This window comes from Methylobacterium oryzae (genome assembly GCF_021398735.1).
In the GTDB taxonomy this organism is placed as follows: domain Bacteria; phylum Pseudomonadota; class Alphaproteobacteria; order Rhizobiales; family Beijerinckiaceae; genus Methylobacterium.
In genome coordinates, this window is sequence record NZ_CP090349.1 from 3,863,377 (window position 1) to 3,917,050 (window position 53,674).

The 53,674-nt window shown below is 71.1% G+C and carries 58 protein-coding genes (1 of these 58 cut by a window edge); 27 read left to right on the top strand and 31 right to left on the bottom strand.

What is annotated here, in order from left to right:
• The 10 genes from LXM90_RS18410 to LXM90_RS18455 all read left to right on the top strand — a co-directional run.
• Positions 1-428, top strand: partial view of a hypothetical protein gene (locus LXM90_RS18410; protein ID WP_020092380.1) — the 3' end only. 634 nt of this gene lie to the left of the window's left edge; 428 of the gene's 1,062 nt are visible here — the last part of the coding sequence; its start codon lies off the left edge, out of view; the stop codon is at positions 426-428.
• Positions 425-913, top strand: a complete 489-nt coding sequence (locus tag LXM90_RS18415; RefSeq protein ID WP_020092379.1) for a hypothetical protein — start codon at positions 425-427, stop codon at positions 911-913. The genes LXM90_RS18410 and LXM90_RS18415 overlap by 4 nt, the downstream gene beginning before the upstream one ends.
• Positions 910-1,899 carry a cytochrome c oxidase subunit II gene (gene coxB, locus LXM90_RS18420; RefSeq protein WP_020092378.1) on the top strand — a complete coding sequence of 330 codons (990 nt, stop codon included), beginning with the start codon at positions 910-912 and terminating at the stop codon, positions 1,897-1,899. The genes LXM90_RS18415 and coxB overlap by 4 nt, the downstream gene beginning before the upstream one ends.
• Positions 1,896-3,572, top strand: a complete 1,677-nt coding sequence (locus LXM90_RS18425) for a cytochrome c oxidase subunit I (RefSeq protein ID WP_020092377.1) — start codon at positions 1,896-1,898, stop codon at positions 3,570-3,572. Before coxB ends, LXM90_RS18425 begins: the two co-directional genes overlap by 4 nt.
• Positions 3,569-4,228, top strand: coding sequence for a cytochrome c oxidase subunit 3 (locus LXM90_RS18430; RefSeq protein WP_020092376.1), 660 nt, complete (start codon positions 3,569-3,571; stop codon positions 4,226-4,228). Before LXM90_RS18425 ends, LXM90_RS18430 begins: the two co-directional genes overlap by 4 nt.
• A gap of 1 nt (position 4,229) precedes the next feature.
• A complete protein-coding gene (locus tag LXM90_RS18435) occupies positions 4,230-4,541 on the top strand; it encodes a hypothetical protein (protein WP_020092375.1) in 312 nt (103 codons plus the stop codon).
• 78 nt (positions 4,542-4,619) lie between these two features.
• Positions 4,620-5,405 carry a class II glutamine amidotransferase gene (locus LXM90_RS18440; RefSeq protein WP_020092374.1) on the top strand — a complete coding sequence of 262 codons (786 nt, stop codon included), beginning with the start codon at positions 4,620-4,622 and terminating at the stop codon, positions 5,403-5,405.
• A 163-nt stretch (positions 5,406-5,568) separates the two neighbouring features.
• A complete protein-coding gene (locus LXM90_RS18445; protein ID WP_020092373.1) occupies positions 5,569-6,309 on the top strand; it encodes a NepR family anti-sigma factor in 741 nt (246 codons plus the stop codon).
• 126 nt (positions 6,310-6,435) lie between these two features.
• A complete protein-coding gene (locus LXM90_RS18450) occupies positions 6,436-6,849 on the top strand; it encodes a DUF1236 domain-containing protein (RefSeq protein ID WP_020092372.1) in 414 nt (137 codons plus the stop codon).
• Positions 6,850-6,981: 132 nt separating this feature from the next.
• Positions 6,982-7,257 carry a hypothetical protein gene (locus LXM90_RS18455; RefSeq protein ID WP_020092371.1) on the top strand — a complete coding sequence of 92 codons (276 nt, stop codon included), beginning with the start codon at positions 6,982-6,984 and terminating at the stop codon, positions 7,255-7,257.
• A 4-nt stretch (positions 7,258-7,261) separates the two neighbouring features.
• Here LXM90_RS18455 and mscL read toward each other — a convergent pair whose 3' ends face one another.
• The 4 genes from mscL to LXM90_RS18475 all read right to left on the bottom strand — a co-directional run bounded on the left by mscL (position 7,262) and on the right by LXM90_RS18475 (position 11,880).
• The gene (gene mscL, locus LXM90_RS18460) at positions 7,262-7,681 is read right to left on the bottom strand and encodes a large conductance mechanosensitive channel protein MscL (protein ID WP_020092370.1); all 420 of its coding nucleotides are present in this window, start codon (positions 7,679-7,681) and stop codon (positions 7,262-7,264) included.
• 69 nt (positions 7,682-7,750) lie between these two features.
• Positions 7,751-8,626, bottom strand: a complete 876-nt coding sequence (locus LXM90_RS18465) for a CDP-alcohol phosphatidyltransferase family protein (RefSeq protein ID WP_020092369.1) — start codon at positions 8,624-8,626, stop codon at positions 7,751-7,753.
• 7 nt (positions 8,627-8,633) lie between these two features.
• Positions 8,634-9,344, bottom strand: coding sequence for a phosphatidylserine decarboxylase (locus tag LXM90_RS18470; RefSeq protein WP_020092368.1), 711 nt, complete (start codon positions 9,342-9,344; stop codon positions 8,634-8,636).
• Positions 9,345-10,500: 1,156 nt separating this feature from the next.
• A complete protein-coding gene (locus LXM90_RS18475) occupies positions 10,501-11,880 on the bottom strand; it encodes an RsmB/NOP family class I SAM-dependent RNA methyltransferase (protein ID WP_205833404.1) in 1,380 nt (459 codons plus the stop codon).
• A 56-nt stretch (positions 11,881-11,936) separates the two neighbouring features.
• Between LXM90_RS18475 and LXM90_RS18480 the strand changes: the two genes are divergently transcribed.
• Positions 11,937-12,215, top strand: a complete 279-nt coding sequence (locus LXM90_RS18480; protein WP_042672489.1) for a DUF1674 domain-containing protein — start codon at positions 11,937-11,939, stop codon at positions 12,213-12,215.
• A 19-nt stretch (positions 12,216-12,234) separates the two neighbouring features.
• Here LXM90_RS18480 and LXM90_RS18485 read toward each other — a convergent pair whose 3' ends face one another.
• Positions 12,235-13,245 carry a 2-keto-3-deoxygluconate permease gene (locus LXM90_RS18485; RefSeq protein WP_205833403.1) on the bottom strand — a complete coding sequence of 337 codons (1,011 nt, stop codon included), beginning with the start codon at positions 13,243-13,245 and terminating at the stop codon, positions 12,235-12,237.
• Positions 13,246-13,484: 239 nt separating this feature from the next.
• Between LXM90_RS18485 and LXM90_RS18490 the strand changes: the two genes are divergently transcribed.
• Positions 13,485-13,793 carry a cupin domain-containing protein gene (locus LXM90_RS18490; protein ID WP_042669659.1) on the top strand — a complete coding sequence of 103 codons (309 nt, stop codon included), beginning with the start codon at positions 13,485-13,487 and terminating at the stop codon, positions 13,791-13,793.
• Positions 13,794-13,814: 21 nt separating this feature from the next.
• Here LXM90_RS18490 and LXM90_RS18495 read toward each other — a convergent pair whose 3' ends face one another.
• Both LXM90_RS18495 and bluB read right to left on the bottom strand, forming a co-directional pair.
• Positions 13,815-14,324, bottom strand: a complete 510-nt coding sequence (locus LXM90_RS18495) for a L,D-transpeptidase (RefSeq protein WP_020095350.1) — start codon at positions 14,322-14,324, stop codon at positions 13,815-13,817.
• Positions 14,325-14,510: 186 nt separating this feature from the next.
• On the bottom strand, positions 14,511-15,149 hold the full coding sequence (gene bluB / locus LXM90_RS18500; protein WP_091683622.1) for a 5,6-dimethylbenzimidazole synthase: 639 nt from the start codon (positions 15,147-15,149) through the stop codon (positions 14,511-14,513).
• 345 nt (positions 15,150-15,494) lie between these two features.
• Between bluB and LXM90_RS18505 the strand changes: the two genes are divergently transcribed.
• Positions 15,495-15,869: a DUF2794 domain-containing protein gene (locus LXM90_RS18505; RefSeq protein ID WP_020095348.1), complete on the top strand. Its 375-nt coding sequence runs from the start codon at positions 15,495-15,497 to the stop codon at positions 15,867-15,869.
• A gap of 10 nt (positions 15,870-15,879) precedes the next feature.
• On the opposite strand, the gene LXM90_RS18510 is transcribed toward LXM90_RS18505, so the two are convergent.
• The 3 genes from LXM90_RS18510 to LXM90_RS18520 form a co-directional block, all read right to left on the bottom strand.
• Positions 15,880-16,782: a dihydrodipicolinate synthase family protein gene (locus LXM90_RS18510; RefSeq protein ID WP_042669660.1), complete on the bottom strand. Its 903-nt coding sequence runs from the start codon at positions 16,780-16,782 to the stop codon at positions 15,880-15,882.
• Positions 16,783-16,879: 97 nt separating this feature from the next.
• Positions 16,880-17,650: a Bax inhibitor-1/YccA family protein gene (locus LXM90_RS18515; protein ID WP_020095346.1), complete on the bottom strand. Its 771-nt coding sequence runs from the start codon at positions 17,648-17,650 to the stop codon at positions 16,880-16,882.
• A gap of 425 nt (positions 17,651-18,075) precedes the next feature.
• On the bottom strand, positions 18,076-18,663 hold the full coding sequence (locus LXM90_RS18520; RefSeq protein ID WP_020095345.1) for a PAS domain-containing protein: 588 nt from the start codon (positions 18,661-18,663) through the stop codon (positions 18,076-18,078).
• A gap of 161 nt (positions 18,664-18,824) precedes the next feature.
• Between LXM90_RS18520 and LXM90_RS18525 the strand changes: the two genes are divergently transcribed.
• Positions 18,825-19,148, top strand: coding sequence for a hypothetical protein (locus LXM90_RS18525; protein WP_205833402.1), 324 nt, complete (start codon positions 18,825-18,827; stop codon positions 19,146-19,148).
• Between the two features lie 160 nt (positions 19,149-19,308).
• Here LXM90_RS18525 and LXM90_RS18530 read toward each other — a convergent pair whose 3' ends face one another.
• Entirely contained in the window at positions 19,309-21,885 is a 2,577-nt protein-coding gene (locus LXM90_RS18530; RefSeq protein WP_042669662.1) for an ABC transporter permease, read from the bottom strand.
• Positions 21,885-22,586, bottom strand: coding sequence for an ABC transporter ATP-binding protein (locus LXM90_RS18535; RefSeq protein WP_376738864.1), 702 nt, complete (start codon positions 22,584-22,586; stop codon positions 21,885-21,887). Before LXM90_RS18535 ends, LXM90_RS18530 begins: the two co-directional genes overlap by 1 nt.
• A gap of 204 nt (positions 22,587-22,790) precedes the next feature.
• Here LXM90_RS18535 and LXM90_RS18540 point away from each other — a divergent pair, with 204 nt between their 5' ends.
• Both LXM90_RS18540 and thpR read left to right on the top strand, forming a co-directional pair.
• Positions 22,791-23,402 (top strand): arylesterase, encoded by a 612-nt coding sequence (locus tag LXM90_RS18540; protein ID WP_020095341.1) that lies wholly within the window; start codon positions 22,791-22,793, stop codon positions 23,400-23,402.
• A complete protein-coding gene (gene thpR / locus LXM90_RS18545) occupies positions 23,402-23,941 on the top strand; it encodes an RNA 2',3'-cyclic phosphodiesterase (RefSeq protein WP_042669663.1) in 540 nt (179 codons plus the stop codon). The genes LXM90_RS18540 and thpR overlap by 1 nt, the downstream gene beginning before the upstream one ends.
• 163 nt (positions 23,942-24,104) lie before the next feature.
• Here thpR and coaA read toward each other — a convergent pair whose 3' ends face one another.
• The 3 genes from coaA to LXM90_RS18560 form a co-directional block, all read right to left on the bottom strand.
• Entirely contained in the window at positions 24,105-25,094 is a 990-nt protein-coding gene (gene coaA, locus LXM90_RS18550) for a type I pantothenate kinase (RefSeq protein WP_234080998.1), read from the bottom strand.
• Entirely contained in the window at positions 25,091-25,414 is a 324-nt protein-coding gene (locus LXM90_RS18555) for a phosphoribosyl-ATP diphosphatase (protein WP_020095338.1), read from the bottom strand. Before LXM90_RS18555 ends, coaA begins: the two co-directional genes overlap by 4 nt.
• Positions 25,415-25,556: 142 nt before the next feature.
• On the bottom strand, positions 25,557-26,504 hold the full coding sequence (locus LXM90_RS18560) for an aspartate carbamoyltransferase catalytic subunit (RefSeq protein WP_042669664.1): 948 nt from the start codon (positions 26,502-26,504) through the stop codon (positions 25,557-25,559).
• A gap of 320 nt (positions 26,505-26,824) precedes the next feature.
• On the opposite strand from LXM90_RS18560, the gene LXM90_RS18565 reads away from it, so the two are divergent.
• The 3 genes from LXM90_RS18565 to topA all read left to right on the top strand — a co-directional run bounded on the left by LXM90_RS18565 (position 26,825) and on the right by topA (position 31,626).
• Positions 26,825-27,685 carry a cytochrome b/b6 domain-containing protein gene (locus LXM90_RS18565; protein WP_042669665.1) on the top strand — a complete coding sequence of 287 codons (861 nt, stop codon included), beginning with the start codon at positions 26,825-26,827 and terminating at the stop codon, positions 27,683-27,685.
• Positions 27,682-28,641, top strand: coding sequence for a molybdopterin-dependent oxidoreductase (locus LXM90_RS18570; protein ID WP_042669666.1), 960 nt, complete (start codon positions 27,682-27,684; stop codon positions 28,639-28,641). Before LXM90_RS18565 ends, LXM90_RS18570 begins: the two co-directional genes overlap by 4 nt.
• A gap of 300 nt (positions 28,642-28,941) precedes the next feature.
• On the top strand, positions 28,942-31,626 hold the full coding sequence (topA, locus tag LXM90_RS18575) for a type I DNA topoisomerase (RefSeq protein WP_042669667.1): 2,685 nt from the start codon (positions 28,942-28,944) through the stop codon (positions 31,624-31,626).
• Between the two features lie 185 nt (positions 31,627-31,811).
• On the opposite strand, the gene LXM90_RS18580 is transcribed toward topA, so the two are convergent.
• A complete protein-coding gene (locus tag LXM90_RS18580) occupies positions 31,812-32,000 on the bottom strand; it encodes a hypothetical protein (RefSeq protein ID WP_042669668.1) in 189 nt (62 codons plus the stop codon).
• Positions 32,001-32,371: 371 nt separating this feature from the next.
• Here LXM90_RS18580 and parE point away from each other — a divergent pair, with 371 nt between their 5' ends.
• On the top strand, positions 32,372-34,432 hold the full coding sequence (gene parE / locus LXM90_RS18585; protein WP_205833400.1) for a DNA topoisomerase IV subunit B: 2,061 nt from the start codon (positions 32,372-32,374) through the stop codon (positions 34,430-34,432).
• Positions 34,433-34,592: 160 nt separating this feature from the next.
• Here parE and LXM90_RS18590 read toward each other — a convergent pair whose 3' ends face one another.
• Both LXM90_RS18590 and LXM90_RS18595 read right to left on the bottom strand, forming a co-directional pair.
• Positions 34,593-35,087: a PRC-barrel domain-containing protein gene (locus tag LXM90_RS18590; RefSeq protein WP_020095331.1), complete on the bottom strand. Its 495-nt coding sequence runs from the start codon at positions 35,085-35,087 to the stop codon at positions 34,593-34,595.
• Positions 35,088-35,303: 216 nt separating this feature from the next.
• Positions 35,304-36,170 carry an outer membrane protein gene (locus LXM90_RS18595; RefSeq protein WP_091980959.1) on the bottom strand — a complete coding sequence of 289 codons (867 nt, stop codon included), beginning with the start codon at positions 36,168-36,170 and terminating at the stop codon, positions 35,304-35,306.
• A gap of 449 nt (positions 36,171-36,619) precedes the next feature.
• On the opposite strand from LXM90_RS18595, the gene LXM90_RS18600 reads away from it, so the two are divergent.
• The 3 genes from LXM90_RS18600 to LXM90_RS18610 all read left to right on the top strand — a co-directional run bounded on the left by LXM90_RS18600 (position 36,620) and on the right by LXM90_RS18610 (position 39,947).
• Positions 36,620-37,000 (top strand): hypothetical protein, encoded by a 381-nt coding sequence (locus LXM90_RS18600; protein ID WP_020095329.1) that lies wholly within the window; start codon positions 36,620-36,622, stop codon positions 36,998-37,000.
• A gap of 209 nt (positions 37,001-37,209) precedes the next feature.
• Positions 37,210-38,787 carry a DEAD/DEAH box helicase gene (locus LXM90_RS18605; RefSeq protein ID WP_205833399.1) on the top strand — a complete coding sequence of 526 codons (1,578 nt, stop codon included), beginning with the start codon at positions 37,210-37,212 and terminating at the stop codon, positions 38,785-38,787.
• 101 nt (positions 38,788-38,888) lie between these two features.
• Entirely contained in the window at positions 38,889-39,947 is a 1,059-nt protein-coding gene (locus LXM90_RS18610; protein WP_020095327.1) for a sensor domain-containing diguanylate cyclase, read from the top strand.
• Between the two features lie 64 nt (positions 39,948-40,011).
• On the opposite strand, the gene LXM90_RS18615 is transcribed toward LXM90_RS18610, so the two are convergent.
• Positions 40,012-40,389, bottom strand: coding sequence for a HesB/IscA family protein (locus LXM90_RS18615; RefSeq protein ID WP_012317999.1), 378 nt, complete (start codon positions 40,387-40,389; stop codon positions 40,012-40,014).
• 133 nt (positions 40,390-40,522) lie between these two features.
• On the bottom strand, positions 40,523-41,539 hold the full coding sequence (locus LXM90_RS18620) for a threo-3-hydroxy-L-aspartate ammonia-lyase (protein ID WP_020095326.1): 1,017 nt from the start codon (positions 41,537-41,539) through the stop codon (positions 40,523-40,525).
• A 250-nt stretch (positions 41,540-41,789) separates the two neighbouring features.
• On the opposite strand from LXM90_RS18620, the gene LXM90_RS18625 reads away from it, so the two are divergent.
• Both LXM90_RS18625 and LXM90_RS18630 read left to right on the top strand, forming a co-directional pair.
• Positions 41,790-42,008, top strand: a complete 219-nt coding sequence (locus tag LXM90_RS18625; protein ID WP_020095325.1) for a hypothetical protein — start codon at positions 41,790-41,792, stop codon at positions 42,006-42,008.
• A 122-nt stretch (positions 42,009-42,130) separates the two neighbouring features.
• The gene (locus tag LXM90_RS18630; protein ID WP_026605273.1) at positions 42,131-42,334 is read left to right on the top strand and encodes a hypothetical protein; all 204 of its coding nucleotides are present in this window, start codon (positions 42,131-42,133) and stop codon (positions 42,332-42,334) included.
• A gap of 60 nt (positions 42,335-42,394) precedes the next feature.
• On the opposite strand, the gene lpdA is transcribed toward LXM90_RS18630, so the two are convergent.
• The 8 genes from lpdA to LXM90_RS18670 all read right to left on the bottom strand — a co-directional run bounded on the left by lpdA (position 42,395) and on the right by LXM90_RS18670 (position 49,239).
• Complete coding sequence (gene lpdA / locus LXM90_RS18635) at positions 42,395-43,834, bottom strand: dihydrolipoyl dehydrogenase (protein ID WP_234080999.1); 1,440 nt, start codon at positions 43,832-43,834, stop codon at positions 42,395-42,397.
• A 55-nt stretch (positions 43,835-43,889) separates the two neighbouring features.
• Complete coding sequence (locus LXM90_RS18640; RefSeq protein ID WP_026605272.1) at positions 43,890-44,138, bottom strand: hypothetical protein; 249 nt, start codon at positions 44,136-44,138, stop codon at positions 43,890-43,892.
• Positions 44,139-44,183: 45 nt separating this feature from the next.
• Positions 44,184-45,617, bottom strand: a complete 1,434-nt coding sequence (locus tag LXM90_RS18645) for a pyruvate dehydrogenase complex dihydrolipoamide acetyltransferase (protein ID WP_020095321.1) — start codon at positions 45,615-45,617, stop codon at positions 44,184-44,186.
• A 4-nt stretch (positions 45,618-45,621) separates the two neighbouring features.
• Positions 45,622-45,810, bottom strand: a complete 189-nt coding sequence (locus LXM90_RS18650; protein ID WP_020095320.1) for a hypothetical protein — start codon at positions 45,808-45,810, stop codon at positions 45,622-45,624.
• 15 nt (positions 45,811-45,825) lie between these two features.
• Positions 45,826-46,113, bottom strand: coding sequence for a DUF5076 domain-containing protein (locus LXM90_RS18655; RefSeq protein ID WP_020095319.1), 288 nt, complete (start codon positions 46,111-46,113; stop codon positions 45,826-45,828).
• 59 nt (positions 46,114-46,172) lie between these two features.
• Positions 46,173-47,615: a pyruvate dehydrogenase complex E1 component subunit beta gene (locus tag LXM90_RS18660; protein ID WP_020095318.1), complete on the bottom strand. Its 1,443-nt coding sequence runs from the start codon at positions 47,613-47,615 to the stop codon at positions 46,173-46,175.
• A gap of 55 nt (positions 47,616-47,670) precedes the next feature.
• Positions 47,671-48,756 carry a pyruvate dehydrogenase (acetyl-transferring) E1 component subunit alpha gene (pdhA, locus tag LXM90_RS18665; protein ID WP_020095317.1) on the bottom strand — a complete coding sequence of 362 codons (1,086 nt, stop codon included), beginning with the start codon at positions 48,754-48,756 and terminating at the stop codon, positions 47,671-47,673.
• Positions 48,757-48,927: 171 nt separating this feature from the next.
• Positions 48,928-49,239 (bottom strand): FtsB family cell division protein, encoded by a 312-nt coding sequence (locus LXM90_RS18670; protein WP_012317989.1) that lies wholly within the window; start codon positions 49,237-49,239, stop codon positions 48,928-48,930.
• A 112-nt stretch (positions 49,240-49,351) separates the two neighbouring features.
• Here LXM90_RS18670 and LXM90_RS18675 point away from each other — a divergent pair, with 112 nt between their 5' ends.
• Entirely contained in the window at positions 49,352-50,554 is a 1,203-nt protein-coding gene (locus tag LXM90_RS18675; protein ID WP_020095315.1) for an adenylate/guanylate cyclase domain-containing protein, read from the top strand.
• Between the two features lie 69 nt (positions 50,555-50,623).
• Here LXM90_RS18675 and LXM90_RS18680 read toward each other — a convergent pair whose 3' ends face one another.
• Both LXM90_RS18680 and eno read right to left on the bottom strand, forming a co-directional pair.
• A complete protein-coding gene (locus LXM90_RS18680) occupies positions 50,624-51,028 on the bottom strand; it encodes a DUF3574 domain-containing protein (RefSeq protein ID WP_081636536.1) in 405 nt (134 codons plus the stop codon).
• On the bottom strand, positions 51,025-52,314 hold the full coding sequence (gene eno, locus LXM90_RS18685) for a phosphopyruvate hydratase (RefSeq protein ID WP_012317987.1): 1,290 nt from the start codon (positions 52,312-52,314) through the stop codon (positions 51,025-51,027). Before eno ends, LXM90_RS18680 begins: the two co-directional genes overlap by 4 nt.
• 196 nt (positions 52,315-52,510) lie before the next feature.
• Here eno and queF point away from each other — a divergent pair, with 196 nt between their 5' ends.
• Entirely contained in the window at positions 52,511-52,963 is a 453-nt protein-coding gene (gene queF / locus LXM90_RS18690; RefSeq protein WP_020095313.1) for a preQ(1) synthase, read from the top strand.
• 64 nt (positions 52,964-53,027) lie between these two features.
• On the opposite strand, the gene LXM90_RS18695 is transcribed toward queF, so the two are convergent.
• Entirely contained in the window at positions 53,028-53,366 is a 339-nt protein-coding gene (locus LXM90_RS18695) for a hypothetical protein (RefSeq protein ID WP_012317985.1), read from the bottom strand.
• Positions 53,367-53,674: the final 308 nt, after the last annotated feature.

The following is a 53,674-nucleotide window of genomic DNA, read 5'->3' on the forward strand; positions in this document are numbered from 1 at the left end:
CCGGCCGGGGCCGGCTCGTCCCCCTCGTCGTGCTCCTCGGCCTCTGGGCCTACATGCACTTCGTGCAGTTCCTGATCGTCTGGTCGGCCAACCTGCCGCCCGAGGTGGCGTGGTACCTCGCCCGCGGCGGCTGGGTCGGGCGGGCGCTGGCGATCGTGGCCGGCGCGGTCGTGGTCCTGGCCGGGCTCGCGACCCTGCGGCCGGGCCGCCCGACCACCCGGATCCTGGCCGGCGCGGCGGTCGCCGTCCACGCCCTGGAGATGTTCTGGCTGATCACCCCGGCGGTGCGCGACCGCTTCGTCCTCCGGCCGAGCGACGTGCTGGCCGCCGGCGCCGTGGCCTGCCTCGCGGCCGCTTTGCGCCCGCTGATGCGTCCGCGCGCAGACCGCGCGGCCGCGACCGCCCGCCGCGCCGGGAGGCCGGCATGAGCGCGGACGGACCCACCGGCCTGATCCCGGCGATCCTCGCGGGGCTGACCCTGCGCGGCAGCGGCCTCCTGAACGGGCGGCCGCCGCGCCCGGCGGCCAACACCCAGCGCCATCCCGACGATCCCGGGCACGAGACGCGCGACGTCAACGTCCGCAACACCGTGCTGGTGATGGCGGGCCTCGCGCTCGCGGCGCTGGCGGTCGTCGGCGCGATGGTCTGGCTGATGGGCACCTTCGCGGCGAGCCAGCGCCGGGCGCTGCCCACCCTGACGCCGCAGCAGACGACGCGGCTGGCGCCGCCGCCGCCGAACCTGCAGGCCGACCCCTACGCCGACCTCGACCGCGAGCGGGCCGAGGCCGCGGCGCGCCTCTCCGGCTACGGCTACCGGGACGAGGCCCACACCCGCGCCCGCATCCCGATCGGGCGCGCCATGGACCTGACCGTCGGCCGCTCCCTCGAACCGGCGGAGCCCGCTGCGCGATGACGCCGAGCCACGATTCCCTCCAGCTCTGGCCCGCCGCGGTCTCCGCCACGGCGATCGAGACCGATTGGCTGATCCTGGCCTTCACGGTGCTGACGCTGCTGCTGACCGTGCCGGTCTTCGTGGCGATCACCTACTTCGCCCTGCGCTACCGCGAGGGCTCCGAGGCGGATCGGAGCCCCTCGGGCATCCGGTCGAACCTCATCGAGATCAGCTGGATGCTGATCCCGTTCCTGCTGACGCTGATCTTCTTCGTCTGGGGCGCCCGACTGTTCGTCGAGTCGAAGAACCCGCCCCCCGACGCCATGGTGGTCGAGGTGATCGGCCGGCAGTGGATGTGGAAGTTCCAGCACCCGACGGGCCAGTCCGAGATCAACAACCTGCACCTGCCGATCGGCCAGCCGATCCGGCTGCACATCATCAGCCAGGACGTGATCCACGCCCTCTACCTGCCGGCCGTGCGGATGCAGGTGGCGGCCCTGCCCGACCGCTACACCGACCTGTGGTTCAAGGCCGAGAAAACCGGCACCTACCATCTCTACTGCTCGGAATATTGCGGCACCGACCATTCCGTGATGGGCGGCGAGGTCACCTTCATGAATCCCGGCGACTACCAGGACTGGCTGACCCACGCCGGCGCGCAGCAGGGCAAGGTCGCGGCGGGCCGGGCGCTCTACGAGGCCTATGGCTGCGCCGGCTGCCACGACCCCGGTTCGTCCGTGAAGGCGCCGAGCCTCGCGGGCCTCTACGGCAGCCAAGTCAAGCTCGCGGACGGGCGCACCGTCACCGCCGACGACGCGTGGCTGCGCGAGAAGATCCTGAACCCGAACGGTGACCGGCTCGCCGGCGGTGGCAAGCAGGTGATGCCGAGCTTCGCCGGCCGGATCCCGGCGGACGAGCTCGGCACGCTGATCGATTTCCTGAAATCCTACGCGGGTCCGGCCTCCGGCAAGGCCGCGGACGCGACGCTGCCGGGAGCGACACGATGAGCGCATCGGGCAGCGTCGGCGGCACCGCCCGCCGGGAACCCCACGCCCCCGAATCCACGATCGGGCGAAAATCCGACTACCTGCACGCGGAATCGACCCTGCGCTCGTGGTTCCTCACCACCGATCACAAGCGCATCGCGATCCTCTACCTCGCCTCGATCACCGGCTTCTTCGTGATCGGCGCCCTGGCGGCGGGCGTGGTGCGCCTCGCGCTGATCGTGCCGAACGGCGCGATCATGACCAACGACACCTACAACAAGGCCTTCACCATCCACGGGGTGGTGATGGTCTGGTTCTTCCTGATCCCGTCGATCCCCGCGACCTTCGGCAACTTCCTGATCCCCTTGATGATCGGGGCCAGGGACCTCGCCTTCCCGAAGCTCAACCTGACCAGCTGGTACGTGTTCATGGCCGGCGCCCTGTTCACCCTGGTCTCGGTGGTGCTGGGCGGGGTCGATACCGGCTGGACCTTCTACGCCCCGCTCTCCACGGCCTTCTCGAACACCTGGGTCCTGCCGGCGCTGATCGGCGTGACCATCGTGGGCTTCTCGTCGATCCTGACCGGGCTCAATTTCGTCGTCACGATCCACACCATGCGGGCGCCCGGCATGACGTGGTTCAAGCTGCCGATCTTCGTCTGGGCGCACTACGCCACGAGCCTGATCTTCCTGCTGGCGACGCCCGTGATCACCACCGCGCTGATCCTGCTGATCGCGGAGCGCGCCTTCCATATCGGCGTGTTCGATCCGGCCTATGGCGGCGACCCGGTGCTGTTCCAGCACCTGTTCTGGTTCTACTCGCACCCGGCCGTGTACATCATGGTCCTGCCCGGCATGGGGGTGATCTCCGAGATCGTCCCGGCCTTCGCGCAGAAGAAGCTGTTCGGCTACCGCTTCGTCGCCTACGCGTCGATCGGGCTGGCCTCGGTGACCTTCTTCGTCTGGGGTCACCACATGTTCGTCAACGGCCAGAGCGACCTGGCCTCGCTGGTATTCTCCGCCCTGTCCTTCGCGGTGGCGGTGCCCTCGGCCGTGAAGGTCTACAACTGGACCGCGACGATCCATAAGGGGGCGCTGCGCCTCGACACGCCGATGCTCTACGCGATGGGCTATATCGGCCTGTTCGTGCTCGGCGGGCTCACCGGGCTCTACCTCGCGACGCTCGCCATCAACCAGCACATCCACGCGACCTACTTCGTGGTCGCGCATTTCCACTACATCATGGTCGGCGGCACGGTGCTGGCCTTCCTCGGCGGCCTGCACTTCTGGTGGCCGAAATTCACCGGCCGCATGTACAGCGAGCCCTGGGGGCGGGTCTCGGCGCTGCTGATCTTCCTCGGCTTCAACGTGACCTTCTTCCCGCAGTTCATCCTCGGCTATCTGGGGATGCCGCGGCGCTACGCGACCTACCCGGCCGAGTTCCAGCTCCTGAACGTCCTGTCCTCGGCCGGCGCCACGATCCTGGCGGCGGGCTACCTCTTCCCGATGCTCTACCTCGTCTACTCCCTCTGGTTCGGGCGGAAGGCGCCCGCCAACCCGTGGAACGCGAAGGGGCTCGAGTGGGAGACGTCGTCCCCGCCGCCGACGCACAATTTCCTGTCCCCGCCGGAGGTGCCGCGCATCCCCTACGACTACCCGATCCAGGCCCAGGAAGCCCGGGACCAGCACGGATGAGCGAGCCCCTCGCCGACGGCGTCGGGGTCGCCCGCGCCCACCATTTCGAGAGCGTGGCGCAGCAGCGCGAAGCGGCGACGCTCGGCATCTGGGCGTGGCTGATCACCGAATTGCTACTGTTCGCGGCCCTGTTCCTGGTGGCGCTGATCACCCGGATCCAGCACCCCGAGGCGACGGTCGCGGCGGCCAAGCACCTGAAGTTCTGGATCGGGGCCACCAACACCGTGGTGCTGATCTGCTCCAGCCTGACCATGTCGATGGCGATCGAGTTCTCGCGCATGGGCTGGCAGCGCGCCATGGTCCGGGCGATGCTGGCGACCGCGGCTTTGGGCGGCCTGTTCCTCGTGCTCAAGGGCTACGAGTACTACGCCGACTGGGCCGAGCACATGATGCCGTTCCTCAGCGACAGGCCCTTCGCCCTCGCCGAGACGCCGGCGGCGCGGCTGTTCGTGAACCTCTACTACGTCGCGACGCTGCTCCACGCGCTGCACCTGTTCACCGGCATCACGCTCCTGCTCGGCATGACGTGGATGGCCGCCAGGGCCGGGTTCCTCGCCCGGCACCAGAACTGGATCGAGGTCTACGGCCTGTACTGGCACTTCATCGATCTGGTCTGGATCCTCGCCTTCCCGATCCTCTACGTGGTGAACCGGTAGGATGCGGAACCCCCTCGCGACCCTGAGCGCCGACGACCGCGCCCTGCTCCGGAAGCGCCTGCGCACGCCCGTCCTCACCTTCCTGGCGCTGCTCGCCCTGCTCGCCGTCAACGTGACGCTGGGCGCCACCCTCCCCTTCGCGCAGGTCTGGATCGTGGAGCTCGCGGTCGTCGCCGTGATGGTGGCGCTGATCCTCCTCGTCTCCATGGAGGTGATCCACGAGCCGCCCCTGATCCGGCTATTCTCGGGGCTCGGCTTCTTCTGGGTCGCCATCATGGTCGGCATGACGCTGACCGACTATCTCGCCCGCTGACCCGCGCGAAAGCCGTTGTCGGGACGGCCGAACGCTCCTAAACGGGGCCGCTTCCCCGCATGGCCCGGCTGAAAGACGATGTGCGAACTGCTCGGCATGAGCGCCAACGTGCCGACCGACATCCGCTTCTCCTTCGCGGGCCTCGCCCGGCGCGGCGGCGAGACCGGGCCGCACGCCGACGGCTGGGGTATCAGCTTCTACGACGGCCGCACCTGCCGCAGCTTCCACGAGCCGGAGCCCAGCGCCCGCTCGCAGCTCGCCCGGCTCCTGCGCGACATGCCGATCAAGAGCCGGATCGTGGTCGCCCATGTCCGCAAGGCCAATCGCGGCCGGGTCAGCCTGGAGAACACCCACCCGTTCTCCCGGGAATTGTGGGGCCGCCGCTGGACCTTCGCGCATAACGGTCAGCTCAAGGGCGTGAAGCGGCTGCCGCTGGGCGGCTTCATGCCGATCGGCTCCACCGACAGCGAGCACGCCTTCTGCTGGATGCTCGGCCGGCTCCAGGCCCGGTTCCGCGCCCTGCCCCGCCCCGAGACCCTCGACCGGGCGGTGGCCGACCTCGCGGGCGAGCTGCACGCGCTCGGCGTGTTCAACATGCTGCTCACCGACAGCCGCACCCTCTACGCCCATTGCGGCAAGCGCCTCTGCTACCTCACCCGCTGCGCCCCCTTCGGGAAGGCCACCCTGATCGACGAGGACTGGCAGGTGGATTTCGCCCAGGAGACCACCGAGCACGACGTGGTGACGGTCATCGCCACGCAGGCGCTGACCCGGGACGAGTGCTGGACCGATCTCGCCCGCGGCGACGTCCTGACCCTGCGCGACGGGGCGATCCGGCTGTTGAGACCGGCCAACTTAGCTTAAGTGTGTTTTGCCCGAGGGTGCATGGCCGCGGCCGATGCGCTAGAATCCCGGTAACAGGAGCGCATCGGCCGGACCTCACCACCGGTTCGAGCCGGCAAGCGCTCCGCCTCGACCCGCTCGGGACCACAGGTCGAGCCACGATGAGTTGACGAGCGCGATACGCATGACCCGCGACGACACCGACACCGTCCTGTCCCAGGAGGACGGGACTCGGGATGGCCGCCCGAACCTGGCGCCCGGCATCCGCACGCATCTCGGGGAGCACCTGCGCACGGTCTACGACCGGATCGGCGAGGAGACGCTGCCGTCCCGCTTCGCCGAGCTGATCGAGAAGCTCGAGGCGGCGCTGCGCGCCCGGGGCGAGGCGATCGAGCCGGAATTCCGCAACGGCCTGCTCGCGGCCGTGCCGTCGCTGCGCGCCTTCGCGCTGTCGCTGACCTCGAACCCGGCCCGCTCGGACGACCTCGTCCAGGACACCCTGCTGAAGGGTTGGCAGCACCGCGCCCGGTTCCAGCCGGGGACGAACCTGAACGCGTGGCTGTTCACGATCCTGCGCAACATCTTCTACTCGGACCACCGCAAGCGTGTCCGCGAGGTCGAGGACCAGGACGGGTCCTACGCGGCCCGGCTCGCCACCGCGCCGCACCAGGGCGACAGGCTCGACGTCGAGGACCTGCAGTCGGCGCTCGCCAAGCTGCCGCCGGACCAGCGCGAGGCGCTGGTGCTGGTCGGCGCCGAGGGCGTCTCCTACGAGGAGGCCGCGACGATCATGGGCTGCAAGGTCGGCACCGTGAAGAGCCGCGTCAGCCGCGCCCGCGGCCGCCTCGCGGAACTCCTGGGCTACGACGAGGAGGATCTCGGCTCCGACCGGTTCATCCAGTCGGCGATGCCCAAGGACGCGTAGGCGGCCGGCCAGCCGCGGTCCGGCGCTCCACAAAAAAAGATGCATCCGATTCCGGGGATCGGGCGTTACCGGCCCGAGCTTCGCTGCGCCAGCGCGGCGAAACACCACGGAACGGAGACGCACCGCATGACCTTCAAGACCCTCATCGCCGCCTCGGCCCTCGCCCTGTCGCTGCCGCTGGCCGCTCAGGCCCAGGGTACCATCCCGGGCGCCGAGCGCGGCGCCGCCGCGGGTGCCGACGCGGCCGGCCCGATCGGCGGCATCGTCGGCGGCGCGGTCGGCGCGGCCACCGGCACGGTGGGCGGCATCCTCGGCGTCGACATGGCCCCGCGCTTTCGCAGCTACGTCCGCGAGCGCAACGTCCGCTCGTACGACTACGACGGCCGCGTCGCCGTCGGCACCACCCTGCCGAACTCGGGCGTGACCTACTACGACGTGCCGAGCGAGTACCGCGTGCAGCCGGGCTACCGCTACACCGTGGTGAACGACCGCCCGGTGCTGGTCGACCGCGGTCACCGCATCGTCGAGGTCATCGACTAAGACCCTGGGCCGGTCTCGTGCCGGCCCGAATGCCCCCGGAGCTTGGCTTCGGGGGCATTCCCGCAGACGCGGCCGCCGGCGCAACGCTTCATCCGTCCGGCCGTTGACGACGGTTCGACCCGTGAGGCGACCATGAGCGACACTCCCACCGATCCGAAATCCACCCTGCCGGAACCGGTGCGCGACCATCTCGGCCAGCAGCTGCGTAGCGTCCTGCCGGTCGGGACCGACAAGCCGCGCTTCCTGGGCGACGACCCGGTGCCCGACGCGTTCGAGCCGCAGATCCGCAGGCTCGAGACCCGCTTGAAGACCCACGAGGAGGGCACCGGCGCCGTCGGGCAGGCCCTCGACCAGATCCTCGACGCCTTCGGGGTCAAGCCGTCGGACGACGACACGCGCGCGGGCTGAGCCGTCAGACGCGCGGCTTCGTCGCCAGCAGGTCGCGGATCTCGGAGAGCAGCTTCACGTCGGCCGGCACCTCGTCGGGCTTCTTGACCTCGGCGTGCTGGAGACGGTTCATCGCCCGGATCACCAGGAACAGCACGAAGGCGACGATGGCGAAGTTGAGCGTCAGCGTCAGGAACTGGCCGTAGCCGAGGACGGCGCCCTGCTTCTTCGCGTCCACGTAGGGCAAGCCGGCCTGCACCTTGGACGAGAGCGGGATGTAGTAGTTCGAGAAATCGAGCCCGCCGGTGATCGCGCCGATCACCGGCATGAAGATGTCCTGCACGGCTGAATTGACGATGGCCCCGAAGGCCGCGCCGATGATCACGCCGACCGCGAGATCGACCACGTTCCCGCGCAGCGCGAATTTCTTGAATTCCTCGAGCATCTCCGGAACCCCCTCCACGAACGCTGCCAAGGTAGGGGAGAATCCCGCGGCGGCCAGCGCCCGGTCCGGCTAGACGGCCGGCGGCCGCGCCTCCGCACCGCTCTCGGGCTGCGCATCCGCCCCGGCCGCGGGCCGCTCCCCGGCCGGGAGCGCCGGCTCTGCCTTGAGCCGCCGGCGATACTGGGCGGCGACGACCGGGATGGTCAGCAGGTAGCCGCCGCTCACCGCCACCAGCGCCTCGAACGGGTAACTGATCAGGATGCCGAAGGCCGCGACGCCGAACAGGAAGATCGGCAGGACGAGGCTGCGCGGCACCCGCTTGCCCATGGTCTTGCCCGAGTAGGTCGGGACCGTGGAGACCACCAGGAGGGCGATGCACAGCACGTAGATCAGGACCGCGGGCGCCGCCCAGGTCTCGATGCCGAAGCCCAGGAAGTGCAGGTAGAGCGGCAGCATCGCGGTGAGCGCCCCCGCCGGCGCCGGCATGCCGACGAAGAAGTCCTTCTTCCATTCCGGCCGGTTCGGGTCGTCCAGCATCGCGTTGAAGCGGGCGAGGCGCAGCGCCATGGCGATGGCGAAGATCAGCGCCACGATCCAGCCGACCGACTTCAGGTGGAACAGCACGAAGCCGTAGAGGATGAGCGCCGGGGCGCAGCCGAAATTCACGAAGTCGGCGAGCGAGTCGAGCTCGGCGCCGAAGCGCGACGTGCCCTTGAGCAGCCGCGCCACCCGCCCGTCGATGCCGTCGAGCACCCCGGCCACGACCACGGCGATGACGGCGGGCTCGAACTTGCCCTCGAAGGCGAGCCGGATCGCCGTCAGCCCGAGGCAGAGCGCCATCAGGGTGATCATGTTGGGCGCGATCATCCGGAACGGCACCGGCTTGAACCGGCGCGGCCGCGGCTCGTTCGGGTCGGGCGCGAAGGGCGGGAAGAGATCGTCCATGGCCGCCTCAGATCCGCTTGAACAGCCGCTCCGGGCCGCCGCCGAGATCGGCCAGCACCGTCTCGCCGGCCACCGCCTTCTGGCCGAGGCCGACCAGCACGGTCGAGCCGGCCGGAAGGTACACGTCCACCCGCGAGCCGAAGCGGATCAGGCCGAACCGCTCGCCGACGCCGAGCACGTCGCCCGCCGCAACGAAGCCGACGATGCGCCGGGCCACGAGGCCGGCGATCTGCACCACGCCGACCCGCTTCGGCTGGCCGGCATGGGTCGTCTCGATGACCATGCCGTTGCGCTCGTTGTCGTCGCTGGCCTTGTCGAGCTCGGCGTTGAGGAACAGGCCCGGCGTGTAGTGGATCTGGCCGATCCGGCCCGCCACCGGCACCCGGTTCACGTGGCAGTCGAACACGTTCATGAACACGGAGACCCGCAGGGTCGGCACCTGCGGCAGGTCGAGCTCGGGCGGCGGCAGGACGGTGGCGATGAGGTTCACGCGCCCGTCGGCGGGCGAGATCACGAGCCCGTCCGCCACCGGGGTGACGCGCTCCGGATCGCGGAAGAAGTAGCAGACCCAGAGGGTGAGGATCAGGAAGATCCAGCCGAAGAACTGGGAGAAGTAGCCGGCCAGCACCGTCAGCACGATGCCGATCAGGATGAAGGGATAGCCCTCCTTGTGGATCGGCACGAGCGTCCGGCGGATCGTCTCGATCAGGTCGGTCATGGGCTCTTCGGACTCGAGGATGTCGCGGGCGGGCGGACGTGTCGGACGGGCGGATGGCAGTCCGCCGGGCCGCCGTCAACTTTCCAGGGGTCGCGGGTCGCCGCGGGCTTGGGCGCCCGCTCCGGCCGGGGGGCGCTCCTGCGCCGATTCGGGCGCGAAACGCCGAGGCTCGCGGACACGCGTGATCGTCCCCGCGCGCGCGTGGCGCCGGGGGCATGGCCCGGGAGGCGAGCACGAGGGACGCGGGACGCCGCGGGAACCCAGGTGTCGGCCAAGTACGCGCGGGATCCGATCCCCGCGGCGCCCCGCGGCATCGGCCGGGCATGGTCCCCGGCCGGTGCCGTCTGTCTCGTCGCGGCGTCTCCGACGTCCCGGTCCTGCGACTCCCCGTGAGCGGTCTCGGTCGAGGTGCGCGCACGCCGTGCCCGCACCTCCGGAACCCGCATCGGCGCCGTGGCCTTCCAGCCGTTCCCCGCCTCGTAGTGGGCGGGTCCGCAGGTCGCTCAGGGTCGGCCCAGAGGCGGGTCGGCGCGGGGGCATCTCCTCACCCCGCCGGGCAGAGTGCCGCCCGGTCTCACGCCCGCATCCGAGGCACGCCCCGCACCGGTCCGTCGCCCGGGGCGATGGCGGCTGAGAGCCACCGACGCGGGCGCCGCCCCGTCCCCGGACCCGCACGGTCAGCCACCGGGCGGGCCCCCGAAGGACGCCCCGGGATCGCTCCCGGGCCGCCGCGGACAGGTGCGGTCAGGAAGCACAAAATAGGAACATTGTCAAGGCAAACTGAGCCGCGCGCCGCCGTCGACGACGCTTCTCCGTCCTCGCGAGCGCAGCGAAGCGACCCAGGGCGGCGCGACGTCATTGAGCGGGGCGCGACCCTGGATCGCTTCGCTCCGCTCGCGAGGACGGCGGAATCCATCCCATGACCCGGAAACAAGATGAGAGTCAGGCGCAGGTCCCTCTCCCGTGCGAGAGAGGGATCGCGTCGCGGCGCGGCTGTGCCAACCCGCAGACGCCTGTCTTCCGGACCTTTGCAACACGATCGGGCATGCACCGTCGGCAGGTCCGGGTTTCGGGCTCGCCTGCGGCACCCCACGAAATGATGGGGCGGGGGCGGACCGCCGGCCCGCCTCCCGAAATACCCGGCCCGCGCCCCCGGTCAGTCCGCCCGCCGGAGGCGGCTCGCGAAGAAGCCGTCGAGGCCGCCGCGGGCGCCTTCCAACTCCGGCAGGTGGCACGGCAGCGTGCGCAGGTCGCCGCGGTCGTCGATCAGCGCCGCGGCGCCGCCGACCTCCTCGGGCCGGACCGGCACCCGCGCGTAGCGGGGATCGCGGGCCAGGAACGCCGCCACCTGCGCCTCGCCCTCTTCCGGCTCCAGCGAGCAGGTGCAGTAGACGAGGAGGCCGCCCGGCCGCACCAGCCCGGCCGCGTGGTCGAGGAGCTTCGCCTGGAGCGCGGCGAGCCGCCCGATATCGGCCTCGGCCTTCGTCCAGGCCACGTCCGGATGGCGCCGGATCGTCCCGGTGGCCGAGCACGGCGCGTCGAGCAGCACGGCGTCGTGGTCCTGCGGCTCCAGGGCGAGGGCGTCGGCGACCACGACGTCGACGGCGAAGCCGAGCCGCGCGACGTTCTCGCGCAGGCGCTCCAGCCGCGGTGCGGACCGATCGACCGCCGTGACCCGGGCGCCGGTGGCGGCGAGCTGCAGGGTCTTGCCGCCGGGCGCCGCGCAGAGGTCGAGGACGCGGGTGCCGTCCCGCGGCGCCAGGAGCCGGGCCGGCAGCGCCGCGGCGGCGTCCTGGACCCACCACGCTCCCTCCTGGAAGCCCGGCAGCTCGGGGATGGCCGGGCCGTTCTCGGGCAGGCGCAGGGAGCCGGTCGGCAGGGTCACGGCGCCGAGCCGCGCGGCCCAGTCGGCGGGCTCGCCCCGCGGCGTCAGGTCGATGGCGGCCCCCGCGAGATGGGCGCGGGCGATCGCGGCCGCGCGCTCGGGCCCGTAGGCCGCGATCCAGCGACGGGCGAGCCAGTCCGGTGTGTTGACCGCCAGGGCGTCGGCGTCCGCGGCCAGGATCGCGTCGCGCTCGCGGGCGACCCGGCGCAGCACCGCGTTGACGAGCCCGGCGAGATGGGCCGTGCGGGTATCCGCCTTGGCGAGCCGCACGGCGAGGTCGACCGCGGCGTGGTCGGGGACCGCGAGGTCGAGGATCTGGGCGGTCGCGGTGGCCAGCAGGGCCGTGAGCTGCGGTTTGGCCGCGGGGAGCCCGCGCTCGAGCCGCGCGGCCAGGGCGGAGCGGATCAGCCCGTAGCGGCGGAAGGTCGCCACCGCGATGGCCCGCGCCAGCCCGGCATCGGCCGGCGCCAGCGCCTCGGCGCGGATCGCCTGGGCGAGGGCGTCGTCGAGGGCGGGGGGGCGCTCCTGGCCGATCAGGGCCGCGACCGCCTGCATCGCCGCGCGGCGCGCCCCCAGTCCCGCGATGTCCGGACCGGTCCCGCCCGGTGCCGCTGCGTTCCGCGTGTTGCGGCCTGTGTCCCGCGATGCCACTTCTGCTCCAGATCCGACGTCTTCCGGACCCACGCCCTCACACCCGAGCGAGCGCGATGCAAGAGCCGACCGCACAAGACCTGCACCGACAGGACCCGCACCGACAGGACCCGCACCGACAGGACCCGGCCGAGGAGGCCGGAGACGGCGCCGCCCCGCCCCGCATCCTCAGCCCGGCGGCGCAGCGCGCCCTCGCCGAGGCCGCCGAGCGCCGCGCGGCGATCGACGCCCGGGCCGCCGAGATCAGCGCCAAGCCCGAGCGCCAGGGGCGCGGCGGCCTGGAGCCGGTCCGCTACGACGACTGGGAGGTGAAGGGCCTCGCGGTCGACTTCTGAGGGACCCGCCGCGGGGCGCCTACTCGGCCGGGACCGCCAGCGGCGCGCCGGCCTCTTCCTCGGCCCGGGCCTCGGCCACGCCAGCCCCGAAGCGCCGGTACCAGAGCCCGGTCAGGATCGGCACGAGGATCGAGGTGACGATGATGCAGATCGTCACCAGCACGGTGGCGGTCTGCGCCGAGGGGGCGAATTGCGGGGCGACGGCGGCGATCGCCAGCGGGTTGGCGGCCGCCGCCCCGGCGGTGGAGGAGGCGGCCAAACCGGCCGTGCCGGTCCCGCCCCCGATCGCCCGGTCGGCCACGATCAGCGGGATTCCGGTCAGGACGATCACCGCGAGCGCCAGCACGATACCGAGCCCCGCGAGCGGCGAGAGCAGGTTGTTGAGGTCGACCGTGTTCCCCAGCGCGAAGGCGAAGAACGGGATCATCAGCTGGCCGCCGGGCGCGAACAGGGCCCGGAGCTTCGGGTCGAGGTTGCCGAGGGCGAAGCCGACCAGGAAGGGCAGCACCGCGCCCACGAAGATCTGCGGCTCGAAATGCGCCGCCCCGGAGGCGCCGAGGATGATCATGCTCATCAGCGGGCCGGACTCGATCGAGGTCAGGATGAAGGCGCCGGCCTCCTCGCGGCTGCCGTAGGTCTGCATCAGCGAGGCGTAGAGGCCGCCATTGGTCATATCCATCGCGCAGACGATCGCCAGGATCGACAGGCCGGCGAAGAAGCCGGTCTGGATGCCCTCGGGCGGGATGAACAGCCCGGCCACCAGCACGATCACCCAGGCGGCGACGAGCTTGGTCGCCACCAGCGTCCCGGACTTGCGCAGCACCGTGCCGGTCGCCTTCAGGCTGACCGAGGCGCCCATGCAGAAGAACCAGACCGCCAGGATCGGGATCACGCCGGTCATGATCCCCTGCGTGAAGCCCTTGAAATAGGCCGGGGCGCCCGGCGCGAAGGTCTTGCACAGGGCCCCGAGCAGGAGCGGCACCAGCATCAGGCCGCCGGGAATCCTGTCGATCGCCGCCTTGATCTGCATGGCGCGTCCCTCCCGATCCGGGTCGTCCGCCGACGCGCCGGACCCGGGCGGGATCGCGGACGCCGCGCCGGCCCGCGCCTCTGTCGGGCGCCTCTCGGACCGGTGCGTCATCCTGTCGGGGCGCGCCGCGGGCCGTCAAGCGGCGCGCCGGCGCGGGGCTTGCCGAACGTGTCGCGCTGTCGGGCGCGGAACGTCGGACGCCGGGCCCCGTTGGCGAGGTTCACCGGAGGGAGGCGACGATGGCGACGACAGTATCGGCCCGGAGCGCGGCCGCGGGCCCGCACGGCGAGATCCACCTCGCCCGCGGCGAGCGGCTCGGCATGCGGATGTGGCGGGCCGAGGAGCCCAACGCCGACAAGCCGATGACCACCTCGGCGCACGAGACGGTCGGCTACGTCATCAGCGGCCGGGCCGAACTCGTGCTGGAGGGCGAGACCGTGGCGCTCGCGCCGGGCGATTCCTACTGCGTGCCGGCCGGCGCGGCGCACACCTACCGGATCCTGGAGACCTTCACGGCCGTCGAGGCGACCGCCCCGCCGGCCGGGTGAGGCCGGCGTGCCTCAGTGGGTTCAGTGGGTCATGTAGACCTGCGTGCCGACATCGACCCGCGCGTAGAGGTCGACCACGTCCTGATTGTACATCCGGATGCAGCCGTAGGACGCGTAGGTGCCCACCGAGTTCGGCCGGTTGGTGCCGTGGATGGCGTACTCGCCGCCCGCGAGCGTCATCGCCGCCGCCCCCATGGGATTGTGCGGCGAGCCGCCCGCGATGAGGTTCGGCAACCGCGGGTTGTCGCGCTTCACCTCCGCGGGGGGCGACCAGGCGGGAGCGACGTACTTGCCGTCGATCGGCTTGATGCCGAACCACTGCTTGCCGGGACGGCCCACCGCCACGGGATAGCGGATCGCCGTGCCGTCGCCGTTCACCAGGTAGAGCTTGCGCTGCGACACGCTGATCACCACCGAGCCCGGCGCGACGCCGTTGGCGAAGGGGACGATCTCGCGCGCCTGCGCCGCCTGGAAACAACCGGCCAGCATCGCGCCGGCCAAACCGAATAGAGCCGCCACCCGACCCGACATCACCGCGATCCTCGCAAAGCTAGACTAGACGCGGGCAAGTAATCCCCGGCCGAGCTTACCGTTCCGAGAAAAGCTATGGTTGACGCGGGGTCATTCTGCGGATCCGCGGGGCACGGTAAAAGAGCAACCACGAACCAGAGTGTACGGGCCGTTGCCCCGCGGCGGGTCCGCCGCTCCGCGGGCGTGTCAGCGCTCGTGGAGTTCGCTCCCGCGCCGGTCCTCCGACTGCCAGCCGTGGCGCTCCAGTTCCGGGTCGAGATGCTCCTCCACCGGGTAGCCGACGCAGAGATAGGCCACGAGCCGCCACGTCTCCGGCACGGCCAGGATCGCCGTGACCGCCTCCGGCTCCAGGATCGAGACCCAGCCGACGCCGAGGCCGCGGGCCCGGGCGGCGAGCCAGAAACACTGCACCGCCCCCACGACCGAGTAGGCCAGGGTCTCGGGCATGCTGGCCCGGCCGAGGCCGAGGCCGGTCTCGGTGGCCGCGTCGCAGAAGGCGGCCAGATGGACCGGCGCCTCCCGCAGGCCGGCGAGCTTCAGGCCGCGGTACTGCGCGGCCCGATCGGTCGCGTAGCCCGCGGCCGCGGCTTCGTTGCAGCCGGCGAAGTTCTCCGCGACCGCGCGGCGGCGTCCCGGATCCGCGACCCGCACGAAGCGCCAGGGCCGGCTGTTGCCGACCGAGGGGGCCCGGTGGGCCGCCGCGAGGCAGGCGCGCAGGACGTCCTCGTCGACCGGATCTGTCCGGAAGCGGCGCACGTCGCGGCGCCACGCGAACAGCGCGTCGAGGTCGTGCAGGAAGGCGGCGTCGAAGGCGGGCGGGCCCATGGTGCGGCTGGCATAGCCGCAACCCCGGCCCGACGGGAAACAGAAAAAAGGCCGCCCGAGGGGCGGCCTGAAGTCTTGGGTCTCGAAACCTCGGAGTGCCGGATCCTGGGATCCCGAGCGGCGACCGATGGCTGGGGAGCTGGGTGTCGGTCGCCGACCGGGCAGAACCCGGCGAGGTTCGACGCCTGTTGTCGCGCCGCAACGCGGCCTGCAAAAGGCGTGAATCGGGCCAAACCGTGTTTTTTGTCGCTTGGGCGTGTCTCGCGGGACACGGCGCGCGCGACCCTTGCGGGCCGCGGCGGCGAGGCCCATCATCCGGCAAAGCATCGATGCACGGGAGCCGTGATGACCGAGAGGACGAGCGCCGGGTCGAGGCCCGACGAGGCGGCGGGCCATGTCATCCCCTTCCCCGCCCGCGCGGCCCCTCCGCAGATCGCCTTCAACCGGGACGAGCTCCGCACGATCTTCAACCTCTACGGCCGGCAGGTCGCCGCGGGCGAGTGGCGCGACTACGCCCTCGATTTCCGCCGCGACAAGGCGGTGTTCTCGATCTACCGGCGCTCCTCCGAGATGCCGCTCTACCGCATCGAAAAGGATCCCAAGCTCGCCCGGCGCCAGGGGGCCTACGCCGTCGTCGCCGCGAGCGGCCAGATCCTGAAGCGCGGTACCGAGCTCGCCCGGGTGATCGCCGTGCTGGAACCGGCACCGGCGGCGGTCTGACGGCGCCCGCTCAGGACAGGGACAGGCGCCGGACAGTCGCGGCGATCTCGGCCACCGCCTCCGGCGCCAGGGGCCGGATCGGCCGCGGCGGCTCGGCGCGGCACAGGCCCATGAGATCGGCCAGGGTGTAGACCACCCGCAGGCTGGAATGCGTCCGGAACAGCGTCCAGAGGGGCTCCAGCCCGGCGTTGAGGGCGCGGGCCCGCTCGGTCTCGCCCGCCGCCACGGCCCGGACGATCGCCAGGCAGGTCCGGGGAAACAGGCCGCCCGCCACGCTGAACCACGCCGCGCCGCCGGCGATCAGCGCCTCGGTGACGTTCCAGTCGCCGCTGAACCCGATGGGGAAGCCCGCCGGGACGGCCTCCCGCAGGGTCGCGATCCCGGCGGCGGCCCGCGCCGGCTCCGGTGCGGCGCACTTGGCGGCCACGATCCCGGGCTGGCGGGCGATCCGGCCGATCAGCGCCGGCGTGAAGTGGAAATGCGTGGTCGCGGGGTTGTCGTAGAGGACGAGGGGCAGGCCGCCCGCCTCCCCTACGGTCGCGAAATGCGCCTCGACCTCCGCCTCGGTGAGCGGCGTGTACGAGACGGGGGCGAGGAGCCCGGCATCCGCGCCGGCCGCCCGCGCGTCCTGCGCGAGGCGGACGGCCTCGTCGGTGCGCAGGGCGCCGATGCCGACGAGGAGCGGGACCCGTCCGGCCACGGCCTCGGCGGCGATCGCCACCGCCCGGCGCCGCTCCTCGCGGCTCAGGTACGCGTAGGTCCCGGTGCTGCCGAGGAGGCCGATCGAGTCGACCCCGGCGGCCGCCAGGGGCTCCAGCAACCGGCGCAGCGCTTCCGCGTCGACGCGGCCGTCCGCGTCGCTCGGGGTGATCGGGAAAGCGGAGAGGCCGGAGAGGTCGGAGAGCGCGGGCATGGCCCGAGCCTAGCGCATCCGCGCGCGGCGGCCAGGCAAAAAGAAACCCCGGCGGTGTCCCGCCGGGGTTCCCTCGTCCCGTCTTGTTCGGGTTGGCTTATCGGCGGTCGCCGATCAGGCTCAGCAGGAACTGGAACATGTTGATGAAGTCGAGATAGAGCGTCAGGGCGCCGTTCACCGACATCTTGGCCGCCATCTCGCCGTCGAAGCCGCCGTAGAGATACATCTCCTTGAGCTTCTGGGTGTCGTAGGCGGTCAGGCCCGCGAAGATCAGCACGCCCAGCACCGAGATGGCGAACTGGAGGGCCGACGAGGCGAAGAAGATGTTCACCAGCGACGCGAGGATGATGCCGATCAGGCCCATCATCAGGAACGAGCCCATGCCGGAGAGGCTGCGCCGGGTGGTGTAGCCCCACAGGCTGAGCGAGCCGAAGGCCGCCGCCGTGATGAAGAACACCTGCACCACGCTGCCCCCGGTGAACACCAGGAGAAGCGAGGACATCGAGGCGCCCATCACCGCCGCGAAGGCCCAGAACATCGTCCGGGCGGACGAGGCCGACATCCGGTCCATCCGCATGGAGAAGACGAAGATGAACGCCAGCGGGGCGAGCATCAGGACCCACTTCAGCGGGCTGAGGTAGAGGGTCTGACCGAACGGGGTCAGGATCGGGCGGGTGCCCTGGTAGGCCGCCACGGAGGCCATGTTCAGGCCGAGCGCGACGAGACCCGAGATGCCGAGCCCGACGATCATGTTGTTGTAGACGCCGAGCATGAAGGTGCGCAGGCCCTGATCGACCTCGACCTGGGTGCCGGCGTAGCCGGTCGGCTGCTGGGCGCCGTACCGGAAGGGGCTGTTCTCGAATGCCATGGGAGTTTCCTTGCGGAGGCTCTCTCAGCGTGGTGTTCGGTCGAGGCCCACGCAGGACCTCTGGCGCCGGGCTGGCGCCTCGGTCGGGAATATGTTGCGCCCGAAGCCGCGACACAAGTCCCCGGCCACGGTTCCCGGGCCGCTTTTCCGTGTCCGGCGGATGTATTTTTGTCCATCTGGGCTGGGATTAAAATGCATTCCGCTCCGTCGTCGGGTTGTTCGACTGACGGTTGCCGCCGTCCAGGCGTTTCGATGCGCCTGCGCGAAGTCTTAACGGCTTCCTTATGCCACGTGCGTCCGCGTGCGCCCCGGTTTCTCCGGTCCGGACCGCCAAGTCCCGGCGGGTTCGTGCTTGAAAGGCGGGTCCGCAGCCTCGAAGATCCGCTCTCGGGCGCGCGGGATCTGGGCGGCCCGGGAGGGGCGGTTCAGTGCGTCATCCGGCGGGCCAGGGCACGGCCCAGACCCAGCAGCATCAGGTCGGCGGCCGCCCGCACCTCCGCGGGCATGTCGTCGGTGAGCGTCTCCTTGAGCGCGACGGCGAGGTCGGCCGCCCGCTCCAGCGGGTCGCCGCCCGCCATGGGCCTGCCGACTACGTAGCGGTCGCCGCCGTCGCGGATCTCGGTGATGTCCATCAGGATGCCGTGCGAGCGCTGCGGCTCGCCGTCCTCGTTCCGATGGGTCCGCCCCCGGCTGAGGAGCCAGCGCACGGTGCCGTCCGCCTTGAACACGCGGTACTCGGCAAGGACCAGCCCGCTCGATCGGACGGCCCGGAGCATGTGGTCCATCAACCACGTCATGTCCTCGGGATGCACCGCGGCCAGCGCCATCGGCCCGTTGATCGGACGGTCGGCGAGGTCGGGATTGCCGGTCAGCAGCCGGGCCGCGCCCGCGTCGTAGACGACCACGCCGCGGACGTGGTCCCACTCCCAGGCTCCCACAACGCACGAGGCTTCGAGAGCCGCCCGGAGACGGTCGGCGTTCTCCGCGTAGCCATCGATGACGTTGATGCGCATGGTGGACGGTCCCCTCGGGCCGCTCGAAGCTCGAATGTCTAGCTCCGTACCAATCTTCCGGCGAAATGACAAAGAGTTCACTTGCGAATACCCCTTCACGGGGGCACCTCTTGTCATGGTTGGGAAATTTTCCCCCGTCGCGAGTGATTCGAGGGGCCGCCATGGATGAGAACGGACTCGAATTCCTGCGGACGATTGCTGACCGGAAGGTGGAATCCTCCGCCGCGCGCGCGCTGAACAGGATTGCGCAGTCCCTCGATTTGCCGATCGAGGCGTTCTACGGTTTCGATCAATGCGGATCTGTGGACCGTCCGGCCATCGAGCGGGAGACGGAGCGGCTGCTGATGCTGGTCGGGGCCCACCTGCGCCGACTCGATCCCGCGGCGCGGAGGCGATTCGGTGAGGCGGTCCTCGCTCTGGTCGGCCCCGAACCGACCGACGCATGCGCGCGCACCGCGGAGAATGCGGAGCGCGGCGACCCGTGAGCGCGGGGTCCGACGGTTGGAAGCCCCTCCCCCACGGACCGAGGGCTCCGGTATCCTGCCGGACCGTCTCCGGCCGGGCGCGGTCCGCCGCTCTCGACGGCCTCGATCGCGGCCTCCGCCGGGGCTGAACCGGATAGGGAGCCTGCGGGGCCGGCCTCCGTCAGGCCTGCCGGAGATACGGCGCCGGCTTCTGCCCCAGGATCCGCCACGTACCGACGAGCCCGAGGAGGATCGCCAGCGCCACCGCGGCCACGGCCGCGACCAGCGCGCCCGACAGGTCGAGGCGGAAGTCGAGGTGCATGACCTTGGCGACGATCACCCAGCCGACGAGCGTCCCGGCCAGGAGGCCGAACAGCGCCGTGGCGAGGCCCAGCGCCGCGTATTCGAGGGCGTAGGCGGTGAGCAGGCGCGCCCGGCTCGCGCCCAGCACCTTGAGCACGACGGCGTCGTAGAGCCGCGCCCGGTGCCCGGCCGCGATGGCGCCGGCCAGCACGAACAGGCTCGCCAGCACCGCCACGGCGCTCGCCCCCCGGATCGCCAGGACCAGCCGGCCGACGAGGTCCCCGATCGCGTCGAGGGCGTCCTTCACCCGCACGGCGCTCACCGACGGGAAGGTCTTGGCGACGTCGCGCAGGATGCGGTTCTCGGCGGAAGCGTCGGTGCCGCCGGGCAGGGTCAGCGTCGCGAGGTCGGAATGCGGCGCGCCCCGGAAGGTGCCCGGCGAGAACACCATCACGAAGTTGATGCCGAGGTTGCGCCACTCCACCCGGCGCAGGTTGAAGATCGTCGCGGTGAGGTCGCGCCCGAGCACGTTCACCGTCACGGTGTCGCCGAGCTTCAGGCCGAGCTGGCGGGCGAGGTCGGCCTCGAAGGAGACCAGCGGCTTCGCGCCCTGCTCCGGGCTCCACCACGCGCCCTCGGTGAGGCTGGAGCCGTCCGGCACCGTGTCGGCGTAGGTGATGCCCCGGTCGCCGTCGAGCACCCAGGCGGCGTCTTCCGGGGGGCGGATCTTGCTCGCCGGCACGCCGTTCAGGGCGACGATCCGGCCGCGCATCATCGGCACGTCCTCGATCTTCCCGCTCGGGGCCGAGCGCGCCAGGAACTCGCGGAACTGGGCGGCGTCCCGCGAGGGAATGTCCAGGAAGAAGAGATTCGGCGCCCGGGCCGGCAGGGTCGCGCTGATCGTGCGGCGGACGTTGGCGTCGATCAGGCTGAGCGTCACGAGGAGCGTCACGCCGAGGCCGAGCGACAGGACGATGGCGGGCGTCAGGGCGCCGGGCCGGTGCAGGTTGGCGAGCGCCATCCGGGGCGCCGGCCAGCGCGGGTGCGGCAGGCGGCGGGCGAGCGCCATCAGGCCGAGCGCCACCAGATGCAGCAGGCCGAACGCGATGGCTGCGGCCGCGATGAAGATCAGCGCGACGCGCCGGTCGAAGGCGGTCGCCACCGACAGGCCGACCAGGGCCGCGAGGCTGACGGCGAGCCAGATCCGGTAGCGCCAGCGCGGGCTGACGCGGGCCGGGTCGACCGTGTCGCGGAACAGCCCGGAGACCGGCACGTCGTGGGCGCGGCCGAGCGGCGTGATCGCGAAGGCGAAGGCCGTGATCAGCCCGTAGGCGGCCGCGAGTGCCAGTTCCCCCGGGGCCAGCGTCGGGTTCAGCGGCAGCGGCAGGTCGGCGGAGAACAGGGCGTCGAGGAGGAAGGGCAGGCTCGCGCCGATCGCGAGGCCGATCAGGGTGCCGAGGCCGGCGATCAGCATCACCTGCGTCAGGTACAGGGCGACCACCTGCGAGCCCGGCGCGCCGACGCTCTTGAGCGTCGCGATCGAGGGCCGCTTGCGCTCCACGAAGGCGTGGACGGCGTTGCCGACCCCGACGCCGCCGACGATCAGCGCGGTGAGTCCCACCAGGGTCAGGAACTGCGTGAAGCGCTCGATGCTCTTGGCGAAGCGCGGGTCGGCGTTGGTGCGCGAGCGGATCTCCCAGCCGGCCTCGGGGGTGGCGGCGCGGATCCGGGCCTGCGCCGCGTCGAGGTCGGCGTCCGGCGTGCCGGGCGGCAGGACCAGGCGGTAGCTCCAGCGGTTGAGGCTGCCGGGCTGGACGAGGCCGGTGGCGCGGAGCGTCGGCTCAGAGACCATCAGCCGCGGCCCGAAGCCGATGCCGCCGGCGATCTTGTCGGGCTCGGACACGATGGTGCCGCGGATCGCCACGTCGTGCCCGGCGAGCGCGATCCGGTCGCCGACCTTGACGTCGAGGCGGGTGAGCAGGGCCGGGTCGGCGAGCGCACCCGGCACGCCGTCGCGCTCCGCCAGCAGGTCGGCGAGGCGGCCCGGCGGGTCGGTCGCGAGGTCGCCCGCGGCCGGGTAGGTGGCGGGGTCGACCGCCTTCAGCTCGACCAGGGCCGCGTCGCCGCTGCCCGCCACCGCCATGGCCCGCAGGGAGGCGACGATGTCGAGGCGGCCTTCGCGCGCCAGCGCCTGCCTCTCCGCGTCGGTCGCCTCGCGGTTGATGAGGTTGAAGGCGAGGTCGCCGCCGAGGATGCGCCGGCCTTCCCGGCCCAGCCCGTCGGACAGCGAGCGCGAGATCGACGCCACGCCCGCGATGGCCATGACGCCCAGCGCGATGCAGGCGAGGAACACCGCGAAGCCGTCGAGCCCGGCCCGCAACTCGCGCAGCGCGAGGCGCAGGGTGAGCGGGATCCGGCGGGGCGCGGGGTCGGGGCGGGTGATCGTGCCGTGCATCAGGCGGTCACCGCCTCCTCGATCCGCCCCGAGCGCAGGCGCACGGTGCGGTCGCACAGGCGAGCGAGGCCGTTGTCGTGGGTGACGAGGACCAGTGTCGCGCCGCGGTCCCGTTTCAGCCGGAACAGCAGGTCGACGATCTGGCGGCCGGTGGCTTCGTCGAGGTTGCCGGTGGGCTCGTCGGCCACGAGGATCGCCGGGTCGGGGGCGACCGCCCGGGCGATGGCGACGCGCTGCTGCTCGCCGCCGGAGAGCTGCGCCGGGTAATGGTGCAGCCGGTGCCCGAGGCCGACCGCCTCCAGCTCGGCGCGGGCCCGCTCCAGGGCGCCGGGCCGGTCGGCGAGTTCGAGCGGAAGGGCCACGTTCTCGAGCGCCGTCATGGTCGGCACGAGGTGGAAGGCCTGGAACACGATGCCGATCCGGCGCCCGCGGAACCGCGCCAGCGCGTCCTCGTCGAGGCGGACGAGATCGGTGTCCTCGATGACGACGCCGCCGGAATCGGGCCGCTCCAGCCCGGCCATCACCATCAGCAGCGTCGACTTGCCGGAGCCGGACGGGCCGACGAGGCCGACCGCCTCGCCGCGGTCGACATTCAGCGAGATGCCGCGCAGGACGTGGACGCGGGCGGCGCCGCGGCCGAGGCTGAGATCGATGTCCGACAGCGCGATCGCGGGCTCGCGCAGCACCTTGCCTTGGCTCACCGGTGAGCCGATCTGTGGGCGATGACGAGCATGGCGCGCGAGGTCCTCACGTGGGGTCGATCCCTTCGGCTTCGATCTTGGCTCTACGGGCCGCGGGTGCACCGCGATATGGGTTCGGCATTGGGGCCGCGCCATGACGCGCGCGCTGTGTTCCGGCGCACGGCCCTGTATGCCGCAGCGCTAGCGCTCCTGATGGTCCCTTTCATGACAGCCGTCGCGCCGGGAGCGCGGGCCGCGCCCGGCGAGCCGGTCAAGCTCGTCGCCCTCGGCGACAGCCTGACCGCGGGCTACAAGCTCCCGGCCGACGCCGCCTTCCCGACCGTGCTGGAGCGCCTGCTCAAGGCCAGGGGCGCGGACGTGACGGTCGCCAATGCCGGCGTCTCCGGCGACACCGCCACGGGCGGCCTCGACCGGGTCGACTGGTCCGTCCCGGACGGGACCGCGGGCGTGATCCTCGAACTCGGCGCCAACGACATGCTGCGCGGCACTGACCCGAAGGTCACCGAGGGCGCGCTCTCGGCGATCATCGAGCGGCTGAAGGCGCGGGGCATCCCGGTCCTGCTCGCCGGCATGCAGGCCGCGCCCAACCTCGGACCCGACTACAAGGCCCGGTTCGACGCGATCTACCCGGCGCTCGCCAAACGCTACGGCCTGACCCTCTACCCGTTCTTCCTCGACGGGATCATCGGCGACCGGGCGCAGCACCTCGACGACATGATCCACCCGAACCGGCAGGGCGTGGAGACCATCGCTTCCCGCATGCTGCCGACGGTGGAGGGTTTCCTGGGGGGCCTCCGGCAGGGGGCGTCGCGGTAGTGCCGCGCCTGTTCACCGGCCTCGCGGTGCCGCCCGCGATCGCCGACGCGCTCAGGGCCTGGCAGGGCGGCCTGCCCGGGGCCCGCTGGATCGAGCCGGGCGACTTCCACGTGACCCTGCGGTTCATCGGCGACGTCGACGCGACCACGGCCGACGACGTGGTGGAGGCGCTGTCCGAGATGCGGGTCCGCCCGGCCCTGACGGTGACGCTCGACGGCCTCGGCATCTTCGGCGGCGACAGGCCGCGGGCGCTCTACGCCTCGGTGGTGCCGGAGGCGGAGCTGACGGATCTCCAGGCCGAGCAGGAGCGGCTCGTGCGCCGGGCCGGGGTCGAGCCGGAGCGGCGGAAATTCACCCCGCACGTGACCCTGGCGCGTCTCCGGCGCGACGCCACGCCGGAGGCGGCGGCGATGTACCTGTCGCAGGCGCCGGTCTTCGCGCCGCTGACTTACACGTCGGACCGGGTGACGCTGTTCTCGGCGCGGGACTCGACCGGCGGCGGTCCGTACGTGGCGGAGGCGGAGTTCCCGTTCGCGTGATGCGCCTAGGCTCGGTCGTTCACGTCCTTGCGAGCGAAGCGAAGCAATCCAGAGTCGGCGACATCGCCCCGAACGTCGCGCTGCCCTGGGTCACTTCGCGTCGCTCGTGATGACAGAGGTTCGGTCTTCATGCGGGCCGATCGCGCGATCTGCCCGAACCGGCCTACAGCCGCCGCAACGCCACGCTCTCGATCCGGTGGCTCGCGCCCTTGGTCAGGATCAGGCTCGCCCGCTGGCGGGTCGGCACGATGTTCTCGCGCAGGTTCGGCAGGTTGATCGTCGTCCAGAGCCGGTCGGCGATGTCGAGGGCCTCGGTCTCGGCGATCTCGGCGTATTTCCGGAAGTACGAGCGCGGGTCGCGGAACGCCGTCTGCCGCAGCTTCATGAAGCGCGTGACGTACCAGCGGTGCAGGTCGTCCTCGTGGCCGTCGAGATAGATCGAGAAGTCGAAGAAGTCGGACACGAACGGGATCGCGGTCCCGTCCCGCGGCAGCCGCGCCGGCTGGAGCACGTTCAGGCCCTCGACGATCAGGATGTCGGGGCTCTCCACGACCCGCTCCTCCCCGGGCACCCGGTCGTAGACGAGGTGCGAGTAGAGCGGCGCGGTGACGCGCTTGTGGCCGGCCTTCACGTCGTGGAGGAAGCGAAGCAGCGCGGCGGTGTCGTAGCTCTCCGGGAAACCCTTGCGCTCCATCAGCCCGTTGGCGGCGAGCTCGGCGTTGGGCAGCAGGAACCCGTCGGTGGTGACGAGGTCGACCTTGGGGGTGTTGGGCCAGCGCGCCAGCAGGGCGGTCAGGATGCGGGCGGTCGTGGACTTGCCCACCGCCACCGACCCGGCGAGCCCGATGATGTAGGGCGCCTTGGTCTCGCGCTCGGCCATCAGAAAGCGCTGCGTCGCCTTGAACAGGCCCTGCGTCGCCGCGACGTACAGGGCGAGCAGACGGGACAGCGGCAGGTAGATCGCCACCACCTCCTCGACCGAGATCGGGTCGTTGATCGATTGCAGCCGCTCCAGGTCTTCCTGGTTGAGGGTGAGCGGCGTGTCGGCGCGCAGCTGCGCCCATTCCTCGCGGCTGAAGCGGCGATACGGCGAGAGCCGGTCGGACACTTCGAGGATCGCCTCGACCGAGCCCGGCAGCGCGGCCGCGTTCACGCGTGGCGCCTCGCGGCCTTCTCGGCGATGCCGCTCTGGGCCGTGCGACGCTCCAGCTCCGCCATCACGGCATCGAGCTCGACCCCGCCCGCCCGGAGCAGCACGACGAGGTGGTAGAGCACGTCGGCGGCCTCGTTCCGTAGGCCGGTCTTGTCGCCCTGCACGGCCGCGATCGCCGCCTCCACCGCCTCCTCGCCGAGCTTCTTGGCCGCCTTGGCGGGGCCCTCGGACAGGAGCTTGGCCGTGTAGGAGGTGGCCGGATCGGTCCCGGCGCGGCTCGCCACGAGGGCGGCGAGGTCGGCGAGCGTGTAGGCGGTCATGAAGCGATCTGCATGTTGCGACGGCCCCTTATACAGATCAGGACCGGATTTCGGCAGGAAACTGCGCCACGGCCGCTCGGCGGGCAAGCGGAGCGGGTGAAGGCCGCCCGGCTTTGTCTGGGGATCACCCGTTGTCTTGGGTTCACCCGTTCGGCAGGTGCCGCGCCAGCGCCTCAAGCACGGCCATGCGGACGGCCACGCCCATCTCGACCTGCTCGCGGATCAGCGACTGCGCCCCGTCGGCGATCTCGGAGGAGATCTCGACGCCGCGGTTCATCGGCCCCGGATGCATCACCAGGGCGTCGGGCTTGGCGAGCGCCAGCTTCTCGCCGTCGAGGCCGAAGTATCGGAAATACTCCTTCACGGACGGCACGAACGAGCCGTTCATGCGCTCCCGCTGGAGGCGCAGCATCATCACGATGTCGCAGCCGACGAGGCCCTTGCGCATGTCCGTGAATGTCTCGACGCCGAAGCGCTCGATCCCGGAGGGCAGCAGCGTCGAGGGCGCGATCAGGCGGACCCGCGCGCCCATGGCCTGGAGCAGGATGATGTTGGAGCGCGCCACCCGCGAGTGCAGGACGTCGCCGCAGATCGCCACCTGCAGGCCCTCGATCCGGCCCTTGTTGCGGCGGATGGTGAGCGCGTCGAGGAGGGCCTGGGTCGGGTGCTCGTGGGCGCCGTCGCCGGCATTGACCACCGCGCAGTCGACCTTGCGGGCGAGCAGGTGAACGGCGCCCGCCGATTCGTGACGGACCACGATGATGTCGGGCCGCATGGCGTTGAGCGTCGCGGCGGTGTCGATCAGGGTCTCGCCCTTCTTCACCGAGGACGAGGCCACCGACATGTTCATGACGTCGGCGCCGAGCCGCTTGCCGGCGAGCTCGAAGGACGATTGCGTCCGCGTCGAGGGTTCGAAGAACAGGTTGATCTGCGTGCGGCCCCGCAGGGTCGTGCGCTTCTTCTCCACCTGCCGCGAGATATCGACGGCGGATTCGGCGGCGTCGAGCAGCCCCTCGATGTCGGGCCGGGTCAGGCCCTCGATGCCGAGGAGGTGCCGGTGCGGGAAGGCCGGGGGCGCGGGCGTCGTCATGATGAGGCCCGGGTGTATGTGCGGCGCGCCCGGGGGGCAAGGCTGTTCGGCGCTCATCCCGGTTCAGTCATGACGCTCGCTCCGTCAGGGGCTGCGGGCGTCACGGGTTCGAGGCCCAGGCTGTCCGTCCGGCGGCAGGATGGGGCGCGTCGCGCTCCGTCATCGACGGCGCGCGCCCATCGGCGCAGTCGCACTTCGAGAGGCGGCTGCGGCCTTTTTCCCGGCGGATGGTAACCGCCCGCCCCCGCGCCACGTATCTGCCCGAACGGTCGGGATCCGTACGCTCCCGACCCCGCGCCGCTTGCCCGGGATCCAGACGCTTGGCCGCCTCCCCTGCCCTCGAAGCCCCCGAGACCGTCGACCGGCAGGGGCGCCGCTGGTTCTACCGCCACCCGCTGGTCATCCGGCTGGCGCACTGGATCAACGCCTCGGTGCTGCTGGTGCTGCTGATGAGCGGCCTGCAGATCTTCAACGCCCACCCGGCGCTCTACTGGGGTTCGGTCTCGACCTTCGACAATCCGTCGCTCGCCATCACCAGCGAGCCCGGCCGCGACGGCACGACCCGCGGCGTCGTGACGGTCGGTTCCCACACCCTCGACACGACCGGCGTGCTCGGCCTGTCGAGGGAGGGCGGCACCGAGGTGGAGCGCGCCTTCCCGTCCTGGGCGACGCTGCCGGCCAACCAGGACCTGGCGACCGGGCGGCGTTGGCACTTCCTGTTCGCGTGGCTGCTGGTGATCAACGGGGCGATCTACCTGCTCTACGGCCTGGTCTCGGGCCAGCTCCGCCGCCGCCTGATCCCCGACGGCGACCAGATCCGCGACTTCGGCGGCTCCGTGAAGGAGCACCTGCTCCTGCGCTTCCCCGAGGGCACCGAGGCCAAGCGCTACAACGTCATCCAGAAGCTGACCTACCTCGTCCTCGTGCTCGGCCTGCTGCCCGCGATGGTGCTCGCAGGGCTCGCCATGTCGCCCGGGATGGACGCGGCCTGGCCGTGGCTCACCGAGCTGTTCGGCGGCCGGCAATCGGCGCGCAGCGTCCACTTCATCGCCGCCGGGCTGATCGTGCTGTTCGTGGTGGTCCACGTGCTGCTCGTGGTCGTCTCCGGGCTCGTCAACAACATGCGCGGCATGATCACCGGCTGGTTCAGCCTCGGCCGCGACCGGGAGACCGCGCGATGATCCTCCACCGCCGCAAGCTCCTCACCGCGGGCGCCGGCCTGATGGGCACCGCGCTGCTGGCCGGCTGCGACAAGTTCGCCGGGACCGAGACGGGGCAGCGCACCCTCAAGGTCGGCGAGGACGCCAACGAATACGTCCAGCGCCTGCTGATGTCGCCGACGACCCTGGCCCGGGAATTCCCGGCCTCGATGATCTCGCCCTGGTTCAAGCCGAACGGCACGATCGACCCGCCGGACCGCGCCTACCGGGCGCTGGCGGCGCGGAACTTCTCGGACTTCAAGCTCTCCGTCGACGGGCTGGTCCAGACCCCGCTGTCGCTGAGCCTCGCGGACCTGCGCGCCCTGCCGTCGCGCACCCAGATCACCCGGCACGATTGCGTGGAGGGCTGGAGCTGCATCGGGCAATGGGGCGGCGTGCCGCTCGCCGAGGTGCTCAAGAAGGCCGGGCTGAAGCCGCAGGCGCGCTACGCGGTGTTCCACTGCGCCGACACGCTGGAGTTCGAGGCCGGTCCCAAGGGCGGTGGCAGAGGGCGCAACCAGGGCGCGTCCCTCTGGCGCCCGAGCCATCCGGGCGCGGTGCGCGACGCTTACGTGCAGCTCGCCGCCGCCGACGATTGGGGCGGCCCGGCCACCGCCACCGACGCGCCCAAGGACGATTGGGGCCAGGGCAGCCCGGCCCCGGAGCCCGAGCCGGCGGGGATCCCGATCCGCTACTACGAGAGCATCGACCTCTACGACGCCTTCAACCCGCAGACGATCCTGGCCTACGACCTCAACGGCAAGCCGCTGCCGGTCTCGAACGGCGCGCCCCTGCGGCTGCGGGTCGAGCGCCAGCTCGGCTACAAGCAGGCCAAGTACGTGATGCGGGTCGAGATGGTGGAGTCGCTCGCCGGGATCGGCCAGGGCAGCGGCGGCTACTGGGAAGACCGCGGCTACGAGTGGTACGCGGGGATCTGAGGCGACTGACGGGATTTTGAGCTGCTGACGCGGCAAGTTCCGTGCTGGAGCCCGGGCCGCGTTTCATCCTGCATGGCCTCTTCCCCGGACAGGTGGAGCGACGCGGAACCTGATCAGGACCCGGCCCGAAAAGTGCCGCGCAGTGGCTCCCCCGAACAACCTCGCGATTTGACAACCCGCCGCCCGTGACCCACTTGTGCCCGGCGCGCGGCCCCGGCCCGACGGCGGGCATACGTCCCACGCGAATCTCGAACAGAATTCGTCCGTCGCGCCCAGGCTCCGTCAGGGGCAGAGGTCTGAATGAAAGTCGTCGTCGTCGAGTCGCCGGCCAAAGCCAAGACGATCAATAAGTATCTCGGCCGCGACTATGAAGTCATCGCCTCCTTCGGGCATATCCGCGACCTGCCGCCCAAGGACGGCTCGGTGGATCCCGAGCAGGACTTCCACATGGTCTGGGAGCTGGCCGACCGCGGGGCGAGCCGGGTCTCGGAGATCGCCAAGGCGGTCAAGGGCGCCGACAAGCTGATCCTCGCCACCGACCCGGATCGCGAGGGCGAGGCGATCTCCTGGCACGTGCTGGAGGCGCTCACCGCCCGCAAGGCGCTCAAGGGCATCCCGGTCGAGCGCGTGACCTTCAACGCCATCACCAAGGCGTCGGTCGAGCAGGCGATGCGCAAGCCGCGGGAGATCGACCAGGCGCTGGTCGACGCCTACCTGGCGCGCCGGGCGCTCGATTATCTCGTCGGCTTCAACCTCTCGCCGGTCCTGTGGCGCAAGCTCCCGGGCGCCCGCTCGGCCGGGCGCGTGCAGTCCGTGGCGCTCCGCCTCGTCGTCGAGCGCGAGATGGAGATCGAGCGGTTCAAGCCGCGCGAGTACTGGACGCTCATCGCGACCCTGACGACCGCCGACGGCGCGACCTTCGAGGCCCGCCTCGTCGGCGCCGACGGCAAGCGCATCCAGCGCCTCGACGTCGGCACCGGCGAGGAGGCGGCGGCCTTCAAGCGCGACCTCGAACTCGCGACCTTCCAGGTGGCGAGCGTCGAGGCGAAGCCCGCCAAGCGCCACCCGCAGCCGCCCTTCACCACCTCGACCCTCCAGCAGGAGGCCTCCCGCAAGCTCGGGATGGCGCCGGCCCAGACCATGCGGGTCGCCCAGCGGCTCTACGAGGGCGTCGATATCGGCGGCGAGACGGTCGGCATCATCACCTACATGCGGACCGACGGCGTCGACATGGCGCCGGAGGCGATCCAGGACGCCCGCCGGGTGATCGGCAAGGAGTTCGGCGACCGCTACGTGCCGGACGTTCCGCGCAAGTACAGCGTCAAGGCCAAGAACGCCCAGGAGGCCCACGAGGCGGTGCGCCCCACCGACATGGGCCGCCTGCCCAAGACGGTGGCGCGCCACCTCGAGCCCGAGCAGGCCCGGCTCTACGAGCTGATCTGGACCCGCACCATGGCCAGCCAGATGGAATCGGCCGAGCTGGAGCGGACCACCGTCGACGTCACCGCCAAGGTCGGACCGCGGACCATCGACCTGCGCGCCACCGGCCAGGTGGTGAAGTTCGACGGCTTCCTGACCCTCTACCAGGAGGGCAAGGACGACGAGGAGGACGAGGAGAGCCGCCGCCTGCCGCCCATGAAGGCCGGCGACCCGCTCGCCCGCGAGCGGATCAGCTCGACCCAGCACTTCACCGAGCCGCCGCCGCGCTACTCCGAGGCGAGCCTCGTGAAGCGCATGGAGGAGCTCGGCATCGGCCGCCCGTCGACCTATGCCGCGGTTCTCCAGACCTTGCGGGATCGCGAATACGTCAAGATCGAGAAGAAGCGGCTGCAGCCGGAGGACAAGGGGCGGCTCGTCACGGGCTTCCTCGAGAGCTTCTTCCGGCGCTACGTCGAGTACGACTTCACCGCCGGCCTCGAGGAGCAGCTCGACCGGGTCTCCAACGCCGAGATCGACTGGCGGGCGGTGCTGCGCGACTTCTGGCGCGACTTCTCCGCGGCGATCGGTGAGACCAAGGAGCTGCGCGTCGCCGACGTGCTGGAGGCGCTGAACGGCCTCCTCGGGCCGCACATCTTCCCCGACAAGGGCGACGGCTCGAACCCGCGCACCTGCCCGACCTGCGGCTCAGGCCAGCTGTCGCTGAAGCTCGGCAAGTTCGGCGCCTTCATCGGCTGCTCGAACTACCCGGAGTGCAAGTACACCCGGCAGCTCTCGGCCTCGGGCGTCGACGGCGACGGTGACGGCTCCTCGGCCGAGGGCGGCCAGCCGGGCGTGCGCGTGCTGGGCGACGATCCCGCGACCGGCCTGCCGGTGACGCTGCGCGACGGCCGGTTCGGGCCGTTCCTCCAGCTCGGCGAGGCCTCCGCCGAGAAGGGCGCCGAGAAGCCGAAGCGCTCGTCGCTGCCCAAGGGGCTCAGCCCCTCGGACGTGGATCTCAACAAGGCGCTGGCCCTGCTAGCGCTGCCCCGCGAGGTGGCCCGCCACCCCGAGACCGGCGAGCCGATCCTGGCCAATCTCGGCCGGTTCGGACCCTACGTGCAGCACGGGAAGACCTACGCCAATCTCGGCAAGGACGACGACGTGCTGGAGATCGGGGCTAACCGCGCCATCGACCTGATCGTCGCCAAGGAGCAGGGCGGCGGACGCGGCCGCCCGGCCGCCGATCCCGGCCGGCCGCTCGGCAAGGACGAGGCCAGCGGCCGCGATCTCGTGGTCAAGGCCGGCAAGTACGGGCCCTACGTCACGGACGGCGAGGTCAACGCCACGCTGCCGAAGACGATGAGCGCCGAGGCGCTGACCCTCGACGAGGCGATCGCCCTGGTGAACGCCAAGCGCGCCGCGGGCGGCGGCAAGCCGGCAAAGCGCGGGGCGGTCCGGAAAGGGTCGGCGCGGGCCGCGAGCGGCGACAAGCCGGCGGCGAAGAAGACCGCCGCGAAGAAGCCTGCGGCCAAGAAGGCGGCAGCGAAGACGTCGAGCGCGGGCTGAAGCGTTCGTGGACGAGGCTGAGGCGGGCCGGCAAGCCCGCCCGTCCTTGCGAGCAGAGCGAAGCAATCCAGTGCAGCGCGAGGCGTTCGAACGTGGCGCCGACTGGGTTGATTCGCTCCGCTCGCAAGGACGTGGCAGAGGCAGCGTTGCCGCCCCTCACCGCGGGTAGCGGTCAGCGATCGGGTTCAGACCAGGTAGGTGATCGTCGCCGCCACGGCCGTCGCGAAGGTCGCGAGCGCGAGGGTGGTGGAGTTCATCAGCGCCCGGGCCGGCGGCACCGCGGCCGCGTCATCGTCGCAGCCGAAGGCGGCGCCGGCCGCGTGCTCGAAGCGGATCAACGTGAGGCGGCGGGCCTCGATCGCGGCGTCGCTCATGGACTGCGGCTCCCTGACCACGGTCAAGATTTATCTCCGCCACCAACGTCGATCGTCCCGTTCTGTTCCGGGCGTCGCCTGTGGAAGCCGGGCATGCGGGTCACGAGAAAGCCTTAACCCATTGTTGTGCAACGTCGTGATGACGGCCCGGCGCGCGGAACCGTGTGCCGACACGGACGCGGCCCTCGCTCGCGGCGGCGCAGCATGCGATGATGCGACCGCCTCGCCGCAGGGCGAACGGCTTTGATGTTTATGGTTTGTTCCGCTATCATGCGGGGATGAAGGCGCATGCTCCACGACCCGAGACCCGTCTCAAGACCCGTCTGCGCGAAGCCGAGCCGGCCGACGCGCCGCGTGCCAGGAGGCCGCGCGTGAGCGATCCGGCGCGGGACCTGTTCGGGCCGGGCGGCAAGGGCGCGGCGGCCCGCCCGCCCGAGCCGCGGCGGCGGCTGGATTCGGCGGCCTCCGTGGCGACGCTCGCGGCCGCCGAGCCGGAGGGCGGCTACACCGCCTCCGACATCGAGGTGCTGGAGGGGCTGGAGCCCGTCCGGCGCCGGCCCGGCATGTATATCGGCGGCACCGACGAGCGGGCGCTGCACCACCTGTTCGCCGAGGTGATCGACAACTCGATGGACGAGGCGGTCGCCGGCCATGCCAGCTTCATCGAGGTGGAGCTGGAGGAATCCGGCGCCCTCGTGGTGACCGACAACGGCCGCGGCATCCCGGTCGACCCGCACCCGAAATTCCCCGGCAAGTCGGCGCTCGAGGTCATCATGACCACGCTGCACGCCGGCGGGAAGTTCGACTCGAAGGTCTACGAGACCTCGGGCGGCCTGCACGGCGTCGGCATCTCGGTGGTGAACGCGCTCTCCGACCTGCTCGAGGTCGAGGTGGCGCGCAACCAGACCCTCTACCGCCAGACCTTCTCGCGCGGTCATGCCCAAGGGGCCTTGGAACTGGTCGGCCGGGTGCAGAACCGCCGCGGCACCCGCGTGCGCTTCCACCCGGACGCCCAGATCTTCGGCTCGCTGAAGTTCGACCCGCGCCGCCTGTTCAAGATGGCGCGCTCCAAGGCCTACCTGTTCGGCGGCGTCGAGATCCGCTGGCGCTGCGCCCCTGCCCTCCTCGAGGGGCTGGAGGACGTGCCGGCCGAGGCGGTGCACCGCTTCCCCGACGGGCTGCGCGACTACCTCGCCCGCGACATCGACGGGAAGGAACTCGTCACCGACGCCATGTTCTCCGGCAAGATCACCAAGCCGGGCTCGCACGGGTCGCTCGAATGGGCGGTGGCCTGGATGGTCGCCGAGGACGGGATCTCGCACTCCTACTGCAACACGATCCCGACGCCCGAGGGCGGCACCCACGAGGCCGGCCTGCGCGTCGCCCTGCTGCGCGGCCTGCGCGAGCACGCCGAGCGGGTGAACCAAGCCAAGCGCATGACGGCGGTGACCACCGACGACGTCATGGCGACCTGCGCGTCGATGCTCTCGGTGTTCATCCGCGAGCCGGAGTTCCAGGGCCAGACCAAGGACAAGCTCGCCACCGTGGAGGCCCAGCGCATCGTCGAGACTTCGGTGCGCGACGCCTTCGACCACTGGCTCGCCGCCTCCCCGGCCCAGGCCAACAAGCTCCTCGACTGGGTGATCGACCGGGCCGAGGAGCGCCTGCGCCGCCGCCAGGAGAAGGAGGTCGCCCGCAAGAGCGCGACCCGCAAGCTGCGCCTGCCCGGCAAGCTCGCCGACTGCTCGGCGGCCGGCACCGCGGGCTCGGAGATCTTCATCGTCGAGGGCGACTCGGCCGGCGGCTCGGCCAAGCAGGCCCGGGACCGGGCGACCCAGGCGATCCTGCCGCTGCGCGGCAAGATCCTGAACGTCGCCTCGGCCTCGCGCGACAAGCTCGGCGCCAACCAGCTGATCTCGGATCTCACCCTGGCGCTCGGCTGCGGCACCGGTTCGGCCTTCCGCGAGGCGGACCTGCGCTACGAGAAGGTGATCATCATGACGGACGCCGACGTCGACGGCGCCCACATCGCCTCGCTGCTGATCACCTTCTTCTACCGCCAGATGCCGAGGCTGATCGACCGCGGCCACCTCTACCTCGCGATCCCGCCGCTCTATCGGCTGCAGCAGGGCTCGAAGGTGGCCTATGCCCGGGACGACGCGGATCGGGAGCGGATCGTCAAGACCGTGTTCAAGGGCGGCAAGGTCGAGATCGGGCGGTTCAAGGGCCTCGGCGAGATGATGCCGGCCCAGCTCAAGGAGACCACCATGGATCCGAGGAAGCGCACATTGCTGCGCGTCGCGGTCCTGGACGAGGCCCGGGAATCGACCGGCGACACGGTCGAGCGCCTGATGGGCAACAAGCCCGAGGCGCGCTTCGCCTTCATCAGCGAGCGCGCGGCCTTCGCCGAGGGCGCCGACCTCGACATCTGACGCCGGAGCGCCGGCGCGGCCGCGCCGCGTCGGTCGATGGCGCCGCGCCGTCATCGCGAGCGCAGCGAAGCAACCCAGCAGCGCCACGTTCGCCGAAGTCGCGCTGCCCTGGATCGCTTCGCTGCGCTCGCAAAGACGGGTGACCGGTTTCGGTCGCGCCTTATCGGGGCGGCGCGATCACCTTGGCCGGGTCGAAGGGCTGGGCCGCCGCCACCGTGTCCTTGCCCATGTTGAGGACCGCCGAGAATCGGTCGCCGCCGGGACGCAGCACGAGGGCGCCCGGCTCGACCGCGATGAGCTTGCTGCCGAGGCCGAGGAAGCCGCCGACGTCGATCACGACGGCCTTGAGCGTCCCGCCGTCGGCGATGAGCAGATCCTCGATCTTGCCGACGCTGTCGCCGGCGGCGTTGCGCACCGTCACGCCGATCATCTTCGTGGTCAGGAAGGTGACGGGCTTGAGCCCCTGACGCTTGGCGGCGTCCTCGGCGCTCGCCGCCTCCGTCAGCCGCCCGCCCCCCTTGCCGTCCGTCGAGGTTCCCGGTCCCGTGGCCGGCAGGATCGTGTCCTTGCCGATCACGCTGGCGTCCTGCGCGGAGGCCGGCGCGTTCGCGAGGCCGAGGGCCGCGAGCGACAGGAGAAGGATTCGGCTTCGCATGGCTGATCGCTCCGCGCGCCCGGTCCTCGCGTGGAAGGCCCTGTCCGGGTCACTGAGGGGCGCCGCGGTCTCAATCGCGGGCGGCCCGCGCGGTTCCGGCCCTCCCTGTCGCACCCGCCGAGGCCGGTTCGCGGTCCCGAAACGCGAAAGGGCCCGGCCTTGCGGCCGGGCCCTTCGGGAGCGCGGAGCCGGCAGAGCCGGCTCCGGCATCCGGTCTCAGTACGAGCCGAACTTGTAGTTCAGGCCGGCGCGGACGACGGCGAACTCGGTCTTGGCGGCGGCGCCGTTGAGGTAGGCGATGCCGTTCGGGGGCAGGAGGTTGCCGTAGAACACGCCGCCGGCCGAGTTCTTCTGGCGGTCGAGGCTGACGTACAGGCCTTCGACCTTCAGCGTCACGGCGTTCGAGCGGAAGAAGTTCAGGAACGAGTCGGTGGGCAGGGCGTACTCGACGCCGCCGCCGGCGGCCCAGCCGGTGCGGAAGCTGTCGCGGAAGCGGTTGCCGGCGAAGTTCTGGTCGTCCTGGCCCGAGCCGTAGGCGAAGCCGCCGGTGCCGTACACGAGGGTGCGGTCGAAGGCGTAGCCGAGGCGGCCGCGCACGGTGCCGAAGTAGTCCAGCCCGTTGCCGCTGGTGGCGACGAAGGCGCGCGGGGCGGCGAACGCGATGCCCGGGGCGCCGCCGAAGGCGTAGTTCTGGGTGCCGTTGGCGCGGCGGGCGAAGTCGACGTACTGGGCGTCGGCCTCGAAGCCGATCACGACGCCGGAGCCCGGGGTGAACTGGTAGTTGTAGCCGATCTGGGCGCCGCCCGAGAAGCCGTCGTTGTTGCTGCGGTTGTTGACGCTGACGACGCCGGCGGTGCCGGGGGAGTTGATCAGCGAGCCGCCGGGCAGGGCGTAGTTGGTGGTGTTGCGGCTGTTGGCGTCGAAGCCGTAGCCGGCGTTCACACCGAAGTAGAAGCCGGTCCAGGTGAACACCGGCACCGGCGTGAACACCGGCGGCGGCGCGGCGCGGCGCGGAAGGTCGGCGGCGGACGCCGCGGCGGTCATGCCGGCGAGGACGGTGGATGCGAGGAGAAGCTTCTTCATGGTGGTGTTCGGTCCTGGGTTAGCTTGAGCCGGCAGCCTTCTAGGCGCTCTCGGATGGCGGGTCTGTCGCTTTCCTGCAACAAGCCTCTTCAGGCTAGGGACATCCCGTCAACGAAAGATGAAGACTAGCCGGCCCTGCCCGACAGCAGACGGCCCGCTCGCGCGCTCGACGAGGGCGAGGAGAGCTGCAGAGACCGTGAAGACTAGCTGCCTTGCGCGCCGCGCATATTGGCGGCGGCCGGCGCGGGGCCGGCGACATCGCTCGCGGTCTCTGCAGGAGCCGTCGGCGGCGGACGTTTTATTCCGGCACAACTTCGACGAGAATGATTCTCGCGCGTAAGCGATCGATTAACCCTGTTGCCCGATGGTCCGTCGCTCGCGGGCCCGTCCCCGGGCCCCTGTCGCGCCCCAAACCGAATCCGGTCCCCCGCCGGCGGAGACCGCTGTCCATGCAGAGCCCCGACGAACGGAGCCGGACGACCTTCGGCAAGCGCCGGACCGGCGAGGCTGCGCCCGGCGCGCAGGCCAGCCCGCGGACCGGCTCGACCGCCGCGCGGGTGGCGCGCGTCGAACCGAGGCGGAGCGCGGGCCCCCTGCCCTGGACGCTGCGCGTGGCGGGCTTGGTCGGGATCGTCGCGGTGATCGGCGCCTACCAGCTCGCGCGGCTGAGCCGGCCCGACGCGCCGACACCCGGGACTGCCGTCGCGACCGCGGCGCTCGCGCCGATGGCCGAGCCCGAGACGACCGGCGCCATCGCGGCGGCCCGATCCGCCCGCACCACCCGCCTGGATCCCTGCGTCGCGCCCGCGGGCGACCGTCTCCGGCCCTGATCGGCGACCCTTCGCGCGGCCGATCCCCTGTGCGCGGGCAGGCACTGTCGCCATTGCGAGATTGACAAGTCGCGCCAAGGCCCTAACTGACAGGGAGCATGCGCCCCGCGGCCCCGGGAGCGTCCGAGCGCCCCGCGCGAGCCTTTCCCAGCCGTTGCCGCGACGGTGTCCTTCGCGCCGGCCGGGCGCGCAACGGTTCCTGAACGCAGATGCCTTTTTCCGACCTGGGACTGAGCGAGAAAGTCCTGAACGCCGTCGAAGCGGCGGGTTACACCGAGCCGACGCCGATCCAGGCCGAGGCCATCCCACACGTGCTGGCGCGCCGCGACGTCCTCGGGATCGCCCAGACCGGCACCGGCAAGACCGCGGCCTTCACGCTCCCGATGCTGACGCTGCTGGAGAACGGCCGCGCCCGCGCGCGGATGCCGCGCACGCTGATCCTGGAGCCTACCCGCGAGCTGGCCGCCCAGGTGGTCGAGAATTTCGACCGCTACGGGACGAACCACAAGCTCAACGTGGCGCTGATCATCGGCGGCGTCTCCTTCGCCGATCAGGACGCCAAGCTGATGCGCGGCACCGACGTGCTGATCGCGACGCCCGGCCGCCTGCTCGACCATTTCGAGCGCGGCAAGCTGCTGCTCACCGGCGTCGAGCTCCTGGTCATCGACGAGGCCGACCGCATGCTCGACATGGGGTTCATCCCCGACATCGAGCGCATCGTGAAGATGGTGCCGTTCACCCGGCAGACGCTGTTCTTCTCGGCGACCATGCCGCCGGAGATCGAGCGGCTGGCGGACATGTTCCTGCACAACCCGCAGCGGGTCGAGGTGGCCCGGCCCGCCTCCACTGCGACCACGATCACCCAGCGGCTCGTCGCCACCGGCGCCGAGGGGCACGCCAAGCGCGAGCGCCTGCGCACCCTGATCCGCGGCGAGGGCGAGCTGAAGAACGGGATCATCTTCTGCAACCGCAAGCGCGACGTGGCGCTGCTGCAGAAGTCCCTGGTCAGCCACGGCTTCGACGCCGCGGCGCTCCACGGCGACATGGACCAGCGCGCCCGCACGACGGCCCTCGACGGGTTCCGCAACGGCGACACCGCCCTGCTGGTCGCCAGCGACGTGGCGGCGCGCGGTCTCGACATCCCGGCCGTCAGCCACGTCTTCAACTTCGACGTGCCGCATCACCCGGAGGATTACGTCCACCGGATCGGCCGCACCGGCCGCGCCGGCCGCAGCGGCACGGCCTACACGCTGGTCGCCCCCGACGACTCGCGCTCCCTCGGCGCCATCGAGGCGCTGATCGGCCAGCCGATCCCCTGGCTGGACGGCGACCTGACCAGCGTGGCCGACCCGTCCGGCGACACCGGGACGCGCCACCGCGGCCGCGCGAGCGACGGGCGTCGGGGCGGCCGCTCCGCCAAGAGCGGTGGACGGAGCGGCGACAAGAGCAGCAGCGACAAGGGTGCCGACAAGGGCGCCGACAAGGCCGTCGTCGAGAAGAGTGCCCGGAGCGCGAGCGAGACCGAGGAGGTCCGCGAGCGTCCGACCCGGTCGCGCGGCGGCCGCGGCGCGGCGCGCGCGGAGAGCCGCCCGGACGATCGTCCCGAGAGCCGTTCTGAGAGCCGCCCCGAGAGCCGTCCGGAGCCGCGCGCGTCAGGCCGCGGCGGCGAGTCCGCGCGCGAGGAGCGCGGGCGCCGGATCGACGCGGACGGGGACACGCCCGTCGGCCTCGGCTCGCACGTTCCTGCGTTCCTGCTTCGACCAGTCTTGGCGAAGAAGGATAAGTAACAGACGTCTGTTCCGGCTTAACTGTCCGGCTACCAGGCAGCCGTATATTGGGTCAGGGCAACGACGCAGGCGCGTCGGTCGCCCCGGACCGCGGGATACGGATGAGCCAGGAGACCTATTCGGATCGCGATCGCAGCTTCGCGTTGGCGAAGCGCAGCCACGATCTGATTCGCGACTACGGGCCCTCCGCGACGCCGCGCGCCTACGCCGTCTGGTACGCCTACGTCTCGGGAGAGCTGCCGCTCCTCGCTGACGCCGTGAAGCGTCTCACCACGCAGAACGGCTGCCTCACCGAGGGCGACATCGACGACCTGCACGAGACCTATCTCGACGGGCGCCGCCTCGCGAGCACCACCGACGACGTCAGCCGCATCGTCCTCAGCGAGATCGCGGCCGTCACCGAGATCCTGGACCTCTCCCTGGGCTCGACGGCGCAGTACAGCGAGTCGCTGCGCGCGGTCGCTCAGGACCTCTCCCAGGGCGTCCCGAGCCGGGCGCGGTTCGGCGAGATCGTCGCGACCCTGGCCGCCACGACGCGGGAGGTCGCCGCCAACAACCGGATTCTCGAAGCCCGCATGCGCGAGACCCGCAGCGAGATCGAGACCCTGCGCGAGAAGCTCGAGGCGACCCGGCGCGAGAGCCTGACCGACGCCCTGACGGGGCTCGCCAACCGCAAGCATTTCGAGGAGACGCTGAAAGCGTCGATGGAGACGGCCCGGGCGCGCAGCACGCCCATGAGCCTGATCATCCTCGACATCGATTTCTTCAAGCGCTTCAACGACCTGTACGGTCACCTCACGGGCGATCAGGTCCTGCGGCTCGTGGCGATCGTGATGCGCGAGAACGCCGGCAAGCAGGCGCAGCTCGCCCGGTTCGGCGGCGAGGAGTTCGGCATCATCCTGCCCGGGGTCGACCGGACGGTGGCCAAGCAGGTGGCCGAGACGGTCCGCGCCAGCGTCATGGGGCGCGAGCTGGTCAAGCGCTCGACCGGCGAGTCGCTCGGCAAGGTCACCATCTCGCTGGGCGTGGCGGTGCTGCGCCCGGGCGACACGCCCGCCTCGCTGATGGAGCGGGCCGACCTGTGCATGTTCGCGGCGAAGCGCGCCGGCCGGAACCGCTTCCTGGACGACGCCGCCGAGTCGCTGATGCAGGTGGCCTAGAGCCGGCCCCGGCCGTGTCGCCGTCCGGCGACACGCGCCACCCGCGACGGCGGGCGCGGACCGGTCAGGCCTGCGCGGGCAGGCGGTCAGCCGAGACCGGCGTGATCGCCACCGACTCGCCGCAGCCGCAGGCCGAGGTCTGGTTCGGGTTGTTGAACACGAACTGCGAGGCCAGCTTGTTGGTGGTGAAGTCCATCTCGGTGCCGAGCAGGAACAGCACCGCCTTCGGATCGACGAACACGCGCACGCCGCGATCCTCGACCACGTCCTCTCCGGGCTTGGCCGCCTCGGCATATTCCATCGTGTAGGACATCCCGGCGCAACCGCCGTTCCGGACGCCGACGCGCAGCCCGGCGATCGGCCGGTCGGCCTCCGCCATGATCGCCTTGATCCGATCGGCGGCGCGATCGGTCAGCGAGAGAACCTTGAAACCAGCGGACATCGTCACCCTCCCGCCCATCCGGGTTCAAGGCCCGGGGACGCGCATTCTGACGCGTACAAGATAAGCATTGGCCCGGGGCCGGTCCACCGCGGCGGGGTCACACCGGCCCGGCATTCGCCGCGCGGGAGCGCCCTCAGGCGGCCTCGCCGGTCAGTCGCGCGAAGGTCCCGAGATTGACGTTGCCGCCGCTGATCACCACGCCGACGCGCTTGTTCGTCACGTCCACGAGGCCGCTCAGCACCGCCGCCGCCGCGAGGCAGCCGGTCGGCTCGACCACGAGCTTCATCCGGCTGGCGAAGAACCGCATGGTCTCGACGAGCTGCGCGTCGGTGACGGTGAGGATGTCGGACACCCGCGCGCGGATGATCGCGAAGGTCAGGTCGCCCAGGGCCGTCGACTGCGCACCGTCGGCGATGGTGCGGGGCACCGGGATCGTGACGATCCGGCCCTCGCGGAACGAACGCTGCCCGTCATTGCCCGCCTCCGGCTCGACGCCGATCACCCGGCAGCCCGGTGACAGCTCCGCGGCGGCGAGGGCGCAGCCCGCGAGCTGGCCGCCACCGCCGAGGCAGGCCACCAGCACGTCGAGGGGGCCGACCGTCTCGATCAGCTCCTGCGCCAGCGTCCCCTGCCCGGCGATGACGTCGGGATGGTTGAAGGGCGGGATCAGCGTCAGGCCGCGGGCCTCGGCGATCTCGCGGCCCAGGGCCTCGCGATCCTGGGTGTAGCGGTCGTACAGGACCACCTCGGCGCCGTAGCCGCGGGTGGCGGCGATCTTCGCCGCGGGGGCGTCGCCCGGCATGATGATCGTGGCGGGCGCTCCGAGCAGCCGGCTCGCCAGGGCGATCGCCTGGGCGTGGTTGCCCGAGGAGTAAGTGATGACCCCGCGGGTGCGGGCCGCCTCCGGCAGCGCGCTGATCGCGTTGTAGGCGCCGCGGAACTTGAAGGCGCCGGCCCGCTGCAGGTTCTCCGCCTTGAAGAACAGGCGCCCGCCGGTCATCGCGTCGGCCGTGCGGGAGGTCAGCACCGGGGTGCGGTGCGCGGCCCCGGCGATCCGCTCGGCGGCGCGGGCCACGTCCGCGAAGGTCGGAAGGCCGCCGGTGGCCGCGCCGGATTCGCCGTGTTGCGTGTCGTGCATGGTCGCCTGCATCGTTGCCTGCATCGTCGTCCGGGTACCATCCGCCCGGGGCCGCGCCGGAGCGAGGCCGGGCCGCAGCCCGTCATACGGGCCTTTCGACCCGCGCGCATCCCGCCGATCCACATGCGCAAGCGGAGCCATTCGCCGCCCCGCCGCTTATACCCAGCGACAACTTGGCAGGAACGCTGGGGGGCGGCATCGCCATGGCAACAGAGATCACGCGCGCACCGGTGCGCCGCCCGCACGGCGGCAGGGCCTCGCCGTGAGCGCCCGCGACCGCGCTTCGGGCGACGCGGCGACCGAGGTCACCTTCCGGGGGCGCGGGCTGGCGCTGCGCACCGGCTCGCGCCTGATCCTGCTCGTCTGCCCGCTCTGCTCGCAGCGCAACGCGCGGCGGGGCGCCGAACGCGGCATCTGCGAGTGGTGCGCCTATGTGCCGTCGCCGGACCAGGCCGAGCCCGTGGATCGCGGGTGCTCCTGAGGCTCTGTCGCGTAAGACGCCGAAATCACGATCTGGGATTGATTCTCAGCTAGTAACTATCTCCGGTTGCATATTGTGGCGCTGGTCCTCACACTCCCGCCGGGGGCCTGATGGGAGGGCACATGCAACCGTCCGAATGCTGCATCTTTCGGATGACCATCGCCTCCGTGATCGGCAGCTGCGTCACGCTCCTGCTCGTCCGGGGGCTCGATCCGCTCGTTGCCCTGCTGCTGATCCCGATCGGCGGCAGCGTGGCGACGGTTCTGGTGATTCTGCTGTTCCAGGCCGTGAGCCTGACGCTCGCGGCGCGGACCGGTCCGCACTGACCGGCCGGTGGCGGCGCGGCTCGGATCCCTGTCCGACCCGCGCGCCGCGTCGGCCTCCGATCAGGTGTGGATCACCTTGCCGTAGGCGTCGAGCACGCTCTCGTGCATCATCTCGCTGAGCGTCGGGTGCGGGAACACCGTGTGCATCAGCTCCTCCTCGGTGCTCTCGAGGTTCATCGCCACCACGTAGCCCTGGATCAGCTCGGTCACCTCGGCCCCGACCATGTGGGCGCCGAGCAGCTGGCCGGTCTTGGCGTCGAACACGGTCTTGATCAGGCCGTCCGGCTCGCCGAGCGCGATCGCCTTGCCGTTGCCCGCGAAGGGGAACCGGCCGACCTTCACCGAGAAGCCCTGCTCCTTGGCCTTCGCCTCGGTGAGCCCGACGCTGGCGATCTGCGGCTGGCAGTAGGTGCAGCCCGGGATCTTGGCCTTGTCCATCGGGTGGGTGTGCAGGCCCTTGATGGTCTCGATGCAGATGACGCCCTCGTGTTCGGCCTTGTGGGCGAGCATCGGCGGCCCGGCGACGTCGCCGATCGCGTAGAGGCCGGGCACGTTGGTGCGGCCGAGCCCGTCCGTCACCACGATCCCGCGGTCGATCTTCACCCCGAGTTTCTCGAGACCGATATTCTCGATGTTGCCGACGACGCCCACCGCCGAGATCAGCTTCTCCGCGGTGATCTGCTGGGTCTTGCCGTCGCCGCCCTCGATGGTGGCCGTGACAGAATCGGCGCCCTTCTCGACCTTGGTCACCTTGGCGCCGGTGAGGATCTTGATGCCCTGCTTCTCGAAGCGCTTGCGGGCGAGGCCGGCGATCTCGGCATCCTCCACGGGCAGGATCTGCGGCAGCAGCTCCACCACGGTCACCTCGGCGCCCATGGTGCGGTAGAACGAGGCGAACTCGATGCCGATGGCGCCCGAGCCCATCACCAGCAGGCTCTTGGGCATCGCCTCGGGGACCATGGCCTCGTAGTAGGTCCAGATCAGCTTCCTGTCGGGCTCGATCCCCGGGATCGCGCGCGGACGCGCGCCGGTCGCCACGATGATGTGCTTGGCCTGGTAGGTGCCGGCGCCCTTGGCGCCCTTCGGCGCCTCGGCGCGCTTGGTCTCCTTCACGGTGACCTTGCCGGGCTGGTTGCCCTGCGCGGCGCTGTCGACCGAGGCCTCGCCCCAGATCACGTCGACCTTGTTCTTCTTGAGCAGCATACCGACGCCGCCGTTGAGGCGGGCCGAGACGCCGCGGGACCGCTTCACGATCGCGGCGGTGTCGAACCCGACCTTCTCCGCGGTCAGGCCGTAATCGCCAGGATGCTGGAAGTAATGGAAGATCTCGGCCGAGCGGAGCAGCGCCTTGGTGGGGATGCAGCCCCAGTTCAGGCAGATGCCGCCCAGGTGCTCGCGGTCGACCACGGCGGTCTTGAAGCCGAGTTGCGCCGCGCGGATCGCCGTGACGTAGCCGCCGGGCCCGGCGCCGATGATGAGGACGTCGTAGGTGTCGGACATCGTGTCTCAGCTCTCCGCTGTGGCGCGCGCGACTGCACCGTCGTTGACGCGGCGATCAGGACGAGGTCTCCAGCGCGCTCAGCCGCTGCTCCATGGCCTTGATCGTCTTCTTGATCGATTGGAGATCCGCCTTCGCCTGCGTGCCGAGGCCGGTTTCGTAGGCGACGTAGATCTCCAATTCCTCGAGCTTCTCGGTATGACCCGTCAGGGTCGTCTTGATCGCTGCGACATCGCGCTTCACCTCGGCGATGTCGCTCTGCATCCGTTGAAGGACTGGCAGGACCAGATCGGTGACTTCGGACACGCGACTCTCCGTTGATCGCTCAGGCGATCATAACAGAGTCGCGCCTCACACCAGCATGCCCATCGGGTTCTCGATCAGCCCCTTGAAGGCCGAGACCAGCTCCGCACCCAGCGCCCCGTCGAGCACCCGGTGGTCGCACGACAGGGTGCACGTCATGACCTGGACCACGGCCGGCGCCCCGTCCTTCACGACCACGCGCTTCTCGCCCGCGCCCACCGCCAGGATGCTCGATTGCGGCGGGTTGATCACCGCGGTGAAGTGCTTGATGCCGAACATGCCGAGGTTCGACACCGAGGTGACGCCACCCTGGTACTCCTCGGGCTTCAGCTTCTTGGCGCGGGCGCGGGCCGCGAAATCCTTCATCTCGTTGGAGATGGTCGAGAGCGTCTTCTCGTCCGCCCGGCGGATCACCGGGGTGAACAGGCCGCCGTCGATCGCCACCGCGACGCCGACCTCGGCGTGCCTGAAGCGCAGGATCCGGTCCTCGGCCCAGACCGCGTTGGCGGCCGGAACGCGGGTCAGCGCGAGGCCCATCGCCTTGATGACGAAGTCGTTCACCGAGAGCTTGAAGGCGGGCTTGCCGTCCTTGTCCTTGCCGGCCGAGCCGTTCAGCGTCTCGCGCAGCTTCATCAGCGCGTCGAGCTCGCAATCCACCGTCAGGTAGAAGTGCGGGGCGACCTGCATCGCCTCAGTGAGGCGCTTGGCGATGGTCTTGCGCATGCCGTCGAGGGGCACCTCCTCGTAGGCATCCTTGGCGAAGAAGCCCTTGACCTGATCGGTCGTGAGCCCGGCCGGCGCGCCGCCCGCGGGGGCGGCCTTCGGGGCCGGTGCGGCCGCCTTCGGCGCCTCGGCGGCGGCCTGCGCGGCGGCGGGTGCCTTGGTGGAGCCGGAGGCCTTCGCGGCCTGGACGTCGCGGGCGATGATGCGGCCGTGCGGCCCGCTGCCCTGGACGGCGCCGAGGTCGACACCCTCCTGCTTGGCGATCCGCCGCGCCAGCGGCGAGGCGAAGACGCGGCCGCCCGGGCCGGCCTGCGCGCCACCCTGCGGAGCGCCGCTCGGCTGTGCGCCCTCCGGTGCGGCGTTCACCCGCTCGTACGACATGTGGCCGCCGCCGGGCGTGGTGTTCTGGCCGGCCGCAGAGGCGTCGGCCTTCGGCTCGGGCTTGGACTCGGCCTTGGCCTCGCCGTTCGAGGCGGCCTTCGGCGCGCCGCCGGCCTGCACGCTCGACGGGTCCTCGCCCTCGGCGGCGATGATGGCGATCAAATCGTTGACCGGCACGTCCGCCGTGCCCTCGGGCACGAGGATCTTGGCGAGCACGCCCTCGTCGATGGCCTCCACCTCCATAGTGGCCTTGTCGGTCTCGATCTCGGCCAGCACGTCGCCGGACTTGATCGGGTCGCCCTCCTTCTTCAGCCACTTGGCGAGGTTGCCCTTCTCCATGGTCGGGGAGAGCGCGGGCATCAGCACGTTGATCGGCATGGCATCAGGTCTCGGGCAAGGCCGGGGCGGCCGGATCGTCGAAGGGGAAGAGGTCGTCGAGGGGGAAAGGGACGGCGTCGTAAGGCGGCCGCGGACGCGGGTCCGGCGCCCCGTCGACCTTCGCGGCGACGCGATGCGCGAGGACGGCCTCCAGATCCGCGTAGGTCGCCTGCCGGACGGCCGCCTCAGCCATGGTCGGCCGCCATCATCAGTTGAGACCGCCGGGGTCGAGCCCCTCGGCCTCCCAACCGGCGCGGATGCGCTCGACCGCCTCGTCCTCCGACATGTCGGTCTCCAGCGCGTAGGCGCGGGCGGCCTGACGGGCGAGGTCGGCCAGCAGCCGGCCCCAGGTCGCCGGATCGTCGAAGGAGCGGCGCAGGGCGACGCTCACCGCGCCGTCGACCACGGCCGCGCGCAGCACCTCGATGCCGCCCTGCTCCAGGGCGTCGGGCGGGATGGCGAGTTCGGCGAAGTCGGTGCTCGGATCCTGGCTCATGGCGCGCCGGCTGTTCCTCGATCTGGCCGGGGCGGGCGACGGCGTCGCCCGCGCGCCCGTCACTTGTAGCAGACGCTCTTGGCGGCCTCGACGACCTCCGCCACCGTCGGCAGCGCCAGCTTCTCGAGGTTGGCCGCGTAGGGCATCGGCACGTCCTTGCCGGTGATGCGCAGAACCGGCGCGTCCAGGAAGTCGAAAGCGTCGACCATCAGGCGGGCCACGATCTCGGCGCCGATGCCGGATTGCGGGAAGCCCTCCTCCACGGTGATGCAGCGGCCGGTCTTCTTGACCGATTCCACCACCGTCGCGCTGTCCATCGGGCGGATCGTGCGCAGGTCGATCACCTCGGCCTCGATGCCCTGCTCGGCCAGCGCCTGCGCGGCCTTGAGGGCGTAGGTCATGCCGATCGCGAAGGACACGATGGTCACGTCGCTGCCGGTGCGGTGGATCTTCGCCTTGCCGATCGGCAGCACGAAGTCGTCGAGCTTCGGCACCGGGAAGGACTGCCCGTACAGGATCTCGTTCTCGAGGAAGATCACCGGGTTCGGGTCGCGGATCGCGGCCTTGAGCAGGCCCTTCGCGTCGGATGCCGTGTAGGGTGCGATCACCTTCAGGCCCGGCACGTTGGAGTACCACGCGGAATAGTCGTGGCTGTGCTGGGCGGCGACGCGGGCGGCGGCGCCGTTGGGCCCGCGGAACACGATCGGGCAGCCGAGCTGGCCGCCGGACATGTAAAGGGTCTTGGCCGCCGAGTTGATGATATGGTCGATCGCCTGCATGGCGAAGTTGAAGGTCATGAACTCGACGATCGGCTTCAGGCCGGCGAGCGCCGCGCCGACGCCGATGCCCGCGAAACCGTGCTCGGTGATCGGGGTGTCGACGACGCGCTTCGGCCCGAACTCCTGCAGCAGGTTCTGGGTGACCTTGTAGGCGCCCTGGTACTCGGCGACCTCCTCGCCCATGACGAAGACGTCGCCGTCGCGGCGCATCTCCTCGGCCATGGCGTCGCGCAGGGCCTCGCGGACGGTCTGGGTGACCATCGGCGTGTCGGCCGGGAACTCCTCCATCACCGGCTCTTGGGCCTTGTTGGTGATGACGGCCGGCGCGGCCGGCGCCTTCGGGGCGTCGTCGCCGGTCTTGGCCGCGGGGGCCGGCCTGTCGGCCATGCCCTCGGCCTGCATGTCGGGCGCCGGGGCCGGATGGCCGCCCGCGCCGTTGGGCTTGGCGCCGCCGCCGGACTGGACGCTCGCCGGATCCTCACCCTCGCCGGCGATGACGGCGATCGGCGTGTTGACCGCGACACCCTCGGTGCCCTCGGCGATCAGGATCTTGGCGAGGATGCCCTCGTCGATGGCCTCCACCTCCATGGTGGCCTTGTCGGTCTCGATCTCGGCCAGCACGTCGCCGGACTTGATCGGGTCGCCCTCCTTCTTCAGCCACTTGGCGAGCTTGCCCTCCTCCATGGTGGGCGAGAGGGCGGGCATCAGGATGTCGGTCGCCATGCTCAGCTCTGCGGTCGTCTTTTCGTTAGGGGGCGGCCAGCTTTGTCGTGCGCGCTCAGGCGTGCGCTTCGAGCAGGATGTCGGTCCAGAGCTCGGACGGATCCGGCTCGGGGTCGTTGGTGGCGAACTCGGCCGAGGCGTTGACGACCTCGCGGACCTTGGCGTCGGTGGCCTTCAGCTCGGCCTCGGGCACGGCGTGCAGCTCGAGCAGGCGCTTGCGCACCATCTCGATCGGGTCGTGCTCGTCGCGCATCTTCGAGACCTCGTCCTTGGTCCGGTACTTGGCCGGATCGGACATGGAGTGGCCGCGATAGCGGTAGGTCTGCATCTCCAGGATGTAGGGGCCCTGGCCGGTGCGGGCGTGCTCGATCGCCCGGGTCGCGGCCTCGCGCACCGTGCGGACGTCCATGCCGTCGACCTGCTCGCCGGGGATGCCGAAGGAGAGGCCGCGCTTCGAGAAGTCCGTCTGCGCCGAGGCCCGGGCCACCGAGGTGCCCATGGCGTACCGGTTGTTCTCGATCACGTAGACGACCGGCAGCTTCCAGAGGGCCGCCATGTTGAAGCTCTCGTAGACCTGGCCCTGGTTGGCGGCGCCGTCGCCCATGTAGGTCAGGCTGACCTTGCCGTTCTCCCGGTAATGGTCGGCGAAGGCGAGGCCGGTGCCGAGCGAGACCTGCGCGCCGACGATGCCGTGGCCGCCGAAGAACTGCTTCTCGCGGCTGAACATGTGCATCGAGCCGCCCTTGCCGCGGCTGTAGCCGCCGCGGCGGCCGGTCAGCTCGGCCATGACGCCCTTCGGGTCCATGCCGCAGGCGAGCATGTGGCCGTGGTCGCGGTAGCCGGTGATGACCTGGTCGCCCTCGACCGAGGCCATCTGCATGCCGATCACCACGGCCTCCTGGCCGATGTAGAGGTGGCAGAAGCCGCCGATCAGGCCCATGCCGTAGAGCTGGCCGGCCTTCTCCTCGAAGCGCCGGATCAGCAGCATCTCGTGATAGGCGTGGAGATCCTCGTCCCGCGTGAACTGGGGCATGTTCGGCGCGGGGCGATGCGCCTCGGCGGCCTGAGGGCTCGCGGCCTGCACCGGCGCGGACGACGCGTCCTTGGCGGGCTCTTTGGCAGGCTCCTTGGCGGCGTCCATCGGCGCTCTCCCCGTGATTCCACGCGACTTCGTGGGGGTGTAGGACAGCGACGATTGGAAAGCGAGGGCTGCCGCTCTGACAGGAAGCCGCTCTTGTCAGAGGACTTTCGGGACTAGGGAAAACGATCCCCTGGACTTCCGCGGGACGATCGCGGGACCTCCGCGGACCTGTCAGGGCGTGATGATGACCACGTCGTTGGCGTGGACCCGGCCCAGGACGATCCGGGCGCGCTCCTCCAAGAGGTCGCGGTCGATCTGGTCGCTCTTGAGCAGGTTCACCCGGTGCTCCCAGACGGCGCGCTCGGCCTTCACGGCGGCGAGTTCCTGGCTGAGGCCGTAGGCGCGGATCTTCAGGGCCTTCTTGGCCTCGAGGCCACGGTTGCCACTCTCGGCCTGCCACACGAAATAGCCGACCACGAGCGCCGACAGGGTCCAGAGACCCAGCGGCAACACGACCATTCTGACTCGGCGGCGCACGACCATGGCGCGACCCTCGCGCGGAAAGGTTAACGGTTCTTTTCGACCGCGCCGCGGTCGGGGCAGGACCGCGACAGGGCCGGACCGCGGCCGGGACGAACAGGGGCGAGCCTGAGGCATGGACCTGACGCATCTGGGACGCTGGATCGCCGCGCACGCCACGGCGACCGACGACCACGACACCCTGCTCTCGGGCTTCTGCGAGTCGCTGGTCGAGGCCGGCCTGCCGGTCTGGCGGGTCAGCGTCATGGCGCCGGCCCTGGACCCGACGCTGCGCGGCGTCAGCCTGAACTGGCACGCGGGCGAGGGCATGTCGTACGTCGCCAACGCCCACGGCGCCGACGAGGAGAGCGACTGGCTCCTGAGCCCCGTCTACGCCCTCGTGGAGACGGGCGAGACCTTCGGCCGCTGGCGCCTCGACGCGCCCGGGCTGGCCGTCGACTTTCCGGTCCTGAAGGCCCTCGGGGCGCAGGGCGGCGTCGACTACGTGCTGCACATCGCCGAGTTCGCTCCCGGCACCGCGCTGCGGGGCATCGCGGTCTCGTTCTGCACCCGCGCCGCCGCCGGCTTCACCGAGGCGGACCTCGCCGCGATCGCCGGTGTCCTGCCGTTCCTGACGCTGGCGATGGCCAAGATGGGCCTCGCCCACACGTTCCGGGAAGTCTCGGCCACCTATCTCGGCCGGTCGACCGCCGAGCGCATCCTCGACGGGCAGATCCGGAGGGGCGAGGGGCGGGCCGTGCCGGCGGCGATCCTGCTGACCGACCTGCGCGGCTTCACGGCCCTGGCCGACCGGGTGGATCCGGCCGACATGGTCACGTGGCTCAACGAGCATTTCGACGCCCTCGGCGACCCGGTGGCGCGGCACGGCGGCGAGATCCTGAAGTTCCTCGGCGACGGCTTCCTGGCGATCTTCCCGGTCCCGGACGCCGACACCCTCCCCTGCCCGGTCTGCGGGGCCGCCCTCGACGCCGCGATCGAGGGGCTCGCCGCCAACGCGGCGCTCAATGCCCGCCGCCGCGCCGCGGGGCTGCCGGAGCTGCCGGCCGAGGGCGTCGTGCATTTCGGGACGGTGATGTACGGCAATGTCGGGACCGAGCGGCGCCTCGACTTCACGATCATCGGACGGGCGGTCAACGAGGCGAGCCGGATCGAGAGCCAGTGCGCCGCCCTCGGCCACGACCTCCTCGTGTCGGACTCCTTCGCCGAGCGGTGCGCCCGGCGGCTGGACCCGGTCGGGACGATCGAGTTGCGGGGCCTGTCGCGGCCGATGCGGGTCTGGACCGTGCCGGGGGAGCCGTCCGGTGCGGCGATGACCTGAGGCGAGCGCCGTGTTCCGGGCTCGCCTGCGGCGCACCGGAACAAAGTGGGAGGCGCCGCGCCGACGTTGTCAGAACAGCGCGCAGCTCCGCTGGAGCACCAGCCCGACCGCGCCCTGCACGAAGCGGCGCCGGTAGGCCTCCCGGATCTCACGCAGGGTCGCGACCGCCTCGGGCGTCGGTTCGGTGACGATCAGGACGATGCGGGCGGCCTCGCGGACGATGCGTCCGTCCGGCCCGCGCCACTGGCCCCGGCCGGCGAACACGGTCAGCCCGTCCGGGAACCGCGGGGTGATCCACTCGGCCAGGAACCGGTCGAAGGCCGCCCCCGAGACGCGGCCGCCGTCCGGCCGCGACAGGCCGAACAGCAGCTGCGCGCTGAGCGTCGGGCGGGCACCGTCACAGAGCGGGTCCGCGCGGGCGGGGCCGACCGCCCCGATACCGAGCAGGCCGGCCAGCAGGATCTTACCGATCAGCGGCGGGCGAGCTGCTTGAGCGCCGACGGGCCGGCGTAGAGTGCCTGCGGGCCCAGGCCCTCCTCGATGCGGATCAGCTGGTTGTACTTGGCCAGTCTGTCCGAGCGGGCGAGCGAGCCGGTCTTGATCTGCCCGCAATTGGTGGCGACCGCGAGGTCCGCGATGGTCGAGTCCTCGGTCTCGCCCGAGCGGTGCGACATCACCGCGGTGTAGCCGGCGCGCTGGGCCATATCGACCGCCGCCAGGGTCTCGGTGAGCGAACCGATCTGGTTCACCTTGATCAGGATCGAGTTGGCCGTGCCCTCGGCGATGCCGCGGGACAGGCGCTCGACGTTGGTGACGAACAGGTCGTCGCCCACGAGCTGGCAGCGGTCGCCGATCTTGTCGGTCAGGAGCTTCCAGCCGGCCCAGTCATCCTCCGACATGCCGTCCTCGATCGAGACGATCGGGTAGGTGGCGACGAGCTGCGCGAGGTAGTCGACCTGCGCCTCGATGGTGCGGGTCTTGCCCTCGCCCTCGTACGCGTAGGCGCCGTCCTTGAAGAACTCGGTGGCGGCGCAGTCGAGGGCGAGCGCCATGTCCTGGCCCGGCTTGAAGCCGGCGGCGCTGATCGCGTCCATCACGAAATCGAGGGCGGCCTCGGCGGACGGCAGGTTCGGGGCGAAACCGCCCTCGTCGCCGACATTGGTGTTGTGACCGGCCTTCTTCAGCTTGCCCTTGAGGGTGTGGAACACCTCGGAGCCCATGCGCACGGCCTCGGCGAGCGAATCGGCGCCCACCGGCATGATCATGAATTCCTGGAAGTCGATCGGGTTGTCGGCGTGCGCGCCGCCGTTGATGATGTTCATCATCGGCACCGGCAGGACGCGGCCCTGCACGCCGCCGACGTAGCGGTAGAGCGGCAGGCCCGAGGCCTCGGCCGCGGCCTTGGCCACCGCCAGCGACACGCCGAGGATCGCGTTCGCGCCGAGGCGGGCCTTGTTGGGCGTGCCGTCGAGCTCGATCATCGCCTCGTCGACCGCGACCTGGTCCTCGGCCTCCATGCCGCCGATCGCGTCGAGGATCTCGGTCTGTGCCGCCTCGACCGCCTTCAGCACGCCCTTGCCGAGGAAGCGGTTCTTGTCGCCGTCGCGCAGCTCCACCGCTTCGTGGGCGCCAGTGGAGGCTCCCGACGGCACCGCGGCGCGGCCGAAGGAGCCGTCCTCCAGGATGACGTCGACCTCGACCGTGGGGTTGCCGCGGCTGTCGAGGATCTCGCGGGCGCTGATATTGGTGATCGCGGTCATGGAACGTCCTCTCGCGGGGGCCGCGGGTCGGCGACCGCGCCCAAATCAGGGGTGCGGCGCATCGCGGCGGCTTATCCGTCAAGCCGCGGCCGGCGGCAAGCGCCGGGACGGTGACGGCGCACAGCCGGGTCCGCCCGGGAAAGCCTCGCGGATCAGGCGGATGCGCGCGGCGCCGGCAGGCTCTATATGGCCGGCCATGACCTCTCCCGACGATCTCCAGCTCGGCCAGCCGACGCCCCTTCCCACCTCGCCCGAGGAGGCGCGGCTCGACCGGGTCCCGAACCCGCACGCGGACACCGACTACGTCGCCCGGTTCACCGCGCCGGAATTCACCTCGATCTGCCCGGTCACCGGGCAGCCGGATTTCGCGATCCTAGTGATCGACTACGTGCCCGGTGACTGGCTGGTGGAGTCGAAGTCGCTGAAGCTCTACCTGGGGTCGTTCCGCAACCACGGAGCATTCCACGAGGATTGCACGGTGGCGATCGGCAAGCGGCTCCGCGACCTGCTGGAACCGCGCTACCTGCGAATCGGCGGGTTCTGGTATCCCCGCGGCGGAATCCCGATCGACGTCTTCTGGCAGACGGGCGAACTGCCGAAGAACGCGTGGCTGCCGGACCCGGGCGTGCCGCCCTATCGCGGACGCTGACCGAACCAACGAAAAGGGCGACCGGCTCGCGCCGGTCGCCCCCGATCCTGCAGGATCTCCGATCTCAGTAGCCGTAGCCGTAGTAGCCGTAGCCCGGAGCGGCGTAGCCGTAGCCGCCGTAGACCGGGGCGTAGCCGTAGCCGTAGGACGGGGCGTAACCGTAGCCGCCGCCGTAGTAGCTGTCGCGGGCCGCACCCGCGGCGATCGCACCGGCCGCGAGGCCGGCGATGCCGAGGCCGATGGCGGCGCCGGTGCCGATGCCGCGACGGCCGCGGTAGTAGCCGTGGCCGTAGCCGCCGTAGCCACCGTGGTAGCCGTAAGGCCGCGCCTCGGCGCTCGTGGTGACGGCAACACTGCCGAGAGCCATGGCGGCGGCAGTGGCGATGATACCGATCTTGCGCATAGTGTTCCTTCTCGATCCCTGATCGAACATGCCCAATAACGTGGCCGCATCCGGACAGTTCCAGATTTCACGCCGGACTTGCGTGCGGATCCGCACCCAGTCGGGATTATGAACCGTTGTTCAGCGTCGCCGCCGCTTCGATGAGTGCGGTCAAGCTTGGGTGTCTCTCTTCCGGAACCGCTCGAACTCTTGCGGCGAGTCTTCGGGAGCACCTGAAACGCCGCGGCGGGCCGGCGCGGCGGACGACCGGTCCCGGAGATGGAAATCCGCCCCGCCGCGGGTCGGGCGTGCTACGGATCGGCCGGGAG

What these genes read in the sequence shown, in the direction of transcription:
- LXM90_RS18415 (WP_020092379.1), top strand. Translation starts at nt 425, where the DNA reads ATGAGCGCGGACGGACCCACCGGCCTGATCCCGGCGATCCTCGCGGGG.
- coxB (WP_020092378.1), top strand. Translation starts at nt 910, where the DNA reads ATGACGCCGAGCCACGATTCCCTCCAGCTCTGGCCCGCCGCGGTCTCC.
- LXM90_RS18425 (WP_020092377.1), top strand. Translation starts at nt 1,896, where the DNA reads ATGAGCGCATCGGGCAGCGTCGGCGGCACCGCCCGCCGGGAACCCCAC.
- LXM90_RS18430 (WP_020092376.1), top strand. Translation starts at nt 3,569, where the DNA reads ATGAGCGAGCCCCTCGCCGACGGCGTCGGGGTCGCCCGCGCCCACCAT.
- LXM90_RS18435 (WP_020092375.1), top strand. Translation starts at nt 4,230, where the DNA reads ATGCGGAACCCCCTCGCGACCCTGAGCGCCGACGACCGCGCCCTGCTC.
- LXM90_RS18440 (WP_020092374.1), top strand. Translation starts at nt 4,620, where the DNA reads ATGTGCGAACTGCTCGGCATGAGCGCCAACGTGCCGACCGACATCCGC.
- LXM90_RS18445 (WP_020092373.1), top strand. Translation starts at nt 5,569, where the DNA reads ATGACCCGCGACGACACCGACACCGTCCTGTCCCAGGAGGACGGGACT.
- LXM90_RS18450 (WP_020092372.1), top strand. Translation starts at nt 6,436, where the DNA reads ATGACCTTCAAGACCCTCATCGCCGCCTCGGCCCTCGCCCTGTCGCTG.
- LXM90_RS18455 (WP_020092371.1), top strand. Translation starts at nt 6,982, where the DNA reads ATGAGCGACACTCCCACCGATCCGAAATCCACCCTGCCGGAACCGGTG.
- mscL (WP_020092370.1), bottom strand. Translation starts at nt 7,681, where the DNA reads ATGCTCGAGGAATTCAAGAAATTCGCGCTGCGCGGGAACGTGGTCGAT.
- LXM90_RS18465 (WP_020092369.1), bottom strand. Translation starts at nt 8,626, where the DNA reads ATGGACGATCTCTTCCCGCCCTTCGCGCCCGACCCGAACGAGCCGCGG.
- LXM90_RS18470 (WP_020092368.1), bottom strand. Translation starts at nt 9,344, where the DNA reads ATGACCGACCTGATCGAGACGATCCGCCGGACGCTCGTGCCGATCCAC.
- LXM90_RS18480 (WP_042672489.1), top strand. Translation starts at nt 11,937, where the DNA reads ATGCAAGAGCCGACCGCACAAGACCTGCACCGACAGGACCCGCACCGA.
- LXM90_RS18485 (WP_205833403.1), bottom strand. Translation starts at nt 13,245, where the DNA reads ATGCAGATCAAGGCGGCGATCGACAGGATTCCCGGCGGCCTGATGCTG.
- LXM90_RS18490 (WP_042669659.1), top strand. Translation starts at nt 13,485, where the DNA reads ATGGCGACGACAGTATCGGCCCGGAGCGCGGCCGCGGGCCCGCACGGC.
- LXM90_RS18495 (WP_020095350.1), bottom strand. Translation starts at nt 14,324, where the DNA reads ATGTCGGGTCGGGTGGCGGCTCTATTCGGTTTGGCCGGCGCGATGCTG.
- bluB (WP_091683622.1), bottom strand. Translation starts at nt 15,149, where the DNA reads ATGGGCCCGCCCGCCTTCGACGCCGCCTTCCTGCACGACCTCGACGCG.
- LXM90_RS18505 (WP_020095348.1), top strand. Translation starts at nt 15,495, where the DNA reads ATGACCGAGAGGACGAGCGCCGGGTCGAGGCCCGACGAGGCGGCGGGC.
- LXM90_RS18510 (WP_042669660.1), bottom strand. Translation starts at nt 16,782, where the DNA reads ATGCCCGCGCTCTCCGACCTCTCCGGCCTCTCCGCTTTCCCGATCACC.
- LXM90_RS18515 (WP_020095346.1), bottom strand. Translation starts at nt 17,650, where the DNA reads ATGGCATTCGAGAACAGCCCCTTCCGGTACGGCGCCCAGCAGCCGACC.
- LXM90_RS18520 (WP_020095345.1), bottom strand. Translation starts at nt 18,663, where the DNA reads ATGCGCATCAACGTCATCGATGGCTACGCGGAGAACGCCGACCGTCTC.
- LXM90_RS18525 (WP_205833402.1), top strand. Translation starts at nt 18,825, where the DNA reads ATGGATGAGAACGGACTCGAATTCCTGCGGACGATTGCTGACCGGAAG.
- LXM90_RS18530 (WP_042669662.1), bottom strand. Translation starts at nt 21,885, where the DNA reads ATGCACGGCACGATCACCCGCCCCGACCCCGCGCCCCGCCGGATCCCG.
- LXM90_RS18540 (WP_020095341.1), top strand. Translation starts at nt 22,791, where the DNA reads ATGACAGCCGTCGCGCCGGGAGCGCGGGCCGCGCCCGGCGAGCCGGTC.
- LXM90_RS18555 (WP_020095338.1), bottom strand. Translation starts at nt 25,414, where the DNA reads ATGACCGCCTACACGCTCGCCGACCTCGCCGCCCTCGTGGCGAGCCGC.
- LXM90_RS18560 (WP_042669664.1), bottom strand. Translation starts at nt 26,504, where the DNA reads ATGACGACGCCCGCGCCCCCGGCCTTCCCGCACCGGCACCTCCTCGGC.
- LXM90_RS18570 (WP_042669666.1), top strand. Translation starts at nt 27,682, where the DNA reads ATGATCCTCCACCGCCGCAAGCTCCTCACCGCGGGCGCCGGCCTGATG.
- topA (WP_042669667.1), top strand. Translation starts at nt 28,942, where the DNA reads ATGAAAGTCGTCGTCGTCGAGTCGCCGGCCAAAGCCAAGACGATCAAT.
- LXM90_RS18580 (WP_042669668.1), bottom strand. Translation starts at nt 32,000, where the DNA reads ATGAGCGACGCCGCGATCGAGGCCCGCCGCCTCACGTTGATCCGCTTC.
- LXM90_RS18590 (WP_020095331.1), bottom strand. Translation starts at nt 35,087, where the DNA reads ATGCGAAGCCGAATCCTTCTCCTGTCGCTCGCGGCCCTCGGCCTCGCG.
- LXM90_RS18595 (WP_091980959.1), bottom strand. Translation starts at nt 36,170, where the DNA reads ATGAAGAAGCTTCTCCTCGCATCCACCGTCCTCGCCGGCATGACCGCC.
- LXM90_RS18600 (WP_020095329.1), top strand. Translation starts at nt 36,620, where the DNA reads ATGCAGAGCCCCGACGAACGGAGCCGGACGACCTTCGGCAAGCGCCGG.
- LXM90_RS18605 (WP_205833399.1), top strand. Translation starts at nt 37,210, where the DNA reads ATGCCTTTTTCCGACCTGGGACTGAGCGAGAAAGTCCTGAACGCCGTC.
- LXM90_RS18610 (WP_020095327.1), top strand. Translation starts at nt 38,889, where the DNA reads ATGAGCCAGGAGACCTATTCGGATCGCGATCGCAGCTTCGCGTTGGCG.
- LXM90_RS18615 (WP_012317999.1), bottom strand. Translation starts at nt 40,389, where the DNA reads ATGTCCGCTGGTTTCAAGGTTCTCTCGCTGACCGATCGCGCCGCCGAT.
- LXM90_RS18620 (WP_020095326.1), bottom strand. Translation starts at nt 41,539, where the DNA reads ATGCAGGCGACCATGCACGACACGCAACACGGCGAATCCGGCGCGGCC.
- LXM90_RS18630 (WP_026605273.1), top strand. Translation starts at nt 42,131, where the DNA reads ATGCAACCGTCCGAATGCTGCATCTTTCGGATGACCATCGCCTCCGTG.
- lpdA (WP_234080999.1), bottom strand. Translation starts at nt 43,834, where the DNA reads ATGTCCGACACCTACGACGTCCTCATCATCGGCGCCGGGCCCGGCGGC.
- LXM90_RS18645 (WP_020095321.1), bottom strand. Translation starts at nt 45,617, where the DNA reads ATGCCGATCAACGTGCTGATGCCCGCGCTCTCCCCGACCATGGAGAAG.
- LXM90_RS18650 (WP_020095320.1), bottom strand. Translation starts at nt 45,810, where the DNA reads ATGGCTGAGGCGGCCGTCCGGCAGGCGACCTACGCGGATCTGGAGGCC.
- LXM90_RS18655 (WP_020095319.1), bottom strand. Translation starts at nt 46,113, where the DNA reads ATGAGCCAGGATCCGAGCACCGACTTCGCCGAACTCGCCATCCCGCCC.
- LXM90_RS18660 (WP_020095318.1), bottom strand. Translation starts at nt 47,615, where the DNA reads ATGGCGACCGACATCCTGATGCCCGCCCTCTCGCCCACCATGGAGGAG.
- pdhA (WP_020095317.1), bottom strand. Translation starts at nt 48,756, where the DNA reads ATGGACGCCGCCAAGGAGCCTGCCAAAGAGCCCGCCAAGGACGCGTCG.
- LXM90_RS18670 (WP_012317989.1), bottom strand. Translation starts at nt 49,239, where the DNA reads ATGGTCGTGCGCCGCCGAGTCAGAATGGTCGTGTTGCCGCTGGGTCTC.
- LXM90_RS18675 (WP_020095315.1), top strand. Translation starts at nt 49,352, where the DNA reads ATGGACCTGACGCATCTGGGACGCTGGATCGCCGCGCACGCCACGGCG.
- eno (WP_012317987.1), bottom strand. Translation starts at nt 52,314, where the DNA reads ATGACCGCGATCACCAATATCAGCGCCCGCGAGATCCTCGACAGCCGC.
- queF (WP_020095313.1), top strand. Translation starts at nt 52,511, where the DNA reads ATGACCTCTCCCGACGATCTCCAGCTCGGCCAGCCGACGCCCCTTCCC.
- LXM90_RS18695 (WP_012317985.1), bottom strand. Translation starts at nt 53,366, where the DNA reads ATGCGCAAGATCGGTATCATCGCCACTGCCGCCGCCATGGCTCTCGGC.